Annotated in this window: 49 protein-coding genes and 2 tRNA genes (2 of these 51 only partly in view); 29 read left to right on the top strand and 22 right to left on the bottom strand. The window is 50.2% G+C overall.

Going from position 1 to position 57,671, the window contains the following annotated elements; all coding sequences use genetic code 11:
* The 7 genes from rnc to uvrC all read left to right on the top strand — a co-directional run.
* Positions 1 to 228, top strand: partial view of a ribonuclease III gene (gene rnc / locus GEV47_RS13560; RefSeq protein WP_153235286.1) — the 3' portion only. 675 nt of this gene lie to the left of the window's left edge; 228 of the gene's 903 nt are visible here — the last part of the coding sequence; its start codon lies beyond the left edge, outside the window; the stop codon is at positions 226 to 228.
* The gene (gene era / locus GEV47_RS13555; RefSeq protein WP_153235285.1) at positions 225 to 1,136 is read left to right on the top strand and encodes a GTPase Era; all 912 of its coding nucleotides are present in this window, start codon (positions 225 to 227) and stop codon (positions 1,134 to 1,136) included. The genes rnc and era overlap by 4 nt, the downstream gene beginning before the upstream one ends.
* On the top strand, positions 1,117 to 2,052 hold the full coding sequence (gene recO / locus GEV47_RS13550) for a DNA repair protein RecO (protein ID WP_322741647.1): 936 nt from the start codon (positions 1,117 to 1,119) through the stop codon (positions 2,050 to 2,052). Before era ends, recO begins: the two co-directional genes overlap by 20 nt.
* A gap of 40 nt (positions 2,053 to 2,092) precedes the next feature.
* The gene (locus GEV47_RS13545) at positions 2,093 to 3,376 is read left to right on the top strand and encodes a benzoate/H(+) symporter BenE family transporter (protein WP_322741646.1); all 1,284 of its coding nucleotides are present in this window, start codon (positions 2,093 to 2,095) and stop codon (positions 3,374 to 3,376) included.
* 27 nt (positions 3,377 to 3,403) lie between these two features.
* Complete coding sequence (gene pdxJ / locus GEV47_RS13540) at positions 3,404 to 4,171, top strand: pyridoxine 5'-phosphate synthase (protein WP_153235283.1); 768 nt, start codon at positions 3,404 to 3,406, stop codon at positions 4,169 to 4,171.
* 2 nt (positions 4,172 to 4,173) lie between these two features.
* Entirely contained in the window at positions 4,174 to 4,569 is a 396-nt protein-coding gene (gene acpS, locus GEV47_RS13535; RefSeq protein WP_153235282.1) for a holo-ACP synthase, read from the top strand.
* Between the two features lie 199 nt (positions 4,570 to 4,768).
* Complete coding sequence (gene uvrC, locus GEV47_RS13530; RefSeq protein ID WP_153235281.1) at positions 4,769 to 6,637, top strand: excinuclease ABC subunit UvrC; 1,869 nt, start codon at positions 4,769 to 4,771, stop codon at positions 6,635 to 6,637.
* 17 nt (positions 6,638 to 6,654) lie between these two features.
* On the opposite strand, the gene GEV47_RS13525 is transcribed toward uvrC, so the two are convergent.
* Both GEV47_RS13525 and wrbA read right to left on the bottom strand, forming a co-directional pair.
* Positions 6,655 to 7,056, bottom strand: a complete 402-nt coding sequence (locus GEV47_RS13525; protein ID WP_153235657.1) for a DUF2069 domain-containing protein — start codon at positions 7,054 to 7,056, stop codon at positions 6,655 to 6,657.
* 64 nt (positions 7,057 to 7,120) lie between these two features.
* Positions 7,121 to 7,744 carry an NAD(P)H:quinone oxidoreductase gene (gene wrbA, locus GEV47_RS13520; protein WP_153235280.1) on the bottom strand — a complete coding sequence of 208 codons (624 nt, stop codon included), beginning with the start codon at positions 7,742 to 7,744 and terminating at the stop codon, positions 7,121 to 7,123.
* Between the two features lie 67 nt (positions 7,745 to 7,811).
* On the opposite strand from wrbA, the gene GEV47_RS13515 reads away from it, so the two are divergent.
* A complete protein-coding gene (locus tag GEV47_RS13515) occupies positions 7,812 to 9,101 on the top strand; it encodes a YihY family inner membrane protein (protein WP_153235279.1) in 1,290 nt (429 codons plus the stop codon).
* Positions 9,102 to 9,190: 89 nt separating this feature from the next.
* Here GEV47_RS13515 and GEV47_RS13510 read toward each other — a convergent pair whose 3' ends face one another.
* From GEV47_RS13510 to GEV47_RS13495, 4 genes are all read right to left on the bottom strand, one after another.
* Entirely contained in the window at positions 9,191 to 9,640 is a 450-nt protein-coding gene (locus tag GEV47_RS13510; protein ID WP_153235278.1) for a DUF3761 domain-containing protein, read from the bottom strand.
* 119 nt (positions 9,641 to 9,759) lie between these two features.
* The gene (locus tag GEV47_RS13505) at positions 9,760 to 10,110 is read right to left on the bottom strand and encodes a hypothetical protein (RefSeq protein ID WP_153235277.1); all 351 of its coding nucleotides are present in this window, start codon (positions 10,108 to 10,110) and stop codon (positions 9,760 to 9,762) included.
* A 152-nt stretch (positions 10,111 to 10,262) separates the two neighbouring features.
* Positions 10,263 to 10,580, bottom strand: coding sequence for an Mpo1-like protein (locus tag GEV47_RS13500; RefSeq protein WP_153235276.1), 318 nt, complete (start codon positions 10,578 to 10,580; stop codon positions 10,263 to 10,265).
* A 64-nt stretch (positions 10,581 to 10,644) separates the two neighbouring features.
* Positions 10,645 to 11,493: an alpha/beta fold hydrolase gene (locus tag GEV47_RS13495; protein WP_153235275.1), complete on the bottom strand. Its 849-nt coding sequence runs from the start codon at positions 11,491 to 11,493 to the stop codon at positions 10,645 to 10,647.
* 156 nt (positions 11,494 to 11,649) lie between these two features.
* Here GEV47_RS13495 and GEV47_RS13490 point away from each other — a divergent pair, with 156 nt between their 5' ends.
* The 5 genes from GEV47_RS13490 to GEV47_RS13470 all read left to right on the top strand — a co-directional run bounded on the left by GEV47_RS13490 (position 11,650) and on the right by GEV47_RS13470 (position 16,607).
* Positions 11,650 to 12,111: a CBS domain-containing protein gene (locus GEV47_RS13490; RefSeq protein WP_153235274.1), complete on the top strand. Its 462-nt coding sequence runs from the start codon at positions 11,650 to 11,652 to the stop codon at positions 12,109 to 12,111.
* A gap of 88 nt (positions 12,112 to 12,199) precedes the next feature.
* On the top strand, positions 12,200 to 14,095 hold the full coding sequence (locus GEV47_RS13485) for an MFS transporter (RefSeq protein WP_153235273.1): 1,896 nt from the start codon (positions 12,200 to 12,202) through the stop codon (positions 14,093 to 14,095).
* Entirely contained in the window at positions 14,092 to 14,691 is a 600-nt protein-coding gene (locus tag GEV47_RS13480) for a DUF2157 domain-containing protein (protein WP_322741645.1), read from the top strand. Before GEV47_RS13485 ends, GEV47_RS13480 begins: the two co-directional genes overlap by 4 nt.
* A gap of 58 nt (positions 14,692 to 14,749) precedes the next feature.
* Positions 14,750 to 15,838 (top strand): chorismate synthase, encoded by a 1,089-nt coding sequence (aroC, locus tag GEV47_RS13475; protein ID WP_153235271.1) that lies wholly within the window; start codon positions 14,750 to 14,752, stop codon positions 15,836 to 15,838.
* Between the two features lie 175 nt (positions 15,839 to 16,013).
* Positions 16,014 to 16,607: a DUF4126 domain-containing protein gene (locus GEV47_RS13470; RefSeq protein ID WP_153235270.1), complete on the top strand. Its 594-nt coding sequence runs from the start codon at positions 16,014 to 16,016 to the stop codon at positions 16,605 to 16,607.
* 37 nt (positions 16,608 to 16,644) lie between these two features.
* On the opposite strand, the gene prpR is transcribed toward GEV47_RS13470, so the two are convergent.
* Positions 16,645 to 18,282, bottom strand: coding sequence for a propionate catabolism operon regulatory protein PrpR (gene prpR / locus GEV47_RS13465; protein WP_153235269.1), 1,638 nt, complete (start codon positions 18,280 to 18,282; stop codon positions 16,645 to 16,647).
* A 261-nt stretch (positions 18,283 to 18,543) separates the two neighbouring features.
* Here prpR and prpB point away from each other — a divergent pair, with 261 nt between their 5' ends.
* From prpB to GEV47_RS13425, 8 genes are all read left to right on the top strand, one after another.
* On the top strand, positions 18,544 to 19,431 hold the full coding sequence (gene prpB / locus GEV47_RS13460; RefSeq protein WP_153235268.1) for a methylisocitrate lyase: 888 nt from the start codon (positions 18,544 to 18,546) through the stop codon (positions 19,429 to 19,431).
* A 184-nt stretch (positions 19,432 to 19,615) separates the two neighbouring features.
* Positions 19,616 to 20,767: a bifunctional 2-methylcitrate synthase/citrate synthase gene (prpC, locus tag GEV47_RS13455; RefSeq protein ID WP_153235267.1), complete on the top strand. Its 1,152-nt coding sequence runs from the start codon at positions 19,616 to 19,618 to the stop codon at positions 20,765 to 20,767.
* A 100-nt stretch (positions 20,768 to 20,867) separates the two neighbouring features.
* A complete protein-coding gene (acnD, locus tag GEV47_RS13450) occupies positions 20,868 to 23,462 on the top strand; it encodes a Fe/S-dependent 2-methylisocitrate dehydratase AcnD (RefSeq protein WP_153235266.1) in 2,595 nt (864 codons plus the stop codon).
* A 15-nt stretch (positions 23,463 to 23,477) separates the two neighbouring features.
* The gene (gene prpF / locus GEV47_RS13445; protein WP_153235265.1) at positions 23,478 to 24,680 is read left to right on the top strand and encodes a 2-methylaconitate cis-trans isomerase PrpF; all 1,203 of its coding nucleotides are present in this window, start codon (positions 23,478 to 23,480) and stop codon (positions 24,678 to 24,680) included.
* 112 nt (positions 24,681 to 24,792) lie between these two features.
* Positions 24,793 to 25,272 carry a pantetheine-phosphate adenylyltransferase gene (gene coaD / locus GEV47_RS13440; RefSeq protein ID WP_153235264.1) on the top strand — a complete coding sequence of 160 codons (480 nt, stop codon included), beginning with the start codon at positions 24,793 to 24,795 and terminating at the stop codon, positions 25,270 to 25,272.
* Between the two features lie 743 nt (positions 25,273 to 26,015).
* Positions 26,016 to 27,596: an isocitrate lyase gene (locus GEV47_RS13435; protein ID WP_153235263.1), complete on the top strand. Its 1,581-nt coding sequence runs from the start codon at positions 26,016 to 26,018 to the stop codon at positions 27,594 to 27,596.
* 222 nt (positions 27,597 to 27,818) lie between these two features.
* Positions 27,819 to 30,344: an ABC transporter permease gene (locus GEV47_RS13430; RefSeq protein WP_153235262.1), complete on the top strand. Its 2,526-nt coding sequence runs from the start codon at positions 27,819 to 27,821 to the stop codon at positions 30,342 to 30,344.
* Positions 30,345 to 30,547: 203 nt separating this feature from the next.
* Positions 30,548 to 31,435: a pirin family protein gene (locus tag GEV47_RS13425; RefSeq protein WP_153235261.1), complete on the top strand. Its 888-nt coding sequence runs from the start codon at positions 30,548 to 30,550 to the stop codon at positions 31,433 to 31,435.
* Between the two features lie 15 nt (positions 31,436 to 31,450).
* Here GEV47_RS13425 and GEV47_RS13420 read toward each other — a convergent pair whose 3' ends face one another.
* From GEV47_RS13420 to GEV47_RS13400, 5 genes are all read right to left on the bottom strand, one after another.
* A complete protein-coding gene (locus GEV47_RS13420) occupies positions 31,451 to 31,789 on the bottom strand; it encodes an antibiotic biosynthesis monooxygenase family protein (protein ID WP_153235260.1) in 339 nt (112 codons plus the stop codon).
* Between the two features lie 19 nt (positions 31,790 to 31,808).
* Positions 31,809 to 32,855 carry a quinone-dependent dihydroorotate dehydrogenase gene (locus GEV47_RS13415; protein WP_322741644.1) on the bottom strand — a complete coding sequence of 349 codons (1,047 nt, stop codon included), beginning with the start codon at positions 32,853 to 32,855 and terminating at the stop codon, positions 31,809 to 31,811.
* 161 nt (positions 32,856 to 33,016) lie between these two features.
* The gene (locus tag GEV47_RS13410) at positions 33,017 to 33,748 is read right to left on the bottom strand and encodes an arginyltransferase (protein ID WP_153235258.1); all 732 of its coding nucleotides are present in this window, start codon (positions 33,746 to 33,748) and stop codon (positions 33,017 to 33,019) included.
* 112 nt (positions 33,749 to 33,860) lie between these two features.
* Positions 33,861 to 34,589, bottom strand: coding sequence for a leucyl/phenylalanyl-tRNA--protein transferase (gene aat / locus GEV47_RS13405; protein ID WP_153235257.1), 729 nt, complete (start codon positions 34,587 to 34,589; stop codon positions 33,861 to 33,863).
* Between the two features lie 17 nt (positions 34,590 to 34,606).
* Positions 34,607 to 35,197, bottom strand: coding sequence for an NUDIX hydrolase (locus tag GEV47_RS13400; protein ID WP_153235256.1), 591 nt, complete (start codon positions 35,195 to 35,197; stop codon positions 34,607 to 34,609).
* A 151-nt stretch (positions 35,198 to 35,348) separates the two neighbouring features.
* On the opposite strand from GEV47_RS13400, the gene GEV47_RS13395 reads away from it, so the two are divergent.
* Together GEV47_RS13395 and GEV47_RS13390 are read left to right on the top strand one after the other, a co-directional pair.
* Positions 35,349 to 35,425 (top strand) — tRNA-Met (locus GEV47_RS13395).
* Between the two features lie 71 nt (positions 35,426 to 35,496).
* Positions 35,497 to 35,573: transfer RNA gene (locus tag GEV47_RS13390), tRNA-Met, on the top strand.
* Here the strand turns inward: GEV47_RS13390 and GEV47_RS13385 are convergent.
* A complete protein-coding gene (locus GEV47_RS13385) occupies positions 35,530 to 37,122 on the bottom strand; it encodes a recombinase family protein (protein WP_153235656.1) in 1,593 nt (530 codons plus the stop codon). The genes GEV47_RS13390 and GEV47_RS13385 overlap by 44 nt on opposite strands.
* A 337-nt stretch (positions 37,123 to 37,459) precedes the next feature.
* On the opposite strand from GEV47_RS13385, the gene GEV47_RS13380 reads away from it, so the two are divergent.
* From GEV47_RS13380 to GEV47_RS13360, 5 genes are all read left to right on the top strand, one after another.
* On the top strand, positions 37,460 to 38,803 hold the full coding sequence (locus GEV47_RS13380) for a type VI secretion system Vgr family protein (RefSeq protein ID WP_153235255.1): 1,344 nt from the start codon (positions 37,460 to 37,462) through the stop codon (positions 38,801 to 38,803).
* A complete protein-coding gene (locus GEV47_RS13375; protein ID WP_153235254.1) occupies positions 38,800 to 39,996 on the top strand; it encodes a glycoside hydrolase family 19 protein in 1,197 nt (398 codons plus the stop codon). Before GEV47_RS13380 ends, GEV47_RS13375 begins: the two co-directional genes overlap by 4 nt.
* 8 nt (positions 39,997 to 40,004) lie before the next feature.
* The gene (locus tag GEV47_RS13370; protein WP_153235253.1) at positions 40,005 to 40,538 is read left to right on the top strand and encodes a hypothetical protein; all 534 of its coding nucleotides are present in this window, start codon (positions 40,005 to 40,007) and stop codon (positions 40,536 to 40,538) included.
* 64 nt (positions 40,539 to 40,602) lie between these two features.
* Complete coding sequence (locus GEV47_RS13365; protein ID WP_153235252.1) at positions 40,603 to 41,406, top strand: PA3715 family protein; 804 nt, start codon at positions 40,603 to 40,605, stop codon at positions 41,404 to 41,406.
* 43 nt (positions 41,407 to 41,449) lie between these two features.
* Positions 41,450 to 42,811, top strand: coding sequence for a type VI lipase adapter Tla3 domain-containing protein (locus GEV47_RS13360; protein ID WP_153235251.1), 1,362 nt, complete (start codon positions 41,450 to 41,452; stop codon positions 42,809 to 42,811).
* Between the two features lie 1,031 nt (positions 42,812 to 43,842).
* Here GEV47_RS13360 and GEV47_RS13355 read toward each other — a convergent pair.
* The 3 genes from GEV47_RS13355 to GEV47_RS13345 are packed head-to-tail and all read right to left on the bottom strand — an operon-like array spanning position 43,843 to position 45,110.
* The gene (locus GEV47_RS13355; RefSeq protein WP_153235250.1) at positions 43,843 to 44,295 is read right to left on the bottom strand and encodes a protein-export chaperone SecB; all 453 of its coding nucleotides are present in this window, start codon (positions 44,293 to 44,295) and stop codon (positions 43,843 to 43,845) included.
* A 13-nt stretch (positions 44,296 to 44,308) separates the two neighbouring features.
* Positions 44,309 to 44,560 (bottom strand): hypothetical protein, encoded by a 252-nt coding sequence (locus tag GEV47_RS13350; protein ID WP_153235249.1) that lies wholly within the window; start codon positions 44,558 to 44,560, stop codon positions 44,309 to 44,311.
* Positions 44,553 to 45,110: a hypothetical protein gene (locus tag GEV47_RS13345; RefSeq protein ID WP_153235248.1), complete on the bottom strand. Its 558-nt coding sequence runs from the start codon at positions 45,108 to 45,110 to the stop codon at positions 44,553 to 44,555. Before GEV47_RS13345 ends, GEV47_RS13350 begins: the two co-directional genes overlap by 8 nt.
* A gap of 630 nt (positions 45,111 to 45,740) precedes the next feature.
* On the opposite strand from GEV47_RS13345, the gene GEV47_RS13340 reads away from it, so the two are divergent.
* A complete protein-coding gene (locus GEV47_RS13340) occupies positions 45,741 to 52,892 on the top strand; it encodes an autotransporter-associated beta strand repeat-containing protein (RefSeq protein WP_153235247.1) in 7,152 nt (2,383 codons plus the stop codon).
* Between the two features lie 268 nt (positions 52,893 to 53,160).
* On the opposite strand, the gene bluB is transcribed toward GEV47_RS13340, so the two are convergent.
* The 6 genes from bluB to GEV47_RS13310 all read right to left on the bottom strand — a co-directional run.
* The gene (gene bluB, locus GEV47_RS13335; protein WP_153235655.1) at positions 53,161 to 53,817 is read right to left on the bottom strand and encodes a 5,6-dimethylbenzimidazole synthase; all 657 of its coding nucleotides are present in this window, start codon (positions 53,815 to 53,817) and stop codon (positions 53,161 to 53,163) included.
* Positions 53,818 to 53,849: 32 nt separating this feature from the next.
* Entirely contained in the window at positions 53,850 to 55,310 is a 1,461-nt protein-coding gene (locus GEV47_RS13330) for a cobyric acid synthase (protein ID WP_153235654.1), read from the bottom strand.
* 14 nt (positions 55,311 to 55,324) lie between these two features.
* Positions 55,325 to 56,182 carry a cobalamin-binding protein gene (locus GEV47_RS13325; RefSeq protein WP_153235246.1) on the bottom strand — a complete coding sequence of 286 codons (858 nt, stop codon included), beginning with the start codon at positions 56,180 to 56,182 and terminating at the stop codon, positions 55,325 to 55,327.
* Positions 56,183 to 56,211: 29 nt separating this feature from the next.
* Positions 56,212 to 56,778, bottom strand: a complete 567-nt coding sequence (gene cobU / locus GEV47_RS13320) for a bifunctional adenosylcobinamide kinase/adenosylcobinamide-phosphate guanylyltransferase (protein ID WP_153235245.1) — start codon at positions 56,776 to 56,778, stop codon at positions 56,212 to 56,214.
* A complete protein-coding gene (cobO, locus tag GEV47_RS13315) occupies positions 56,778 to 57,404 on the bottom strand; it encodes a cob(I)yrinic acid a,c-diamide adenosyltransferase (RefSeq protein WP_153235244.1) in 627 nt (208 codons plus the stop codon). The genes cobU and cobO overlap by 1 nt, the downstream gene beginning before the upstream one ends.
* Before the next feature lie 247 nt (positions 57,405 to 57,651).
* Positions 57,652 to 57,671: the 3' end of a TonB-dependent receptor domain-containing protein gene (locus GEV47_RS13310; RefSeq protein WP_153235243.1), read on the bottom strand. 1,897 nt of this gene lie beyond the right edge of the window; only the last 20 of its 1,917 coding nucleotides appear in the window; its start codon lies off the right edge, out of view; the stop codon is at positions 57,652 to 57,654.

The following is a 57,671-nucleotide window of genomic DNA, read 5'->3' as shown; positions in this document are numbered from 1 at the left end:
AAAACACCGGGTGCAACGCGTAAAAGTAAGCCGCGTACATCACAGCTAAAATTAACTGGCATTGCGACGATACAACCTGATGCGCCTGTTTCGGAGGTAACTCCGGCGGCCGTGTCCGAAAAAACAACCAAAAGCAGTAAAACGACAGCGGTGCTAACCACACCATTAGCTGAGACTATTCTTTCCACCGCCCCCATCACTATAGCGAGCAAATCGAAAACCGCATGACAGATTCCACACCACAGGCCCCGACCGCTGATTTCCGTTGCGGTTATATCGCCATCGTAGGTCGCCCCAATGTCGGTAAATCGACGTTGATGAATGAACTTATCGGTGCCAAGGTGAGTATTACTTCGCGCAAAGCGCAAACTACACGACATCGCATTACCGGCATTATGACCGTGCCTGACACGCAGTTTGTGTACGTCGATACGCCTGGCTTCCAGACGCGCCACTCTAATGCGCTTAACAAGACTTTGAACCGTACGGTTACAACAACGTTGACCGCTGCTGACGTTATTTTGTTTGTGATCGAGGCGGGTACTTTTGGGCCGGCTGATCAACAGGTATTGGATTTACTACCGGCCAGCGTGCCATGCATCTTGGTAATCAATAAGGCCGATCAGGTCAAAGATAAAGCTGAATTGATGCCGTTTGCGCAAAAAATTGCAGCGTTACGCAATTTTGCAGCTATCGTGCCAGTGTCGGCCAAGTTGCGTTTTCAGTTGGAAAATCTGCAAAGCGAAACACGTAAGCATTTACCGGAAAATCCGCCGATGTTCGGTGAAGATGAGATTACCGATCGCAGCGAAAAATTTTTGGCGGCTGAAATTATTCGTGAAAAATTATTCCGTTTTGTCGGCGATGAATTACCTTATACCAGCACCGTTTTGATCGAAAAATTCGAAGTAGAAGGTGATTTGCGTCGTGTGTTTGCCGCGATTTTGGTAGAGCGCGATACCCATAAATCCATGGTGATCGGACAAAAGGGCGCACGTCTGAAAGATATTTCGACGCAATCTCGTTTGGACATGGCCCGTCTGTTTGGCGGCCCGGTTTATCTGGAAATCTGGGTCAAAGTTAAATCTGGTTGGGCCGATAACGAAGCCGGATTGCGTGCTTACGGTTACGAATAAAATCAACGGCATGGATGCCAATACCGCCGTTGATCAAGTCGCTGTGGAAGGTGGCGTGGAAAACACCGATGACGTTGTTGATAACGCCACTCCATCTAACGAACAAAATACAGCACCTGTTGTAAAAATTGCTGCTGTTAAAAGCGGTCGAAAAAAAACTCCTGCACTCAGTGCATCCCCCAATAAGCCGTTGCGCCCGTCATCTGATAGCAGGATAGCGGCGCAACCCGGTTTTGTCTTACACAGCTATCCTCATCGCGAAACCAGCTTAATTCTGGATGTCTTTACACGTGATTATGGCCGTATTGCTCTCGTCGCTAAAGGAGCAAAACGCCCCACATCCAAATTGCGTGGCGTGCTGCAAACTTTTCAACCTTTATCTTTAAGCTGGAGCGGTAAATCCGAGCTGCGTACTTTGACGGTTGCTGAATGGGTTGGCGGTATGCTGCCATTAGAAAAATCGGCATTGTTATGTGGTTTTTATTTAAATGAATTGTTGGTCAAACTGCTGGCACGCGATGATCCGCATGCGACACTATTTGATCATTATGTGGCAACCTTAAATCAACTTGCACACCAGGAACCCGCGCCAATAGTCCTGCGTCAATTCGAACGCGCCTTGCTCAAAGAAACGGGTGTCGCGGGTAATTTCATTCTATGCACCGACACTCGGCAGACGGTGCTTGCAGAGAGCATGTATGTGGTCGATCCCGAGCGCGGTCCAAGGATCGCGCGGATTGCCGATAGTTGGCCAGCAGTCAGCGGGAAGACTTTGCTTGATATGGAACGAGAAGATTACAGCGACGTTGTTACACAAGCGCAGAGTAAAGTATTGATGCGATTTTTATTGGCTTATCACTTGGGTGGAGCGCGTTTGAATACGCGGCAGATATTAATTGATTTGATGCAGTTATAAATAGCATTTCGTAGTTTCGCTCTGCACGTCATGATGTGATGTGAAATATGAACGAGTTCGGCAAAGAGTCCACATGAAAAATTTTTCCTTCTCCTGTTTAACCGCTGGCTTCGTCGCGGTTTTGGTCGGCATCACAAGCTCCGCCGTGATCATTTTTCAAGCTGCGGCTGCGGCCGGCGCAACACCAGCGGAAATTAGCTCATGGATGGGGGCGCTGGGTATCGGTATGGGAATTACCTGTATCGGCTTATCGTTGCGTTATCGTGCGCCGATAATCACTGCCTGGTCAACACCCGGAGCAGCACTTCTGGTTACCAGTCTGGCCGGTATTCCGATGTCAGAAGCAATCGGGGCGTTTTTGTTTTCTGCGGCGTTGATTACGTTGTGTGGCGTAACCGGCTGGTTTGAGCGCGCGATGGATAAAATACCACTTTCCATTGCCGCTGCCATGTTGGCGGGTATTTTGGTACGCTTTGGTATGGATGTTTTTGTGGCGATGAAGTTGCAGTTTGCACTGGTGTTTGTCATGTTTGCAGTTTATCTTTTATGCAAACGGCTATTACCACGCTACGCCATCATAGTGGTGCTGGCATCTGGCGTCATCCTGGCTGCGACAAAAGGCATGCTGCATTTCGAAAATTTCCATTTCGCTTTTGCCAAGCCAGTCTTTACCATGCCGACTTTTTCATGGTCGACCATCATTGGTGTTGGTATTCCCTTGTTCGTTGTGACGATGGCCTCGCAAAATGCGCCCGGTGTTGCGGTTATTCGCACATCGGGCTACAAGACGCCGATTTCACCGTTGATTAGCTGGACCGGATTTATCACATTTCTACTTGCACCATTCGGCTGCTTTTCGATCAATCTGGCCGCAATCACTGCCGCTATTTGCATGGGAAAAGAAGCGCATGAAGATCCGGCCAAGCGTTATTGGGCCGGTATTGCCGCAGGTGGCTTCTATTTGTTAATCGGGATTTTCGGTGCAACTGTCGGCGCATTATTTGCAGCCTTTCCTAAGGAGTTGGTACTTGCCATTGCAGGGTTGGCCTTGTTTGGGACGATAGCCAATGGTTTGACGGTCGCAATGTCCAATGAGCGTCAGCGTGAAGCTGCGCTCGTTACCTTTTTAGTGACGGCATCCGGTGTTTCTCTATTTGGTATTGGTGCCGCCTTTTGGGGATTGTTAGCCGGCGGGTTGGCATTTTTTGTCTTGAACTGGAAGCGTGCGCATGCAGTGCCAACACAGACTGCGGTATCGCCATTACAATCATCTGTATCAACACCGATATCAACATCCGCGTCAGCTTCGCCGCAGAAAAATTGAACCCTACATTAATACGAATGCAATGCTATGAGCTACCTTAATCCAACACCTTCCATTATCGACCTCGGTATCAATATTGACCATGTCGCTACCTTGCGTAACGCACGTGGCACAACTTATCCTGATCCGCTACGTGCCGCTCTTGAAGCCGAAGAAGCGGGCGCGGATGCGATTACTTTACACTTGCGCGAAGATCGACGTCATATCAAAGATGCTGATGTCGAGATCATCCGTCCACGGCTGCTCACGCGGATGAATCTGGAAGCGGCAGTGACATCTGAAATGATCGATTTCGCGTGCAAAATCAAGCCACAAGATGTGTGCCTGGTACCAGAGCGCAGAGAAGAGATCACGACGGAAGGCGGTCTTGATGTCGTTAAATATTTTGTGCAAGTGCAAGCGGCAGTGAAACAACTGCAAGAGCAGGGTATCCGCGTCAGTTTATTCATTGATCCGGAAGCGGATCAGATTCAGGCAGCCGCCGAAATGGGGGCACCTGTCATTGAATTGCACACCGGCCGCTATGCCGAAGCACATATCGAAGCGGAGCAGCGTAGTGAATTGGAACGCATTAAATGTGCTGTACAAGAAGGTGTAACGCGTGGTCTGAAAGTGAACGCCGGCCACGGTCTGCATTACACCAACACGCAAGCGATTGCCGCAATTCCAGATATCACCGAATTAAACATTGGTCACGCGATTGTGGCGCATGCAGTGTTTGTTGGCTGGAAAAATGCCGTGAGCGAAATGAAAGCGTTGATGGTGCAAGCGCGGCAAGCGCATTTGGCGAAATAAATATGATCTACGGCATCGGCACCGATATCCTGCAAATCCCTCGACTCAAAGCTACATTGGCGCGTCGTGGTGATCGTTTTGCTGAGAAAATTCTGGGACCGCAAGAGCTGGAGAAATACTATGCGCGCAAAGCGAAGGTAGAAGCACGCGGTATCAGCTTTTTAGCAACGCGGTTTGCCGCGAAAGAAGCCTTTTCCAAAGCCATAGGATTGGGAATGCGCATGCCGATGACGTGGCGCGCCATGCAAGTGTTGAATGCACCTAGCGGAAAGCCGATCGTTGTTACCAGTGGCGTATTGCAAGAATTCATGGAAAAAAATGGTTTGACGGCACAAGTCACGGTGACGGATGAAGTGGAATATGCGGTGGCATTTGTGATTGTGGAAAAATTAGTTTAATTTAAATGCGTAGCGCTTGAGCGGGATGGGTGCGGCATTTTGTGCCCGCGTGGTATCACGCCGCCGGTATCGGTGAAAGGGGTAGGCTTGCACTGCTATTGCTGATGTTAATCCCTTTCTCTCTGGTATTCTCCACGCATACACAAAATGCCGCACCCATCCCACTCTGAAATTAAATTCGAGTTTGCTCTAAATAATTATGACTGATCCTGTTGTCCCTGATCCACGCGAAATCGTTTTTGAAACCGTCGCCAAGTTGCCGAATCTTCCCGGTGTGTATCGTTATTTTGATGCTGCCGATAATATTCTTTATGTCGGCAAAGCACGTGATCTGAAGAAGCGTGTCTCAAGTTATTTCCAGAAAAATTTAGCCAGTCCGCGTACCGCCATGATGGTGGAGAAAATCGCTCGTCTGGAAACCACTGTCACGCGTAGCGAAGCCGAGGCATTGATACTTGAAAATAATTTAATCAAGACACTGCAACCGCGTTACAACATTCTTTTCCGCGATGATAAATCCTATCCTTATCTCAAACTCAGCGGGCAAACTTATCCGCGCATGGGATATTACCGCGGTGCGGTGGACAAAAAAAATCAGTATTTCGGACCATTCCCGAATGCTTGGGCGGTCAAAGAATCGATGCAGATTTTGCAGAAGGTGTTCTTGCTGCGCACCTGTGAAGACACGGTGTTCGCCAACCGCACGCGCCCCTGTCTATTGCATCAAATCCAACGTTGCAGCGCGCCTTGCGTCAAGTTGATAAGTCAGGAGGATTACGCCCACGATGTGGATAACGCTGCAAAATTTTTGCGGGGCAGACAATCGGAAGTGTTGGCGGCGCTAGAACAAAAAATGCAAGCCTACGCGGCAGAACTCAAATTTGAACAAGCGGCAGCGGTACGCAATCAAATTACTTCTTTATCGCGTGTGTTGCATCAACAGAGCATGGAAACCGTCGGTGATAGTGACATCGACATCATCGCCGTCATCGTGCAGGGTGGCCGCGCTTGCGTCAATCTGGCGATGGTACGCGGTGGCCGTCATTTGGGTGATCGCGCATATTTCCCCAGCCATGTGGATGGCGCACTGGCCAATGCGGAAGAAAACACGGAAGAACCTCTTGATATAGCTGTCCTCAAAGCATTTCTGGCGCAGCATTACATCGATACTTTTATTCCCGGTACTTTGATCTTGAATCTTGATATCGACGAACCTGCATTGATGGTGGCGCTCATGGAGCAATGTGGGCATCGTATTCATCTGGTATTTCAACCACAAGGGCAACGTCGCTTATGGTTGGACATGGCGCATAAGGGGGCTGAAATTTCCTTGGCCCGTTTGCTATCGGAGCAAGGCTCACAACAATCGCGTACCCGGACATTGGTCGATGTGCTGGCGCTGGACATTGAAGACATCGCGCAACTGCGTGTGGAGTGTTTTGATATCAGTCATACCTCTGGTGAAGCCACGCAGGCTTCCTGTGTCGTGTTTCATCACCATGCGATGCAAAACGGTGAGTATCGCCGTTACAACATCAAAGACATCACGCCCGGCGACGATTACGCCGCGATGCGTCAGGTGCTGATGCGCCGTTATGAAAAAGTCGCCAATGGCGATGGCGTAATGCCGGATATTGTGCTGGTCGATGGCGGTAAAGGGCAAGTCGAAATGGCACGCCAGGTACTAACCGAACTTGGTTTGGATATCAGTTTAATCGTCGGCGTCGCCAAAGGTGAGGGACGCAAAGTCGGACTTGAGACCTTGATCTTTGCCGATGAACGTGCTCCGCGTGAATTGGGCAAAGAGTCGGCAGCGTTGATGTTGATCGCGCAAATTCGTGACGAAGCGCATCGATTCGCCATCACCGGCATGCGTGCCAAACGGGCCAAAGCACGCCAGACTTCACGCTTGGAAGAAATCGAAGGAGTTGGCGCGAAACGGCGACAGAAATTGCTGGCACGATTTGGTAGTCTGCGGGCTGTGGCCGATGCCAGTATTGAAGATTTGGCATCGGTAGAGGGGATATCTAAGCAACTGGCAGAGGATATTTATCGGCAACTACATTAGGTAGTTGCATAAATTTACTACCGGGTCATCTTTTCAATCACTTGTTTAGCCGCCGCTTTGGCGGCTTTCTTGTATGGACGTAAATACAAAATAACGCAGAGGAAGAATAGACAAGTTAGTGCTACTTCCACCCATCCCAGCATGGCCGAAAGATGGTTGGCATCACTGGTGGCGCGAACTATGCCTTCGGTGAAGTAAATCAATATCAGCATGGATGACCATTGCAGCGTGTAGACGTCACGTTTGAGTACGCCACGTAAAGGCAATAACAACGGTACTACCTTTAATACCATCCATGACCCGTGAGGACGTAATGGCGCGAGGAATAATTCCCATGCGACGCAGAGGGCGATGAGTGCTAACAAACTACTGACTGCGCCGATATAAAAGAAACGTGGTGCCTTGGGTTGCAGCTGCATTGCAGTGGCTGTTTTGAGTTCAGTCGTCACTTTAGTCACCTTATTTTCAGCCTTATCTGAGATATTATGCACTGGTAAGTTTGAGAGCAATTTCTGCAAGACGCTTGCCTTGCGCAATAGCCAACACGCGACTTTCGGTTGAAATCGGGTGATTGCCATTCATGCCTGACCAATGACTGGCGCCGTAAGGCGTACCGCCACTGTTGGTGGTCATCAATTCAGGCAGGGTATAAGGTAAGCCCATGATCAGCATGCCGTGATGTAGCAACGGTGTCATCATCGACATCAGCGTTGATTCCTGACCGCCGTGGATACTGCCGGTGGAGGTGAATACGCAAGCGGGTTTGCCGGCCAATGTACCTGCTAACCATTGTGTGGTGGTGCCATCCCAAAAATACTTCATGGCAGATGCCATATTGCCGAAGCGAGTCGGCGAGCCTAGCGCTAAGCCTGCACATTGTTCTAAGTCTTGCAATTCGACGTAGGGTGCGCCCGTGTCTGGAATCGTCGATTCCGTGGCTTCAGTCACGGTGGAAATCGCTGGTACGGTGCGCAGTCGCGCTTCGCAGCCAGGGATGGAATCTATCCCTTGGGCGATTAATTCGGCCAGTTTACGCGTTGCACCGTGGCGCGAGTAATACAAAACCAGAATAGGAAGAGGGCTGTTTGATGTGTTGGATGAGTTCATAGTTGGTATTATAGGGCGCGAATTGATCGTAATAAATGAAAGTAGAAATTAACTAAACATGTTTTCAATGAATCTCTCAAATTCTCCAGTGCTTCGCCTGATACGTGAGCGGCGTCGTTTTACGTGGTCGGAACTACGTGATTTATTTCGTTTTGCCGGTCGTCGTTTGAGCGAAGAGCATCTTACGCAAGTCGCGGGTAGTCTGACTTTTACAACAACCTTGGCACTGGTGCCGATCTTGACAATTGCTTTGGCAATTTTTACAGCTATCCCTTTGTTTAGTACTTTCCGGGCATCACTGGAAGCATATTTTTTGCACAATCTGATGCCCAAAGAGATCGCCAAAACCATACTTGATAATTTGAATCAGTTCGCTAGTAAGTCGGCGCGCTTATCTGCTGTCGGCGGCGTCGCGTTGATTGTTACTACTGGCATGACCATGTCCACGATCGATCAGGTTTTCAATCGCATCTGGCGAGTCAAGGCGCAACGGCCATTGATTCAACGGGTGTTAGTGTATTGGGCGATTGTGACATTGGGACCGTTGTTAATTGGCGTATCGATTTCTGTGACCTCGTATTTGACGCATGCAACCAACGGCGTGGTGATGAGCTGGTTAGGCGCATGGTTTTATACCTTGGTGTCGCTGTCACTGACCACTGCGGCCTATACCATGTTGTATATGGCGGTTCCTAATCAAGTCGTTAATTGGCGTGATGCGGTGTGGGGAGGTTTGTTGGCAGGGATTGCGTTTGAAATTGCCAAAAGGCTGTTTGCCGCTTATATCCTCAAATTTCCAACGTATACAGTGATTTATGGCGCGCTGGCGGCTTTACCTATTTTTCTGTTGTGGATGTATATGCTGTGGCTGATTACCTTGATCGGCGCAGTAGTCGTGGCGGCGTTACCGGTGGTGAAGTACGAGCGCTGGTGGCATCAGCCGACGCCGGGAAGTGCATTTATTGATGCGATGGCCGTGTTACAGATTTTGTATACAGCGCGCACCAGCGACGCAACTGCAGCCGTCAGCGCATCACAAATTCGTCGCGCCACACGCCTGGGATTTGATGAATTGGAAAATTTGTTGCAGCAGATGTTGGATGCTGGATGGGTAGGGCGGATTCGTGCTGAAACCGGCAAACGCAAGCTGCGCTGGAATCAGCGAATAGATGCCAGCATGGATCGCTGGGCATTGATGGTGAATCCTGATAATTTAAAACTGGCCGAAATTTATCGCTTGTTTGTTTTTAATACTGCTACGGATAGTACAGAAGTATCGCCATTGGCCAAACAAGTTGAAGAGGTGATTGAATCAGGTTTGGAACAATCATTGAGAGAGTATTTTGTGAAGACTTAAAAAGAAAACCCTCGATTGCAATGCATATCGAGGGTTATGTATTTCAGCTGCGCTAATGACGCCTAAGCTTTTCGCTTAGGCATTTTTATTTATGAGCAAGCTTTTCCGTGGGAAGCGTGAGCGCCGTCAGCTTTAGCTGCTGCTTCGCTTACATACTTGCCAGCTTTAGTTGTGCCGTAATCTTTGTCACCTTGGCAGTGATAAACTTTTGATGAAGTGTTTTCCCAAACCAGACCCGCGCCACCGCCTGGTGCGACTGTTTTAGCAGCTTTTGCTGAGGATGCGGCAGCTGGTTTAGCCATCGCTGCAGGTGCAGCGGCAGCAGCAGCAGGTGCGGCAGCAGCAGGTGCAGCAGGTGCAGCAGGCGCAGCGCCCCAGGTTTGAACACCCTTATGACCGCTACAAGCACCTTTATGTACGCCAGTGTATGAAGTGCCATCTTTACAAGTGGCAGTTGTGACTGTTGTATCTGCTGCGGCAAAACTTGACGCCGAAACAGCCAAACCTGCAGCCATGATTAATGCGAGTGATAGTTTCATTGCGTTTTCTCCAAAAGGAATATTAGGTAAATCAAGGTACAGCGATGGAAACTACAGCGTTACATAAAGTACTAGTATGGCAAGGCAATATTGCCATACGGATTCTATTGTGAATAGGTTTACTTGCCAATAGCTTTACTATTTTGGTTAAGTTGTTGATTTAAAGCTGTTTGATCTGCTTTGGTGATGTGCCCACCATCTTGTCTTGCCATCGCTTTTTCTTCGCCGTGGATCGCGTTGTCATTGCTACGCAATTGATGCGCTTGCGCCTTGCTGATCTGGCCATCTTTGACTTCGTTGTGGATGCGATGATCCTGATTTTTGACGCGATCGTTGACTTCTGTACGGCGAGGGTGATCTTTTTGCCATGTATTTTCTGCTAAGGCATTGGTGGCTAATACGCCACCAAGGGTCGCCAAAGTGGCAACTGCTAATGTGGTCTTAACTACAATACCTGTCAGCTTTTTCATGGTGTCGTCCCTGATTGTGTTTGGTGATGATGTCGTAGGTCATATTGCCTACTGACATCACTAACGCTTACAGTTTCATTTTGGACGACACGTTATTACAAAAAGATACAAGTTTGTTCCGTAAACGTTGGAAATGTTGGTTTTTGTTAATTTTAAAACGTCACTTTCCCAGTCAGCATTTGACCATACATGACCCAATCGCCCATGAGCGAAAAGACCGGTTGCTTGAATGTTGCAGGTCGATTCTTTTCAAACACAAAATGACCAATCCAGGCACAGCCATAACCACTCACCAGCGCCGCAAATAGCCACAGATTACCGCTGCCGCTTATCCATGCAATCAGCGAGAGTAATGTGAGAGTCGAGCCGATAAAGTGCAGGCGCCGACACATACGGTTGCTATGTTGACTCAGATAAAAAGGATAGAACTCGGTGAAGCTGGTGTATTTTCTTTCGTCCGTCGTGGGCATGATGGTCTCCGGCTAATTAGACTTCGTATAAAGCAGCTGCCTTTATTTGTAAATTGGGGATCCCTTACTTTAAACGGGAAGTGAATTGACAGAGATGTTCCAGCATTTGCCGAGGTTGTTGCGACATCAGGGCATGGCCACTTTGATCGATTTGTACGACTTGTGCATGCGGGATCGCAGCACACAAGTCTGCTGCAGCTTTTGGCGGCGTCATCAGATCTTGGTTAGCCAGTAAAAACAGGGTAGGGCAAGTAATTGCGGCAGCTGCAAGAGTACCATGCTGATAGTTGTTGCAAGCGGCCAAATCAGCATGGAAGGCAGTTGGCTGTTGTGCTGATTTCGCAGGATTATGCTGATCCAGACGGGCGATTCGTTCCATTAAACCTTGGCTGCGCGCCAGCATCCGCGCATCGGGCTCGAAATGCGACCATTTCTTTACCATGCTGATAGCCCGTGCCTGATCGTGATTTGCAGCTTCTAACAATGCGTCAGATACCTTCATAGGATTAGCGGTGCCGATCAAGATTAAGCCCGCAATATTTGCGGATGCATGCGCCGCAGTTTCTAACGCGATGAGTGATCCCATACTGTGACCAACCAATATAGCCTTGCTAATACCGATCGTGGCAAGTAAATCGATCAGCCATGCAGACAAAGCTTCTACAGTAGCTAATGGTGCGCCTTGACTGCGACCATGTCCCGGTAGGTCGACCGCAAGCGTGTTGTAACCGTGATGGGCGAAATAACGCGCGGGCAACGCCCATACAGAGTGATCGTTTTGGGCGCCATGAATAAAAACGATGGTTGGCAAGGTGGCATCAAACGCTTTTCCGCCTGTGTAACAATACACTTCGTGTAGGGTTTCTTGTTGTGCATCTTGTTGCGAGTCTTGTTGTTTAACGGCTACTTTCATTTTGTCTCTTTCATTGTTTGTATGACCGCCTCATGAAAGCGCAGTGAGCGGTAAAATACAATTTAGTCTTATATGTAAGCAAGCTGGTCTGGATTTTTCCTCTGGCTTAGGCTACATTCTGAATATAAGCATAACAAGTAAAGGTAGGGTGACACCATGAAAGTTTCTGAGATTCTGAAAGTAAAAGGCAATATTCTCTATACGGTGACCCCGGATCAGCCACTTTCTGAAGCCGCGAACACGATGGCGGAAAAAGACATTGGCTCTTTGGTCGTGATGGAATTTGGCGATCTGGTTGGTATGCTGACCTTTCGCGAAGTATTGAAAGCGGTACATGAGAACCATGGCTCAGTTGGCAACAATACGGTTCGCAGGCACATGGACGACGCGCCGGTGACCATTACGCCAGATACCGAGGTAAATGAAGTGCGACGCCTGATGCTGGAAAGACATGCGCGTTATGTGCCGGTGATGGATAACAAAACTTTGCACGGCGTTATATCGTTTTACGACGTTGCGAAGGCAGTATTAGATGCACAAGGTTTTGAAAATAAAATGCTGAAAGCTTATATTCGTGATTGGCCGGTTGATAGCAGCGGCACGCATATCGACGAATAAGTAGCCAGCTTTACCACCGAACCGCTGATGGCAAGCACTGCCAGCAGCGGTTTTTTTGCGCTTTCAATGTAGTGGGAATTACGTAAAAATGCAGCCTAAAAAACCGTCCAATCAATTTTCCCTGCTCAGCCAACGCCGCTTCGCTCCTTTTTTCTGGACGCAATTTTTTGGCGCGTTCAATGACAATGTATTCAAAACAGCGCTGCTGACCATTTTGACTTATGACGCGTTGAGCTGGACCACGCTCGATGCGGGATTTTTGAATAACTTGATTCCTGGTTTATTCATCTTGCCCTTCGTATTGTTTTCTGCGACCTCAGGTCAATTTGCCGATAAATTCGAAAAATCGCGTATTACACGTTACATCAAAGTGCTGGAAATCGTCATCATGGTGGTGGCAGCGTTTGGCTGGATGACGCATAACTTATGGTTGTTGATCGCGGCGATTGTCGGTATGGGTTTGCATTCGACTTTATTCGGACCGGTCAAGTATGCCTATTTACCGCAGCAGCTGCACCGCGATGAACTGGTCGGTGGCAATGGCGTGATTGAAATGGGAACTTTCGTTGGTATTTTGATGGGCGAGATTCTCGGTGCAGTATTGGTGGTGCATAAAACCTGGGGTATAGAGCTGGTTGCCGGCGGCACCATTCTGATTGCTATCGTTGGTTGGCTGTTTAGTCGGCGAATTCCGTTGACGCCAGCGTCGGCACCTGACTTGAAAATTAATTGGAATCCGTTCACCGAAACAGCGCGAAACCTGCGCTTTTCGCGCCAAAATAAACCCGTCTTTTTAGCCATGCTGGGGAATTCCTGGTTCTGGTTTTATGGCGCGATCGTATTGGCGCAATTTCCTTTGTATGCGAAAAATTACCTGCACGGCGATCACAGCGTCTTCGTGTTGCTGTTGACTATATTTTCGTTGGGTGTCGGTGCCGGCTCGTTGTTGTGCGAGCGGCTTTCTGGGCACAAGGTAGAAATTGGTTTGGTGCCGTTTGGCGCGATCGGTTTGTCCGTCTTTGGGTTCGATTTATTCCTCGCCAGTTTGCATTACACCAATACGGCAACAGTTGATTTTCTTGGCTTTACTGCTCAGAGCGGTAGCTGGCGGATTCTGTTTGACTGTCTGATGATAGGACTGTTTGGCGGTTTTTATATCGTGCCGTTGTTTGCCGTGATTCAAACACGCAGTGATCCCGCCCATTTATCGCGCACCATTGCAGGCATGAATATCTTGAACGCACTATTCATGGTGGTGGCAGCGCTGGTAGCGATGGTGTTACTCAAAGCGGGCTTGACTATCCCGCAGATTTTCATGGTGACGGCGATATTGAATGCGATAGTGGCGATCTATATTTTCTCCGTAGTACCGGAATATCTGGTGCGTTTTCTGGCATGGATATTGATTCACACCATACATCGCGTGCGCACCGCCGATATCGCGCGTATCCCGGAACATGGCGCAGCAGTATTGGTGTGCAACCACGTCAGCTACGTTGACGCGATTGTCATTATGGGTGCCAGCCCGAGGCCGATACGTTTCGTCATGGACCATCAGATTTTTAAAATTCCGGTCTTGGCCTGGTTGTTTAGAACCAGTAAAGCGATTCCGATCGCATCGGCGAAAGAAGATCCCGTATTGATGGCAAAAGCTTTTGACGATATTGCTGCAGCACTTGCTGACGGCGATTTGGTGTGCATTTTCCCGGAGGGGCAATTGACCAAAACGGGCGAGATCAATCCATTCCGTGGTGGCGTGACAAAGATCATAGAACGGACTCCTGTGCCTGTGATCCCGATGGCTTTGCGCGGTTTATGGGGAAGTTTGTTGACGCGCGGCGAAGGTAATCCGTTTCAACGCTCATTTAAACGTGGACCGTTATCGACTCTGGAATTGGCTGTCGGTGCGCCGGTCGCTGCTGATGCAGCAACGCCACAATATTTGCAAGAGCAAGTACAGACTTTGCGTGGCGACTGGAAGTGACCATCCTTGTCTTCAGTGTGCTGCAAGGATTGCTGATTGCTACGGCATTGCTGGCAGGGCACTTCACACTTGATACGGCTAAAGGGCGTGCCGCATTGTTCGCAGCAATGTCGTGTTGCGGCGCGCTGCTGGCTTTTTTTGGTCAACGCTATCACGTCGGCGCAGATGTTTATCCGTTACTGGTTAGCTGGGCGGTGCTCATTCTGCCGTGGGTGTTGGTGTCGCGGATGCTGTCTGCATGGTGTTTGTGGTTGGGGCTATTGAATCTGGCTTTATTGCTGTATTTCGGACAGACGGGATTCACGCCGTTGAATGGTTTGGTAGCGAGCTTATTTTTTATTGCCAGTTCGATGGCTGCAGTTTTTTGGCTAAAGAGAGAGCGGCGTACGACACATCACGCCGCCGAGATAAATTCGGAGCCGCAACTGGTGGATCACAACACGGTAAAGCACAATCGTGGCGGTTTGATACTGATAGGTTTGATGTTGATTTTGGCCGTAGTGAATCAGGCTATCTGGCAAAAAGAGCAAGGGCTCGCGAGCGGTGCTCATGCACAATTACCTGCTAAAAAGCCAACTATCGTGCCGTCCAAATAACGAGAGTGCTATGCACTGGTAAAATTACTATTTTCTGTACACATCATTTAGGATCACCATGCCCGGCAATACTTTCGGCTCTTTATTTACTGTCACCAATTTCGGCGAATCGCACGGCCCGGCTATCGGCTGTATTGTAGATGGCTGTCCTCCCGGATTGGCGCTTTCTGAAGCCGATATCCAACCTGATCTAGATCGTCGCAAACCTGGCACTTCGCGCCATGTCACACAGCGGCAAGAGCCTGATACGGTGGAAATTCTGTCTGGGGTGTATGAAGGCAAAACCACCGGCACACCAATCATGCTGATCATCCGCAATCAGGATCAACGCAGCAAAGATTACGGCAACATCGTCGAAACGTTCCGTCCTGGCCATGCCGATTACACCTACTGGCAAAAATACGGTATTCGCGATCCTCGCGGTGGTGGTCGCTCTTCAGCGCGTTTGACTGCGCCGACAGTGGCTGCGGCAGCAATCGCTAAAAAATGGTTGTTACAACAATACGGCACCACTTTTAAAGGTTGCATGAGTCAGTTGGGCGAAATTCCGATTGCCTTTGAATCATGGGCTCACGTACCTGAAAATCCTTTTTTTGCCGCCAATACCACTCAGATCGCTGATCTTGAAGCTTATATGGACGCGTTACGCAAGGATGGCGATTCTTGCGGCGCCAAGATTGATGTCGTGGCATCGAATGTGCCAGTCGGATTGGGTGAGCCGTTGTATGACCGTCTCGATGCAGATATTGCATATGCCATGATGGGCATCAACGCTGTCAAAGCGGTGGAAATCGGTGCGGGTTTTGAGTCTGTCGTACAAAAAGGCTCCGTGCATGGTGATGAAATCACACCGGACGGATTTTTGACGAATAACGCTGGCGGGATTCTGGGCGGAATTTCAACCGGGCAGGACATTACCGTCACTATCGCAATTAAACCGACTTCCAGTATTCGCACTCCGCGCCAGTCGATCGACAAGCAAGGTACCCCAACTACGGTCGAAACCTTCGGCCGCCACGATCCCTGCGTTGGCATTCGCGCCACGCCGATTGCCGAAGCGATGCTGGCCTTGGTGTTAATGGATCACGCGCTGCGTCACCGCGCGCAATGCGGGGATGTGAAGGTGGATAGGCTGGTGAAGGCTTAAACCTAGCCTTCAACCAAATCCTAAAAAAAGCGCGGCATGCCGTGCCTCGACGACGTAATGCCAACACTGTTCATATTGTTGTAAGCAACGCTTGCCGTCATACAATTGTTGGCATATCGTATTACTGTAAAGCGACGCTAATAAAACAGCTTGATTACAGCGAAGGAGCGACGACATGAACGCGATTTCTACTGCAGCAATGGCAGCTGGATTGTCTTGGGCTAGCGGCATTCGTTTATATATGGCTTTGTTTGTGGCCGGATTGTTCGGTCGCCTGGAGTGGGTGACGTTGCCACCATCGCTGGAAATCCTGCAATCACCCTGGGTCTTGGGCATCACGGGTTTGTTAACGGTGGTTGAATTTTTGGCCGACAAAATTCCGGGGCTGGATTCAGTCTGGGATGCGATTCAAACCTTTATCCGAATTCCGGCTGGCGCAGTACTTGGGGCAGCTGCGATGGGTCATATGGACCCGGCATGGACCGCCGGTGCGGCGTTGTTAGGCGGTACTTTTGCTGCGGGTGCACATGCCACCAAAGCAGGCAGCCGAGCCATGATCAACACTTCCCCTGAACCTTTGAGTAACTGGACGGCCTCAATCTCCGAGGATGCTACCGTGCTAGGCGCATTGTGGGCGGCATTCTTTCATCCTTGGGTCTTGTTTGCATTTCTGATTGTATTTTTTGTTTTCGCGATCTGGCTATTGCCAAAATTATGGCGCGGCCTGCGTTGGATTTTTCAACGATTTAGCGCTGAGAGTACAACCTAGCAGGGAGTCGCCAAAAGGCGACATCGAATGCTGTCGATCACTGATTCTTGATCTTGCGCCACAGCGTGGTCCGGCTGATGCCAAGGTGTTTGGCTGCGGCTTCGCGGTTGCCGCCGAAACGGGCTAGCACTTGCGCGATGCTCTCAGTGGTTTGCGGCGCGGCGCTTGAGGTCGCCGTCGCGATTCTAGGCGTTGCTATCGATGCCTGTGCAAATTCCGGCGCGATACCGATGATGAAGGCAGGTGACAATGCCTGCAACGGTTCGGCCGCCAGGAACAATGCCAGTCTTTCCATCAGATTACGTACTTCGCGCGCGTTACCGGGCCACGCGTATGCGCCAAGCAGGGGCGCGCAAGCGACGATTTCAGCATGCAGATTCGGGTGTGGGCGGGCACCGAGGGCGGCCAGTGCTTTTTTCAGACACCATTCGGCCAGTGAAATCAGATCTTCAGGTCGTTCCCGCAACGGGCTCAGCGTCAAGCGTAATACGGCCAGGCGATAAAACAGGTCGGCGCGGAAACGGCCTTCGCGCACGCGCTGCTCCAGATCGCAATGGGTGGCGCAGATGATACGGACATTGACCGCAATCGGTCGGGTGCCACCGACTCGCACCACTTCTCGCTCTTCCAGTACCCGCAGCAAGCGGGTTTGCAGCGCCAGTGGCATTTCGCCGATTTCATCCAGAAACAGTGTACCGCGATGCGCCGCTTCGAACAGGCCGGCATGTCCGCCGCGACGCGAGCCAGTGAATGCGCCTTCTTCATAGCCGAACAGTTCCGACTCCAGCAGCGATTCTGCAATTGCGCCGCAGTTGACCGCGACAAATGGTTTATTGCCGATGATCGCACGTGGATTCTCGCGGTGAATCGCTTGCGCCACCAGTTCCTTGCCGGTGCCGGTTTCTCCCTGAATCAACACGGTGGCCTGCGATTTGGCGTACAACACGATAGCTTGGCGCAACGTTTCCATCATAGTCGAATCGCCACGCAAGTCGTTAAGGCCATGCTTGGCGCGCAGCGTATCGGCCAGCGGCGCACTACGATTGTGGCCGCGACTCGATTCCAGTTGCGTTAAAAGCGCGATTTCCAGCGCGTCGTCGAAAGCCTGGCGGATCGATGCGGCGGAGTAGACAAATACCGCAGCTAGCCCGGCTTCTTCGGCCAGATCCGTGATCAGGCCGGCGCCGACAATCGCCTTGACACCGCTAGCCTTGAGTTCATTGATTTGTGCCCGCGCATCTTCTTCGGTTGCATAGTCGCGTTGCTGAATGTCGAAACCGAATGCGTTCTGGAATTCCTTGAGCACCGGCATCGTGGACTGGTAGGTGATGATGCCGATGTCGGGTGTAATCTGGCGCGCACGCGACAATGCCTGCAGCACGTCGAAGCCGCTGGCTTTGGCAATCACGACTGGCACCGACAGCCGGCTTTTCAGGTAGGCACCGTTGGAGCCGGCGGCGATCACCGCATCGCAGCGCTCGGTTTCCATCCGTTCGCGGATATGGCGTACCGCCTCATCGAAACCCAGATGGATAGGCTCGATAATCGCGCGGTCGTCGTATTCCAGTGTAATGTCGCGAAACAGGTCGGACAGCCGTGATACCGAGACGGTCCAGATCACCGGTTTTTGGTTGGGGTTACTAGCATCACGCGTTGCAGGGGGCGAGGGTGGCATGTTTCAAATGCGTTCAATTTGAATGTTTCAATGTTTATTAATGTAACATAATTTGAAACAATTCTGCCGCAGCCACATTGCATTCGATTAATTTTGTTTTTATTATTTTTTGTGTAAATAATTGATTTTATTGAATTAATTTTACTTTCCGGATACTTTGTTGTTTGTTGTATCTTGCTTGGCACGACGATTGCTGTATAGGTGAGAAATTCCCGTGCAGACGTCTGCATGAAACAAATTCGCAATCCATCAGGAGAAGATATGAGCCAATATTCCGCAGGTGCTGCCTTTCGCAAAGCCGTACAAGAAGAGTCCCCGCTGCAAGTGATCGGCGCGATCAACGCAAATCACGCATTGCTGGCCAAACGCGCCGGTTTCAAGGCGATTTACTTGTCCGGCGGCGGTGTTGCAGCTGGTTCGCTTGGCTTACCCGATCTCGGCATCTCCAATCTGGACGACGTGTTGACTGACGTGCGTCGCATCACCGATGTCTGCGATCTGCCTTTACTGGTCGATGTGGATACCGGTTTCGGCGCCAGCGCTTTCAATGTTGCGCGTACTGTTAAAGCTATGATCAAGTTTGGCGCGGCAGCGATCCATATCGAAGATCAGGTCGGTGCCAAGCGCTGCGGCCATCGTCCGAACAAGGAAATCGTCAGCAAACAGGAAATGGTTGACCGTATCAAGGCCGCAGTCGATGCCCGTACCGACGACAATTTCGTGATTATGGCGCGGACCGACGCGCTAGCAGTCGAAGGGCTGGAATCGGCACTGGATCGTGCAATGGCCTGCGTTGAAGCGGGCGCTGACATGATCTTCCCGGAAGCGATTACCGAGCTGGCGATGTATAAGCAGTTTGCCGCTGCCGTCAAAGTGCCGGTGCTGGCTAACATCACCGAATTTGGTGCTACGCCGTTGTTTACTGTAGAAGAGTTGAAGTCAGCCGATGTCGGCCTGGTGCTGTATCCGCTGTCGGCGTTCCGTGCAATGAACAAGGCTGCAGAAAACGTGTACACCGCAATTCGTCGCGACGGCACGCAAAAAAATGTGGTCGACACCATGCAGACGCGCATGGAACTGTACGACCGGATCAATTATCACACTTTCGAACAGCATCTGGATGCTCTGTTTGCAGCCCAGAAAAAATAAAGGAAGCCTCGATTAAGCTACTGCGCGAATCAAGTTCGGGGCTGCGATGCTCGACGTACATTCGTACGACTGCGCTTCTCGGCCCGAACTTGAACCGCTCGCTACGCTTGCTCAGAGCTTCCTCTACTTAATTGTAGTTTCTAAAAAACCTTTACATTGATTCCCTTCCGTCAGGAGACTAAAAATGAGTGAAGCACAAGTACCCGCATTCAAGCCCAAAAAATCCGTCGCGCTGTCTGGTGTGACCGCAGGTAACACTGCACTGTGTTCCGTCGGCAAAACCGGCAACGATCTGCATTACCGTGGTTATGACATTCTGGATATCGCTGACACCTGCGAATTCGAGGAAATCGCCTATCTGCTGGTACACGGCAAGTTGCCGAATGCCGCCGAACTCAAGGGTTACAAGGCTAAACTGAAATCTTTGCGCGGCTTGCCAGCTAGCGTCAAGGCCGCGCTGGAAGCGCTGCCTGCGGCATCGCATCCGATGGACGTGATGCGCACCGGTGTCTCGGCGCTCGGCTGTACGCTGCCTGAGAAAGATGATCACAATGCGCCGGGCGCACGCGATATCGCTGACCGCTTGATGGCGTCATTCGGCTCCATGCTGCTGTACTGGTATCACTTCAGCACCAACGGCAAGCGCATCGACGTCGAAACTGACGACGATTCCATCGGCGGCCATTTCCTGCACCTGCTACATGGCGTGAAGCCATCGGTCTCATGGGAAAAAGCGATGCACGTTTCGCTGATCCTGTACGCGGAACACGAATTCAATGCATCCACCTTTACCAGTCGCGTGATTGCCGGTACAGGCTCTGATTTCTACTCTGCCATCACCGGCGCAATCGGCGCCTTGCGCGGCCCGAAACACGGCGGCGCGAATGAAGTGGCATTGGAAATCCAGAAGCGTTACAACAGTCCGGATGAAGCCGAAGCAGACATTCGAAGCCGGGTAGAGAACAAGGAAGTCGTGATCGGTTTTGGCCACCCTGTGTACACCGTATCCGATCCGCGCAACAAGGTCATCAAGGAAGTGGCGCGCCAGTTGTCGGTGGATGCGGGTTCGACCGCGATGTTCGACATCGCCGAACGTCTGGAAACCGTGATGTGGGAAGTCAAGAAAATGTTTCCGAATCTGGATTGGTTCTCGGCTGTCTCGTATCACATGATGGGCGTGCCGACTGCGATGTTTACGCCGTTGTTCGTGATTTCCCGTACTTCGGGCTGGGCCGCGCACGTGATCGAGCAGCGTATCGACAACAAGATCATTCGCCCGTCCGCAAACTACGTCGGCCCGGATAATCTGGTGTTTGTGCCGATCGCAAAACGTTGATTATTCAAGGCAGCTTCTAAAAACGCCGTCATCCCCGCGTGCGCGGGAATGACGGCATCTATTTTTTGCCCTGAGCCTTACCTCCTTTCCCGACTGAGCCATGAACACAGCAAACCGTAAACCCTTACCCGGCACCAAGCTGGATTTTTTCGACACACGTGCCGCAGTCGATGCCATCCGGCCTGGCGCCTACGATAAACTGCCATACACGTCGCGCGTGCTGGCCGAAAACCTGGTGCGCCGTTGCGACCCTGCGACCTTGACCGACTCACTGAAACAGTTCATCGAGCGCAAGCGCGACCTCGATTTTCCCTGGTTCCCGGCACGTGTGGTTTGCCATGACATTTTGGGCCAGACCGCACTGGTTGACCTCGCGGGCCTGCGTGACGCGATTGCCCTTCAGGGCGGAGACCCTGCTCTGGTCAATCCGGTGGTGCCAACGCAGCTTGTAGTGGATCACTCGCTGGCGGTTGAATGCGGCGGTTTCGACCCGGACGCGTTCGACAAGAACCGCGCCATCGAAGACCGTCGTAACGAAGACCGCTTTGACTTCATCAACTGGACCAAAAAGGCCTTCAAGAACGTCGACGTAATCCCGCCGGGTAACGGCATCCTGCACCAGATTAACCTTGAGCGCATGTCGCCGGTAATACAAGTGAAAGATGGCGTTGCCTTCCCGGATACGCTGGTCGGTACCGACAGCCACACTCCGATGGTGGATGCGCTGGGCGTGATCGCCATTGGCGTCGGCGGCCTGGAAGCAGAAAGCGTGATGTTGGGACGTGCTTCGTGGATGCGTCTGCCGGATATCATCGGCGTTGAGCTGAGCGGCAAACCGCAGCCAGGCATCACGGCAACCGATATCGTGCTGGCGCTGACCGAGTTCTTGCGTGCGCAAAAGGTCGTGTCCTCTTATCTCGAATTCTACGGTGAAGGCGCTTCCCATCTGACGCTGGGCGATCGCGCGACCATTTCCAACATGGCGCCGGAGTTCGGCTCCACCGCTGCGATGTTTTACATTGACGAGCAAACTATCAAATACCTGAAGCTCACCGGCCGCGACGATGCGCTGGTCAAGCTGGTTGAAATCTACGCCAAGGAAACCGGTCTATGGGCTGATAGCCTGAAGAACGCCGAGTACGAACGCGTCATCAAGTTCGATTTATCCTCCGTAGTGCGTAACATTGCCGGACCATCCAACCCGCACAATCGCGTGCCGACTTCGGAACTGGCTGCACGCGGCATTAGCGGTACAGTGGAAAACGAACCGGGCCTGATGCCGGACGGCGCGGTGATCATCGCCGCTATCACCAGCTGCACCAACACCAACAATCCGCGCAACATGATTGCCGCCGGTCTGTTGGCGCGTAATGCGAATGCGCGTGGCCTCGGCCGCAAGTCGTGGGTAAAGAGCTCGCTGGCGCCAGGTTCCAAGACGGTTGCGCTGTATCTGGAAGCTGCCGGACTGCTGCCTGAACTGGAAACACTGGGCTTTGGTGTGGTGGCTTTTGCCTGCACCACATGTAACGGCATGAGCGGTGCGCTCGATCCTGTTATCCAGAAGGAAGTGGTGGAGCGCGATTTGTACGCCACCGCCGTCCTTTCTGGCAACCGTAACTTCGACGGTCGTATCCATCCCTACGCCAAGCAGGCCTTCCTGGCCTCGCCGCCGCTGGTGGTGGCCTACGCGATTGCCGGTACCATCCGCTTCGACATTGAGAAAGATATCCTGGGTATCGACGCCGATGGCCATCCTGTGACACTGAAAGACATCTGGCCGTCGGATGAAGAAATCGACGCCGTCGTCGCCGCCAGCGTCAAGCCAGAGCTGTTCCGCAAAGTCTATGAGCCGATGTTTGCTGTAGTCGCCGATAACGGCGAGAAAGTCAGCCCGTTGTACGACTGGCGTCCACAGACCACTTATATCCGTCGTCCGCCATACTGGGAAGGCGCATTGGCGGGCGAGCGCACGATGAAAGGCATGCGCCCGCTGGCGGTGTTGGGGGATAACATCACCACAGATCACCTGTCACCGTCGAACGCCATCATGCTCGATAGCGCAGCGGGTGCGTATCTGGCCAAGATGGGTTTGCCTGAGGAAGACTTCAACTCCTATGCCACTCATCGCGGCGATCATCTCACTGCTCAGCGTGCTACCTTTGCTAATCCCACGTTGAAAAATGAAATGGTGCAGGAAAATGACAAAGTGAAAGCAGGTTCGCTGACGCGCATTGAGCCGGACGGCAAGATCAGTCGCATGTGGGAAGCCATCGAAATCTACATGGAACGTAAACAGCCACTGATCGTGATTGCTGGCGCCGATTACGGACAGGGCTCCTCACGTGACTGGGCTGCCAAAGGCGTACGTCTGGCAGGCGTGGAGGCCATTGTGGCTGAAGGTTTTGAGCGCATCCATCGTACCAATCTGGTCGGCATGGGCGTGTTGCCACTGGAGTTCAAGTCTGGCATCAACCGTATCACACTGAACATTGACGGTACTGAAACCTTCGACGTGATTGGTGAACGCACACCGCGTGCGACGCTGACGCTGGTGATCAATCGCAAGAACGGTGAACGGGTGGAAGTGCCAGTGACTTGTCGCCTCGATACGGCTGAGGAAGTGTCGATCTACGAAGCCGGTGGCGTGTTGCAGCGCTTCGCTCAGGACTTCCTCGAATCATCAACGGCTGCCTGAACAGGACAACACTAAATGACTCACACTTTTACTCACCTACCTCAAATCAAGATTGCCGCCACCTACATGCGTGGCGGTACCAGCAAAGGTGTGTTCTTCCGCCTGCAAGACTTACCCGAAGCCGCGCAGGTAGCCGGTGCTGCGCGCGATGCATTGCTATTGCGTGTCATCGGCAGCCCAGACCCTTACGGCAAACAGATTGATGGCATGGGCGGGGCGACCTCAAGCACCAGCAAGACCGTGATTCTGTCCAAGAGCAGTAAGCCAGATCACGATGTCGATTACCTGTTCGGTCAGGTCGCCATCGATAAAGCATTTGTCGATTGGAGCGGCAACTGCGGCAATCTGTCAGCTGCGGTTGGCTCATTTGCCATTGCTAGCGGTCTGATTGATGCCAGTCGCATTCCGCAAAACGGCATGGCGACGGTGCGTATCTGGCAGGCGAATATCGGAAAAACCATCATCGCGCATGTGCCCGTCACCAACGGCGCTGTGCAGGAAACCGGCGACTTCGAACTCGACGGTGTCACATTCCCGGCGGCGGAAGTGCAACTTGAATTCATGGCACCAGCAGCCGACGAAGACGGCGAGGGCGGATCAATGTTCCCGACGGGGAATCTGGTTGACGACCTCGAAGTCCCGGGTGTTGGCACGCTCAAAGTCACCATGATCAATGCCGGCATTCCGACCATCTTCGTGAACGCAGAAGCAATCGGTTACACCGGCACTGAATTACAGGATGCGATCAACAGCGATGCCGAGGCATTAGCCAAATTTGAGACCATTCGTGCGTATGGTGCATTGCGCATGGGCCTCATCAAGCAGCTCGATGAGGCAGCCAATCGCCAGCACACGCCGAAAGTAGCTTTCGTCGCCAAGCCAGCCAGCTACGTTTCTTCCAGCGGCAAGCAGGTCATCGCTGGCGATATCGACTTGCTGGTACGCGCTATGTCTATGGGCAAGTTGCATCACGCCATGATGGGCACGGCAGCGGTCGCTATCGGCACCGCCGCAGCGATCCCAGGCACGCTGGTGAATCTTGCCGCTGGCGGTGGTGCGAAAACTGCGGTGCGCTTCGGCCACCCTTCAGGGACCTTGCGGGTGGGGGCGGAAGCCAGCCAGGCAGGCGGCGAATGGAGTGTAACGAAAGCCATCATGAGCCGCAGCGCCCGGGTGCTGATGGAGGGATGGGTGCGCGTGCCTGGCGACGCGTTCTGAGTAGCTATACTGACGCTGGCAGCGCACCTGCCAGCGCGTATGAATTCGTGACTGACAGCTTTGCTGGAATTGCGATTTATGGAACAACATCCATTTTGATTGGAAGAAAGCAATGATTACAGCTATTTATCCCGGGACATTTGATCCGTTCACGCGCGGTCATGAAGATTTGGTGCGTCGCGCATCGGGATTATTTGACCGGGTGATAGTCGGCGTCGCCGACAGCAAAAAAAAGAAGCCATTCTTTACGCTTGAAGAGCGTTTGGCGATCACTAGTGAAGAGCTCGGACATTATGCCAATGTACAGGTCGAAAGTTTTTCTGGATTACTAAGTGACCTCGTCCGTGCTCATGATGCTCAGGTCATCGTAAGGGGATTGCGGGCTGTCTCCGATTTCGAATTCGAATTCCAGATGGCTGGAATGAATCGCTGTCTGATACCCCAGGTAGAGACATTGTTCTTGACGCCATCGGATCAATTCCAGTTCATCTCCGGCACCATCGTGCGTGAAATTGCCATCCTTGGGGGCGATGTGTCGAAATTTGTATTTCCGTCGGTGGTCGCAAGGTTTAACGCGAAGTTGCGCGGTTGAACAAATCAAAATAGTAACTGATGTTACGCAGAACCATAATCCGCTCACCGTCATTCCCGCGAACGCGGGAATCCATTTTACGTAATGCAAAGCGACGCTGACATCCTGTCTGATAGTACGCGAGGACGTTGTATATAGTCGTCACTTCAGATTGGATTAAGTAAGTCTACATACTTATACGGACCTACTTAAGTAGTATGGATACCCGCGTTCGCGGGAATGACGGTGGGCGTAACATCAGATAGTAAATCAAATGCGCTGTATCCCAAGAGCTTATCCCGGCAGGTCTTCCTTGGCACCTGCGAACAACTCGTGCCTTAGTATCAAACGACTTTTTCTCCAAAATCGTCAGTTCTGACGATTCAATTCAATCATCTAAATCATTACGCAGAATTCGCGGCCCGCTGCTGTCGGTTCTTGCTGGCAGCAAATTGATATTCCACAATACGAAAAATTAATTTCACATTATGGAAAATGAGCGCGAGATAAATCAGAAATTCTGATTCATTTTTTTGAAATTTAATTTCATATCGCAAAAAACAATACATAAGTAATTGAAAATAAACGTATTAATTTAAGTTATGTGTCTTATATAAGACATGGTGCATGCCAACAAAAACGGCTATTATTTCTCCATGCAGTTTGCTTCGATTTCACCACCGTGGTTTTCGTACGAGAGTGAACAGATGTACCAACACTCAATACGTTTTTCTTAAACTTACTTTATTATCAAGGATATACACATGTCACAATATCAAGACGACATCAAAGCCATTACCGGTCTAAAAGACAAAGAAGGTAGTGCGTGGAACGCCATTAATCCTGAGTCTGCTGCACGTATGCGCGCCCAGAACAGATTCAAAACCGGCCTGGATATCGCCAGGTACACTGCCAAGATCATGCGTGATGACATGGCAAATTACGACGCTGACTCGTCCAAATACACGCAGTCTTTGGGTTGCTGGCACGGTTTTATCGGACAACAGAAGATGATTTCCATTAAGAAGCACTTCAATAACACCGACCGTCGTTACTTGTACCTGTCCGGCTGGATGGTCGCTGCGCTACGCTCAGAATTCGGCCCGTTGCCTGATCAATCCATGCACGAGAAGACTGCCGTTGCCGACCTGATCCGAGAGCTGTATACATTCTTGCGTCAAGCCGATGCACGCGAACTAGGCGGCTTATTCCGTCAATTAGACGCTGCTCAAGGCGCTGCCAAGCAAGCGATCCAGGAAAAAATTGATAACCACATCACCCACGTCGTGCCTATCATTGCTGATATCGATGCTGGCTTCGGTAATGCTGAAGCGACCTACCTGATGGCTAAGCAGATGATTGAAGCGGGTGCATGCTGTATCCAGATCGAAAACCAGGTTTCCGATGAAAAGCAGTGCGGCCATCAAGACGGTAAAGTAACTGTTCCTCACGAAGATTTCCTCGCGAAGATCCGTGCTGTACGTTACGCGTTCCTTGAGCTGGGTGTAGACGACGGTGTAATCGTTGCGCGTACCGACTCATTGGGTGCCGGTCTGACCAAGCAAATCGCGGTAACGCGTGAGCCAGGCGATTTAGGCGATCAATACAACTCCTTCCTGGACGTTGAAGAAGTTTCTACCGAATCCATGAGCAACGGTGACGTTGTCATCAAGCGCGATGGCAAGCTGCTTCGCCCTAAGCGTTTGCCAAGTAACTTGTTCCAGTTCCGCGCCGGTACTGGTGAAGAGCGCTGTGTATTGGATTGCATTACATCGCTGCATAACGGTGCCGACTTACTGTGGATCGAAACTGAGAAGCCACACATTGCTCAAATCGGCGGTATGGTCAAAGCGATCCGTAAAGTTATTCCAAATGCCAAGCTGGTTTACAACAATAGCCCATCATTCAACTGGACGCTGAACTTCCGTCAACAAATTTTCGACCTGATGAAAAGCGAAGGCAAAGACGTTTCTGCTTACGAACGCTCCGCACTGATGAGCGTTGAATACGACGGCACTGAATTGGCAATTGCCGCCGATGAAAAAATCCGCACTTTCCAAGCAGATTCTGCGCGTGAAGCTGGCATCTTCCATCATCTGATTACTCTGCCGACTTATCACACTGCTGCATTGTCGACTGATAACCTCGCTAAAGAATACTTTGGCGACCAAGGTATGTTGGGTTATGTTGCAGGTGTTCAGCGCAAGGAAATCCGTCAGGGTATCGCTTGTGTCAAGCATCAGAACATGGCCGGCTCGGATATCGGCGATGATCACAAAGACTACTTCAGCGGTGAAGCTGCTTTGAAAGCGTCTGGTAAAGACAACACGATGAATCAGTTCTGATAACTGAATCCAGTGTGAAAAAAGCTCGCTACGGCGAGCTTTTTTTTGGGGGGAGCAAGAGGGTGATGGAGCAACAGTTACGCTCGCCCAGCAATTTCCCGTTCTAACCTCTGTTTTGCGCGACTCCACATCTATTCTCTTTCTGATATTCTTTGCCTAGGCACAGCAAGCCTCGTGCTCGTCTGCGCTATCCATTGAAGCCTAAGTTCTGAAGGAAATCCCATGATTTTGCAGTCCCTCCGCATGACGCAACGCGATTGGCGTGCCGGTGAATTACGTTTTTTACTGGTGGCTTTGATCGTCGCAGTTGCTGCATTATCATCGGTGGGATTTTTTGTCGACAGGATGCGTGCTGGTTTGACGCGTGATGCGCATCAATTATTAGGTGCGGATTTGTTGGTCGCCGCCGATCAACCGATTAATCCGGAGTGGCGTAGTGAAGCGCAACGGCGCGGTTTGACGTTGGCTGATACGGTGGTTTTTCCAAGCATGGCGCTAGCCGGCGACGGCGATAACAGCCGCTCACAATTAGCCTCGTTAAAAGCCGTTTCAAACGACTATCCCTTGCGCGGCAATCTCAGTATCAGCGATCGACTCAATGGCAAAGATATTGTCACGCACAACATTCCTGCAACGGGTACGGTGTGGGTCGATCCCAATATACTTTCTGCGCTTAACGTCAAGATTGGTGATCCGCTGAAACTGGGTGATCGCAGTTTCACTATCGCCAGTATTTTGTCGAACGAACCTGATCGCGGTAGTGGCTTCGTCAATTTTTCGCCGCGCGTGATGCTGGCGATGGATGACCTGGAATCGACACACCTGATTCAGGATGGCTCGCGCGTCACCTATCGCTTGTTGATCGCCGGGTCAACACCGCAAGCATTGCAACAGATTCAACCTTTTCAACAATGGATAGAAGCGGCCATCGCTCGCGATAATCTCAAAGGCATACGTATAGAATCACTGGAAACCGGACGTCCGGAAATGCGTGCGACGCTGGATAGGGCAGAACAATTTTTGTCTTTGGTCGGCTTGTTATCAGCAATGTTGGCAGCGGTCGCCGTGGCAATGGCGGCACGGCGTTTCATGCTACGTCATCTGGATGCTTGTGCCATGCTGCGTTGTTTGGGAATGACGCAAAATCAGGTGACTCAGCTGTATGTGCTGGAATTTTTATTGATCGGTTTGATCGGCAGCATACTCGGCGTATTGCTAGGTTACGTGGCGCATTTTGTGTTGCTGGCATCGCTGGCCAAGTTTGTGGCAACTGATTTACCCACCGCTAGTTTTGTCCCTGCATGGCAAGGTATTGCTACCGGATTGGTGTTGTTGATCGGCTTCGCTTTACCGCCGATTCTGCAATTGCGCAATGTGCCGCATAACCGTGTAATTCGACGCGAACAGGACGCGCCGCAACCCATGGTATTGGCGACGTATGGTTTGGGTACATTGGCTTTTATCGGTTTGTTGTTGTGGCAGGCTGGCGATCTTAAATTGGGCTTGTTGACTGCCTTGGGTTTTCTCGGCGGTTTCGCCGTATTCGCGTTGGTTTCCTGGCTGGCATTGAAGTCTTTACGCTTCCTGCGTAGCAGTTTAAAACATCCTAGCTGGCGTTTTGCGCTGACTGGTTTGCAACGTCGTCCCGGTGCCACCATTGTGCAGATAGTCGCGTTGGCCTTGGGATTGATGGCGTTGTTATTGCTGACGGTAATACGTGGCGATCTGGTTGGCGCGTGGCGACAGTCGACTCCACCCGATGCGCCGAATCGTTTTGTAATCAATATCCAACCCGAGCAGCGCACGGATATTACACAGCACTTGACGGCACTGGACGTGTCGCAGCCGACTTTATACCCGATGATACGTGGCCGTTTAACTGCGGTGAACGGTCAGCCGATTACGGCGGATACGTACAAAGAAGATCGCGCGAAACGCTTGGTCGAACGCGAATTCAATTTGTCGACCATGCACGATGTGCCGCCGAAAAATACCATTACTGCAGGTGCATGGTTCAAGGATCAAGGTAATGACCAGCAGCCCGAAGCATCGGTGGAAGAGGGTTTGGCCAAAACGCTGAATTTGAAATTGGGCGATAAGTTGCAGTTCGATATTGCCGGTCAATTAGTAACTGCACCGATTACCAGTTTACGCACATTGGAATGGGGCTCGATGCAGGTGAATTTCTTCGTCATTCTTAATCCCAAAATGATGACGGATATGCCGCAAACCTGGATTACTGCTTTCCATTTGCCGGAAAAATCAGTTGTACAAGCCAACCAGCTTACACGCGACTTCCCTAACCTTACCGTAGTGGATGTTGGTAGTATCATCAAACAATTGCAAGAAGTCGTAGATCAAGTTGTCGCCGCAGTTGAGTTTCTGTTTTTGTTCACATTGGTGTCAGGTGTGCTGGTGCTCTATGCTGCATTGCTTAGCTCGCAAGACGAGCGTAAACGCGAAGCCGGCTTGCTACGTGCGTTAGGTGCGACACGTAGCCAGCTATCCCATGCGCAATGGATAGAGTTTGCCCTGATAGGTAGTCTGGCTGGATTTCTGGCAGCCAGCGGTGCGGCGGCAATCGGTTGGGCGTTGGCGCATTTTGTGTTTAACTTTACCTGGACATTTAGCCCGTTGATTTGGTTGGCAGGTATGGCGATAGGTGCGGTTTGCACTTTTGTTGGTGGCTGGATCAGCTTGCGTAGCGTGTTGTCGCAACCGCCATTGCAAACTTTGCGTGAGGCTTAGATTGCTGTTGATGTGCAGAGCAGAGGTAGGTAAAGCATGTTCTGCTCACGGTCTTTTGACGTAGATCTCGACAATAGGGTTATCTCTGAGCGACGATTTTTGAGCTCAATTTCTTTCGTTTTGTACTGCGCCGGATTGTGAGCAGAACATGCTTTACCTACATCTGCTCTGTGCAAATATCGGTGAACATTAAAGGAACTATCATGAGCAGCATTCTGCATCGCATACAAGGCCAGACCCGCGACATCGGTTTTCCTGTTAAACGTTTGCTCCCCGCTATGGCGGCACGCATGGTCGGTCCGTTTGTATTTTTCGATCATATGGGGCCGATGGTGTTTGCAGAGCAAGGCACCGAAGGTGACGTGCGACCACATCCGCATATTGGATTGGCGACGGTGACTTATCTTTTTTCCGGTGCGTTAATGCACCGTGACAGCCTCGGCAGTGTGCAGCGCATCACACCGGGTGACGTTAACTGGATGTCCGCCGGTTGTGGCATTGTTCATTCGGAGCGGATCCCTGAAGATATTCGCACTCAGCACGTGCCGGTGCAAGGGATACAAATGTGGATAGGTTTGCCGCTGGCAGAAGAAGAAAGTGCGCCCGGTTTCTGGCATTATCCTGCGGCCGATTTACCGCGTGTTGCAACTGTGGGCGTCACAGTGCATGTTTTGGCTGGTCAGGCGTTCGGCCAACAATCGCCGGTCAAGACAAACAGCCCGACGCTGTATGCAGCGATCAACATGGAAGCGGATGCGCAAATAGACATCGCGAAAGATTACGCCGAACGCGCACTGTATGTGGTCGATGGTGCCATCAGCGTTGATGGCGAAGTGGTAGAGGCTGGAACTTTGGTAGTGCTTAGGACGGATATCATCGTCAATGTGATTGCTCAGAATGCCAGCCGATTGATGTTGTTAGGCGGCGCACCATTGGACGGTGGTGCGCGCTTTGTCTGGTGGAATTTTGTGGCGAGCTCAAAAGAAAAAATAGAAGCAGCGAAATTAGCCTGGGCAACGCAAGAGCACACGTTTTTTCCACCAGTACCGGGTGAGAGTGAATTTATTCCGCTTCCTGAATCTAAGCTCTAGTCCTAAGCTCCAGTATTAAGCTCTAGTATTACTCCACGCCCGCTCCACCAACGCGACGCGTATTTCATAGTGTTCATACCAATCGCGTTTGCCACTTTCTTGCGCAACGCGATGCTCTGCATTTACGCGCCAATGGGAAATGGCCTCGCGATTTTCCCAGTATGAAACGGTGATGCCAAAGCCTTTTTCATCACGCACACTTTCAACACCTAAATAACCCGGCATCGTCGCAGCAAGTTCGACCATGCGATCTGCCGTATCGCCATAGCCATTCTCAACTGCAGTACGAAGTGATGTGAAAATAACTGCGTAATACGGCGGTTTTGGTGTTTTGGCAAAATCGCTATCGGACATCTATCTTCTCCTGATTAAATTATCGTTTCAAAGCTTTCGCACATTCGTTGATCAATGTCGGGCCGCGATAAATCAAGCCACTGTATAGCTGTACCAGCGATGCTCCCGCCGCAATTTTGCTGACTGCATTGGCACCATTCAAAATCCCTCCGACACCGATAATCGGTATCGCATCGCCTAACTCGGCATGTAATTGGCGCACCACGTTGTTGGATAATTCAAAGACCGGAGCACCGGATAAACCACCAGCTTCGCTTTCATAACGCAACCCTTGCACAGCGTCGCGGGTGATCGTGGTGTTGGTGGCGATGACACCATCCATTTTGTGACGTAACAGCGCGTCGGCAATATTCTTGATTTGCTCTGCATCGATATCCGGTGCAATTTTCAGGACGATTGGAACGTAACGCTTATGCTGATCGGCTAGTTGTTGTTGTGTTTGTTTTAATTGAGACAACAGTGCGTCCAGCTCCGACGCACCTTGCAATTGACGCAGGTTTTTAGTGTTGGGCGAAGAGATGTTCACCGTGACATAACTGGCGTAAGGATAAACTTTTTCGAGGCAGTGCAGATAATCGCTGGCAGCATCTTCTATCGCTGTGGCAGCATTTTTACCAATATTCAGACCTAATACGCCACCGTGTATTTTTTGTTCCTGATAAAACCTGGACGATTGCACATTCTTCACAAAGGCATCGACACCACCATTGTTAAAGCCCATGCGATTAATGATGGCGTTGGCTTCAGGCAGACGGAACATGCGCGGGCGTGGATTGCCAGGCTGAGCTTTTGGCGTGACCGTGCCGATTTCAATGGAGCCAAAACCTAACGCTGCCAAGCCGTCAATATACGAGCCATCTTTATCCAGACCCGCTGCTAGCCCGATTGGATTGGGGAAAGTGATCCCCATCACGGTACGCGGATCGGCAGCGGGTTTAGGTAACAAGCTGGTAAGGCCAAGCGCAGCCGCTTGACGCAATGCTGGCAAAGTCAGATTGTGAGCAGCTTCAGGATCTAATGAAAACAGGATGGGACGGGCGAGGGAGTACAAAAATGAGGAAGGCACGATGGTATATGCGCTGAATGAAGCCAGCTGAAAATAGGAGAACGCTTATTTTACACGGATGGGAACTGCCTAAAAACCTCTTAGATGTGTAGTACATCTTTGTCTTATGCTTTTACGGGGTGCGGCGATACGTTTAATCTAAACGGTTTTTAGACTGTAGTTTACGTTGCAATTAGGGCATTCCATTCGCCATGTCGTAAGGCTTCCAACGGCTTGAAGTTGATTTTGTAGGCCATTTTTCCGCTGTCTTTGATCCAATATCCCAGATAAAGATAGGGTAATTCCAGCTGCCTTGCTTGTCTTATTTGCCACAAAACATTGTATGTGCCGAAAGAGGCACCGGTTTCATCGGGATCGTAAAAAGTGTAAACCGAAGACAAGCCATCATTGAGGATGTCGATAATGCTGACCATGCGTAAAGTGCCGTCCGGTTCGCGGAATTCGACCAGCCGTGTATTGACTTTACTTTGCAATAAAAATTGTGCGTATTGATCGCGGCTATCCTGATCCATGCCACCACCAGCGTGGCGCGCGGTTTGATAGCGTAGATACAGATCGTAATGTTCATGCACATAGGCCAGCTTGGTGACCAATGCTGTCAAATGCCGATGTTTGTCCCAGGCGCGACGCTGGCTGCGATTCGGTTTGAAATCATTGACTAGAGTACGTACAGGCGTGCAGGCCTGACAACCATCGCAATAAGGGCGATAGGTGAAAACGCCGCTGCGTCGAAAACCGGTTTTAACTAATTCAGAATACACGTCTGCGTTAATCACATGCGACGGAGTTGCCACTTGCGAGCGCGCCATCCTGTTGTCCAGATAACTACATGGATAGGGAGCAGTGGCATAAAACTGTAAGGCCGAAAACGGCAAATCTTTTAGGTGCGTCATGGTTGCTCACATGGTGGTTTCATCTGACCTAAGTGACATTCATAATTTACACTGTTTGCCATATTTTGGGCAGTGGTAATTAAATCTTAGTCACTAAAATTAATCACCAATATCAATCGGTAAATAATGCTAATGGCTGCCAATCCTCTATCTGTGGATAATTAATTGCCTGTCGCAAGTGGCAGATAAATTCAACACGCGAAATCGGTGCGCCTCCCAGCGATGCCAAGTGCGGCGTTTCTTGCTGACAGTCGATCAAGGTGACACCATGTTGTCGCAAAAAATGCACCAGATAAACCAGTGCAATTTTGGAGGCATCGGTGACGCGTGCAAACATGGATTCACCGTAAAACATGCGACCTATACTGACGCCATAAGCGCCACCAACCAATGCGCCATCACACCAGACTTCAATCGAATGGGCATAGCCGAGGCGATGCAAGCTGCAATAACCACGGACGATGTCATCAGAAATCCAGGTGCCATGACCATCGCGGCGCGGCGCGGCGCAAGCGCGCATGACCTGCTCGAAAGCGCTATCAAAACGTATCTGCCAACGTTGATCGGTTAATCTGCTGTGTTCTACTTTGCGTAAGGTTTTTTTGAGGCTGGCAGAAATGCGCAGCCGTTCCGTATGCAACACCATGCGTGGATCGGTGCTCCACCACAGAATGGGCTGACTTTCAGAAAACCACGGGAAGATACCGTGCCGATAAGCGTTAAGCAAACGTTGCGGTGACAAGTCCGCACCAGCGGCCAGCAATCCCGCTGCACCATCTTCGTCACGCAGTGCTTCAGAGACATCAGGGAAGGGCGTATCCGGCTCTAACCAAGGAATCATGATCGTGGCTGACAGGTTTAGTCTGGTTCAACGGAGCGCATCGATTTATAAATAGCATGCGTGTGCAACTGGAAAGCAGCGCCGTTGGCGTTATTTGCTCTTGCTGATTTCAAATCATCGAAAAAAGATCGCAAGGTATAAGTCACAGTAGGAAAGGCAATTTCGTCCCAAGGGATTTGCGCTTCCGTAAATAAAGCTACTTCCAGACTTTCAGTGCCGGCAGCATAGTCAAGGTCGAGCAGGGTGGCGCGGTAAAACAAGTGCACCTGGTGCACTCGGGGTACATCGACCATAGCAAACAATTCATGTAGTTCTATGCGTGCGCCAGCTTCTTCCTCAGTTTCGCGACGCGCTGCTGCGTCTGTGGTTTCGTCGTTCTCCATGAAGCCAGCGGGTAGCGTCCAATAACCATAACGCGGTTCGATTGCGCGTTTGCAGAGCAGAATTTTCAATTCGTTATCGCGCTCCCACACTGGAATCGTGCCTATCACCATCTTCGGATTTTGATAATGAATAACGCCGCAATTGTCGCAAACATAGCGTGGACGATTGTCGTCAGGCGGAATTTTCAGGCTGACAGGATGCGCACATTCGGAGCAAAATTTCATAGGCGGTAGATGACGCTTGAGTGAGAAATAAGTGGAGTAAACGGAGCAAAATACTGAAGCAACCACAGTGTATCACCGCATAAGATATCTTCCCTATCGTAGATCTTCATTGCATTATTACAAAAAATCATGTATAGTTTCACTCTTCAGACGCGGGGTGGAGCAGTCTGGCAGCTCGTCGGGCTCATAACCCGAAGGTCGTAGGTTCAAATCCTGCCCCCGCAACCAGATTTAAAGTGTCAGCATAGTGATTTTATGTGCTGACATTGTTTTTTAAGAATGTAGTAAGAAAGTTCAGACGCGGGGTGGAGCAGTCTGGCAGCTCGTCGGGCTCATAACCCGAAGGTCGTAGGTTCAAATCCTGCCCCCGCAACCACCGTTGTAGACGTAGACGGATCAGATACTAGTTTTAGTAACTGATCCGTTTTCGTTTGTGCCCATACTTCATTCCCTTGTAGCTCAATTTGCATTTTTCCGAAAATATTACGCAAAATTGTGTGTGCAGCGGGCTTGTTGTCTTGTAGTGCAGAAGATAAGTTTGCCAATATACTTTTAAATAGACTGCTGATATCAGGTGTTACAGCTTTTTTGTTGTCAGCATACGTTTCAATTGTCCGTTGTATGGTATCGCGCTCTGCCTCTACTAGCTTTAAACGATTTGCTAGGGCAGCAGAAATCCCAATAGTTGCAATGGCATCTACCATCCGTGTTACTTCGTCATTTAGCTGGGCTAAGCGATTTTGACTTATTTTTAGGTCATCTTTATAGCTTGAAAGCTTTTCTTCTAGTACGCGATTGAATGTTTGCTCGAATTCGGCTGCAGCGGCCGGAGATAGCAAATCATCGCGAACGACAGACAATAATCGTTTTTCAACTGTTTCTCTTGAGATTGAAAAGCCAGAGCAAACTGCTGATCCTCTATTCATAGCCGCATTACACCCATAGCGAGTTGCATTTATAGCAATTACCGTCGCACCGCAATGCGGACAGAGTAACAACCCACCAAACAGTGTGCTGCTCGGACGACGTTCCTGCTTGCGTCCAGATTTATTTCGACCATAGTCAATTCGTAGCCTAACTTCTCCCCAAAGTTGATCGTCAATGATTCTTAACTCTGGGTTGTCTCCATGTTGCCACTCATCTTCAGGACGTTCAGTGCGTTGGCGCTTCCCTGTGTCAGGATCTTTAATCCATTGGGATCTATTCCATACGTATTTCCCGATGTATAAAGAATTGTTTAAGATGCCACTACCTTTAACTGGGCTACCGTACAGTGCAGAGACGCACCAAGTCCCACCTCTTGCTGATGGCACGCCTAGCCGATTAAGTTCATGCGCCATTCGATGAATACCATCACCTGACGCATAGTGTTCAAATATCCATCGTATCCATTTTGCTTGCGCTTCGTTGATTTGGTATTTGCTACCTTCTTCGGTTTTAATTAGATCGTAGCCGTAAGATTTGCCACCAGCGACAAATCCGCGATCTACCTGTCCTGATTGCCCTCGATGTGTTTTATGTCGTAAATCATCCAGATAAAGTTCATTGATCAAACCACGAACGCCGCGCATTATCTTGCGTGCGCTGTGCTTGGAATCGTAGCCGTCTGCAACGCAGATAATACGGATTCCTCGATGTTCCAAGCGCCGAACGATCCGCTCTTGTTCTACCTGGTCGCGTGAAAGGCGGTCAAGCCCTTCTAGAAGTAGTATTTGAAACCGGCCAGCCAATGCATCAGCTAGCAGCGCATTACCTCCCGTTCGGGAGCTAACTGCGGTACTGCCAGAGATTGCAAAATCGGTATATGTGGAAACAACAGTAATTCCTTCTTTCTCGGCACGCACTTGGCAGACCCGAACTTGATCCTCAATGGAGGCTTCGCTCTGTTTATCCGTACTATACCGAGCGTAAATTGTTGCTTTCATTCAGAAAATTCCTTTGTTTGTATTTCTTCGTTCTCTGGGAACTGTGTATTCAACCAGTCTGTGACCGTTTTTGATGCCAATAAATGAATTAACGATGCGAGTGCTGCTTGCTGGGTAATCATCTGACCATCCTAAAATCCGTATCGTTTACGGTTTTATTATTTTTCATAGGTCTCTTTCAGTCATAAAAATTCGTGGGTACGATCGGCGCTCGCCCAATTACCGTCAATGTCCTTGGCGATATATTTAGCGATGTGATTAGCAACGCTAGATTTCCCAACTTCGAGCACGGCGCGGTAGAGGTCGGCAACGCAAGCGGAAGATTCAGTGCAGGTATATGGCCATCGTCGATTTCATCGGCGGCAATCCGGATCTCCCGATCATTATCGGCGCCGTCAACAACCAAAATAATCTGCCGCCATGGAATTTGCCCAGCCAGCAAGCGTTATCCGGCATACGCTCCCGCGAGTTTAGCGACAATGGCGGCAACAGCGCTAACGGGCGCAGCAACCATTTGATCCTCGACGACACGCAAGACAAAATTCAGGCGCAATTTAAAAGTGATCATCAGCACAGCCAAATCAGTCTGGGACATATCGCCAGAATTGAAGACAACGCCGGACGCAAGGATGAACGCGGCGAAGGGTTGGAAGCACGCACCGATGGCGCAGCAGTGGTGCGCGCAGCCAAGGGATTATTACTGAGTACCGATGGTCGCAACAAGGCAGTAGGCGGGATGCTCAGCCGTGAAGAACTGATCAATGGTTTAGAACAAGCCTTAAACATTGCCAAAAGCCTGGGGCAAGCAGCAGCCGCCCATGAAGGCAGCCCACGCGACGCCGATCCACAGCAAGGTTTAACGCAAGCGGTCGAAGCGCTTGGTCATGGTGTTGGTGATGAAGTCAATGCAAAAAGCAATGCGACTGCCGGCCAACCCATCATTGCCATGAGCGCTCCCGCCGGTATTGCCAGCGCCACGCCGAAAGATCAAACGCATTACGCCGGTCAACACATCGACACCGTTGCTGGTGCCAATCAGCAACATTATGCGATGGGTGACATTTTGCACGCTGCTGGCAAAAACATCGAAAGTTTTGCGGTCGATGGTGATATCCGGCAGATTGCCAACAAAGGGAAAGTCATCCATCAGGCGCAACATAATACGATGGAATACACCGCCGATAAAACACTGTCGATGACATCAGTAAACGATGGCGCCACCATCAGCGGCAAGAAGTACATCTTGTTGCAAGTCGGTGAAAGCTATATCCGTATGACACCGGACATGATTGTGATTAATGGCCGGATTTTGAAAATGCAGAGTGATGCGCCGAGTTTTACGTCGGCGGTGGGTGGAGCGTTTGTAATGCCACAAATGAATCAAACCAACATAGCGGCGGCACCGGCGGCATATAGCCAACAAATTGATCTTGGAAAAATGGTCTATAACGACCCTGAATTGATTGGCTCATCCTATGAGATATGGGAAACAGGCGACAACGGGAAATTACTGGCGCGAGGAATTTTTGACGAGTATGCGACTTCAGTGCGTGTCTTTACTGAAACGGAGCAAGAGCTCGACATTATATTTGGTGAAAACGAATGGCATTCTTATCACCATGAAGAAAAAACAGAAGATGCAGATGACGACACCACATCAATACAGGAGCAAGACGCATGAGTGACTGGACAGATTTTTTCAAACGCTTTTTGCCACAACCAGATGTTCCCAACGTCGTCATGGTCAGATTCGTCAATCGCTATATTCAGCCTATGGATGACATCAAATACAAAATTGTCTTTGAAGGTCAAGAGCTACAAGGCACAACCACGGTGGAAAACCATAGTGTAGAAGTACATGTGAAGACAACACAGCCCATCAAGGTTTACGCATGGTCGCGCCTTCAAAAAAACTTCAAACTGATTGACACCATCACGCCGAAAATCGGTGAGCCATTGATGGTATATGAGCATATGAAAACGGTGAAGCATAAGGGGAAAACGGAGCGGCATCCACAGAATTCACCGGCTAAGCCCCCAACGCCACCAAAAAAGCCCTTGCCAAAAAAGCCTGCACCGGGACCATCTCCTACAACTGATCAAGGAGCAAAACCGAATGCAAAGAAGAATGCAGATGCTGAACCCATACACGAGCCGGAGCGTCCGGTGTCAGACAAGATTACTGAGTTGCAACTAAAAGCAATTTTTCCCGTTGCAACTAAAGAACATTTGCAAGAGGTCGCGGATGAATTGAATACCGATTTAAAAAAATACAAACTCGATACGGTATTGCGTCGGGCACATTTTTTTGCGCAGGTACATCAAGAGGCCAGCGCCACTCTTGCTGCAAAAGAAGAGAATCTTAACTATAAACCAGATGTTTTAATTTCAAAATTTGGCTACTACGGGAAAAATCCTAAAGAAGCTAAAGAAGATGGTCGAATAGATAATCCAAAAAGCCCTAAAAAGCCATTACAACTTGCAAAACCAGAGGTTATTGCAAATAAAGCATATGGTAACCGTGGGAAAAATGGAAATATTGAATCTGGCGATGGTTGGCGCTATAGAGGGCGCGGGATTTTCCAATTGACACTAAAAGAAAACTATGAAGCATTTGAAAATGAATACAAAACATATTGGGGGGATTCAAGCCCGAATTTTCTAAAAAATCCAGAGAAAGTAAAAGAATTTCCCTACTATATTAGATCAGCGGTTTGGTATTGGCTTCATAACAAAATTTATGAAAAAGCGGACGAAGGTGCAACCGATAAAGCTGTTAATGCAGTTACCAGAGTAGTCAATGGAGCACATATGGATGCAGCTAAAGAACGAAGAGATGCATTCAACAATCTTTCCTATGGAGCCTTCAAATGAGTTTAATCATGAATAAAAAATTGTCAGTTATGACGAAATACTTTTTAATTTTATCTACACTTTATTTTGGCTCGATTTCTTTTGCACAAGCTGAACCAGTAACACTTTGCTCTCCAAATGAGGTTGTATTTTTTTCGTGTCCTCTTGAGAAAAGCAAGAAAATAGTCTCTCTCTGCGAATCCTCAAAAACAGCAAATTTACCTTATCTAGAATATAGATTCGGTACTCCTCAAAAAATTGAGTTGCGTTATAGAGGATTGGAAAACGATATACCTAAAAAATTCAATCGTGTGGAAGTTAATTATGGAAGCAATTCCGATGAGGTTATCTGGTTTAAAAATGACAGCATTAACTATCTTTTGCATTTCCCAATGAGAGAAGGCCCCTTATTAGAAATTATAAAAGACGGTAATTCCATCGCTAATTTTTCCTGTAAAGAAGGCTGGACGAATACAAAAGGTGATCCTGATGCAACATTAACTGCTATAGAAAAACAGGAGGACGGAATTTATGTTGATCTCCAGAAAAAATGGTGGAAATAGAGCTCAAAAACGTATTTGTTAAATTAACTAAACGCGCATATTGTACTTTAAGAAAGAATCAAACATGAATCGTAAATGGATGGTTTTGCTGTCATTGCTCATTCCCTGCGCAGCCTTTAGTTGTGATGTTACGGGAATTCTGAAACAAGCTTATCCATATGCAAAACAGAACGAAAGCGGCTTTGAACTACAAGGGAAAGAGCCTCAACACATTGACATCGACGCCGTGGCATGTAAGGTGTGGCCAGCATATCCTGAGTTGACACTGGTTGCAGTGCCTTTGACCGACGTAAATTCCGCAGAAGAAGGCATAAGTTATGGAGATGTAGAATTGATCGTTACCGATACCGCAACTGGTAAGCCGCTTCAGCGTCTACGCGAGGTAAATATGGCTTTTGAAGATGCAGTTCGTCTCGATAAGGTTTCGTTTGACACTGCGCACTACGATCTCAGCGATAAGCAACGAGCGTTCGGTCTGCGTTTGTCAAAATACAATCATTCGCGAGCTAGCCCGCTTTCTGAAGATAGCCTATGGCTGTACACGCTAACTGACAGTGGCATCCGACGTGTATTAGCAGGCCTCGTAGTGGCAAGTTCAATTGGTGAGTGGGATGACGATTGCAAAGGCACATTTGATAATATTAAGCGCACAGTCGCCATAAGCTCAAAAGATAATGGGTTTCGAGATTTGATGGTAAGAGAGCGGGGGCAGTCGAGTATCGAGACGGGCAAGAAAAATAATGACTGTGTCGAAAAAATCCTCAATCGACCTGTGATTACCTATCAGCTTCATTACGATGGAAAACACTATGTTATGCCTAAAAATATTCAAGCATTAGATACCGAGGATGTGACAAGTACTCACTAAACCAGACTCATACCGTGCCGGCAATAATAAATGAAATCATTTCATGTCTCAATCCAATACAAATAACACTACAAAAATTGACTCTCTGGAAATAGTCGGCGCAGGTGTCAGCGTGGAAACTTTTGGTAATTATTCCGATGATGATAGCGTCAATTTGTGGAAGGCTGTACAGGCGAATAATGGTTACATTATTTCGTCAGATCCTGATCGCTACCCGACGCATTTTCGCGATGCACTACCGCTGGCGGAGAGTCGTCAGGAAGCCGCTATCCAAACCGCGATGCATCATTTCATGGATAGCTATCCCATCCCGATTGCGATAGTCGGCACAAACTGGCAAGAAGAGGACAACGTTGCCGTCGCAGATAAAATCCGCGCCGCCAACGCCAACTGCTTTATTCCTAAAACAGGCGACGAGCACTACACTGTCGCAGGCAAATTTCCGGGATTGAATACGCAGCGCGGGCAAGTCCTGACTTCCTATTTGAATGATAATCCTGACAAATTATGGAATATCCTGTTCGCCACCTTTGATGAGCATGCGGATATTCCTGCTTTAGGAGTAGGGGCTGTTGATGGGCTGGTACAGCGTGCTTTCGATGGCGAACATCAAGATGATCTGACATTTGGTACCTTAGCCGACCAGGCTTGTCACCCAAAAACACCGCGCGTACTCAGTGACAGCTGCACCATGCTGGCAATGGTAAGCCGTAGCCGGATAGATCGTTTACGTCAGTATTCCGATCTGGTACAAGATGCGATGACCAGCAGTGATCGAAGTGGCTATAAGACGCGCACCCAATCGGAATTTAATGGCTGGAAAAAAGTGCCGGGGCGCGCATTTGAAACGACCCCATTTATCGCGACACCGTGGACGAGATTTCAGGAGGATCAATACGATCACCTGCAACTGTTGGGCAGAGTGTACCGGCCACAAAATATTTCGTACTTGAATCCCTCCGATGGAAAGTCACTCAACGCAGCAGAGCGCAATGCACAGATGGAAATCGCATTACAGGCGGCATTAGCTCCTATTGGTGGAAAAATGCCGGCTCGGGTTTTTTATGATTACGGCAGTATATGGAAAGATCGTGCAGGTTCTGCGCGTTTTCAAGCGCTGAGCAGTGCTATCAAAACCGTCGATCCAGAGTTTGATTTGACCGATCCTAAGCGCGGTTATGACCTGGCAATAATCTTAGGTGATTTAGGTGCTGGTAGTCCGTTTGTTGCAGTCGCACTGGCGATAGAGGCAGCACAGCAATCGGGTGGCGCGACGCTGGTGGTGAATATGCGCCGTAATGATGGAGCAACACTGCTGTTAATCACACCGCCATCTGCAGTTGAACGCCAATTCCATTCAGAAATTGAACGCCCATTCTGGCCTCGTTTTTATGGCTTTAATTGAATTATTGCATTTGAATAGTTGGATTTAGAAATAGTGGAAAAAATGCTGTCATTATGTTGTCATTCTGGAGCCAAATCAGCCCCAAAACACCCCAATTAATGACAATACTCTATTTCTAAGTGATTGATTTTAAAGAAAGTAGTGGTGGAGGCGGCGGGAATCGAACCCGCGTCTGAGAGGCGAAAAATCGAATAATTCGCTGTCCTGAAGATATGGTGCGATTAGTTTGACATGGAATCACTTATTCAAACATCCCTTACATTTGTTATTCAGTCGAATCTCTCTGGCAGGCCAAGGCGTTCCAGAATGACGCAATTTGCAGCGGATTCCATTCAACGAAAGTAGGTTAACGTTTGTTGAAAACGAATCGAAGCCTTACTGTGGAAGCATCTGATAAATTTCTCAATGGATTGACGATTGGCGCAAAAATGACGTACTTTGCTGGGCTTTAATTGAATAGACGCTCACTTTCAAAGCGGTATCAAAGTGCCAAAATAGTGGAGGTCGTCGGCTTAACTGAAAGGAGCGTCTATTTCCATAAGGAGAATCCATGAACGTGCACTTCATTGATGTGAAAAGTTGCGGAGACTCGCCAGAATCGCTAGGTGCCCCAACGCGAAGAGGTTGCATCCAAGTCGATCAGATCGCAACCTTTGTTGATCTGTACGAGTATTAAGGGCAAACCGGTATCAAGGCCAGAACCATGCTAATTGAATCAGATGATCATGTTGACCCCGAAGCTGGCAGAGAAGGTGGGGCTGTGATTAAATTCGTGCGAATTTTACTAGTTGAATACAAATACGAAGCCGTTAAGAAACTGATTCGCGGAAACGCTGGCTAAGACACTTCTATCGAGTTGTGTCGATCACGAATCAGGGCGAGTAGTTAGCTCCGTTTATATTAATTAGGAACGGCGGAATAGAAGCGCAAAAAACCGCGATCGTTCTAGTCTCGCGGTTTTTTCAAAGGCCGTTAAAGTTATGATTCAGAGCATAGAGCAAATACATAGCTTGTGCATCAGACTCCAGCGTTCAATTGACTTCAATGATTGCCGATTTTTGTGCTGGGACAGGTCCATTTTTTTGCCTTGCATTGAACATTGCTTGAAAATTCACTGGGGGCAGCATTAAAGGATTTAATCCCGAGTTAGTACATACAGTCGCGACAAAAGCCCTTAAAAAAGGATAAGCAATAGCAGGGGCGTTGACCTGCATGAAGGTGTCCTGAAGAGTTTCGTCGGTGACTATAAACTCTGCTACTTTTTCATTTTTAACTTCAAACTCGACGGCATAATTGACTTTCATACCCATACCTTCGTCGTGCAAAAGACGAAGATGCAGAGCAATTTCAACTAAGTTGTCCGTAATGCGAAGAGCTTCGACCGAAAGCGATAATTTCTTATCACCGAGCTCAAGGTCTACATCGCTAGCATCAGCGATTTCCAACGCTTTTAATCGGAATTTAACTGGTTTTATTTGTAACATCTCAGATCGGCAATTAAGCCGCCATCATATAACTACCATCGTTTGCGGCCGCGCCGGAGACCAATTCCGAAGAAAAATTTTCGAAATTTAACTCAATTGCTGGTTCAAATCCAGCACGCTCCCATGCGTCAACGAATTCACTCTCGTTGTAGCAACTAACTTTCCGTACACAATCGATACCAAATTCCTGCAGCTTTCCTTCTAGCTCAGCTACGGTCATAGTGTTGATAATTTTTAATGCTGCTTCAAATAAATTATTATTCATAAGTTGCTCCTACAAATATTTCCGTGACGTCTAAAAATGGAACATCTTTCGACACGCAAAGTACAGTTGTGTTCGGAACATTCAACTGTAGCTTTAGTTTTCGCTCTCGTATGGACTTAATGTACAGGTTATGCCTTACAGCATGTGCTCCTGTCATCGAAACCAAACAATTGAACATAGCGCAACTGTGCTCCAGTGGTTTTTTGATATCGAAGTTTGCGGCAATTTTGTCGAACCATATTTCTTTAAGCGCATTGAAATTCTTAAGGCCATTCAGGTCGCAAAGATCAATCAGCTTGTCTATGCCAATTTGGACGTTGGTTTCTAATACGGAAAATTTTTCATATTTGTTAGACCTCGAAGCTATGTCCCATGCTTGGGCTCGGGCCCAATCCTTGGCATTTGTTACAGGATCAGAAACGCCATCAACAAAGAAATATACCCCATGCCCTAACCACTCTGTCTTGCTTTTGCTTTCATTAAACGTCGAGCCTAAAATACTCATCGCCGCTTCGTAACTTGTTCCGTGATACCCGGAAAATGTCTGCATATCAGTTAATTGTCGGGTGTTAATTTGGATGTCATCAAAACATTTCCCTTTTGGAAATATTAATTCTAGCAAATCTTATCACATCATAGCACGCTCAAACAGTACGTCTAAACAACACATCTAGCCACTTTTGTTGATTGTAATGTTTGCACGGCCTTTGGTGTCTAGAGTAGTTTGTGTTGGCGGACCGCGGCGAGAATCGAACCTGCGCACCCTGATCCAAATACTATTTGAGTCGAATAGGTATATAACGGACAAATCCTGCCCCCGCAACCAACACACGAAAGCCTTGTCAGGATAAAACCTGACAAGGCTTTTTTGTTATTTTCCGGACCAGATACTAAACATATCTGGTCCGTTTTCGTTTGTACCCGCATTTTGTTTCCTTGTTGCGCGATGCTGATTGCGACTAAGCGAATTTTTGCTTGAAACCATTTTCCATTGCGTCACTCGCCTTCAGAAAATGCGCGCAGAACCGTATCGCGATAACAACTTGCTACCGGCAGAACGACTCACGCTTCTTGGTAGCCTCTAAGATTAATCTGTGTTTTAGGACAATTCCGATATTAGTGATGATTCATACTCGATAAAGTTCGCCCCAATACAAATTGTTTTGGATCGAGAGCAGCTATGAACAAAATCTATCGAATCGTATTTAATCATGTCACCGGCGCCTGGGTTGCGGTCGCAGAAACTGCGAAAGGACGCGCCAAGACTAAGACCTCAACTTTGGTGTCAGCGTCGTCTGCTGCATGGATTATCCGTCCGGCGATGCTTACTGCTTTGGGGATGCTGGCTGCTCCTATAGTGCAGGCGCAACAGGCTATCTCGTTTCCCACTACTGGAACCATTGATATTGGCAGCACAACCAATACCATTAATGCTTTGCCGGTAAGTAATGGTGCAGTCGGCACCATCCTCGGTGTTGGCGGAACATTGATCTATACAGGTGCGACAGGGGCCTTCAGCCTTGGCGGTACAACAAATTTAATGCAGCAGAGCTTGGATATGTCGAGGCTCAGCAATTTCGTCTACGATAATGCCTCTCAAAGTTTTAGTGTTGGTGGGCGGATGAGCGCCGGATCCCAAGTAACCGGTGATACCAGCGGAACTTTGACCCTGGCAGGGCAAAACAACACGATCACGGCATCCGTGTTTGGTGTGGGTAATGTCGCGCGTTCCGTGCAGGGAGGCGCCACCAACAGCGGAACCGTCAATCTCGGGCAAAACAACACCATTAACGCAGATCAGATCGTTATCGGTAACAACCAGGCTTCTGGCAACTTGAGCTTCCAAAGCAGCATTATTGGCGGCACACTGGTACTGCGCGGAACGGATGGCAGCAGTGCGGTCAGCAATTGGAACATTAGCGTCGGCGGTAACAGCAACTACAGTGCTACGAATAGCCTCGTAGATCTGTCTGGCGGCTCTTTGGATGCACAAGTTAGCAATCTGACTATCGGCACATCATTATCCGGTAGTCAGGCAGCTACTGGCACCTTGATCATGGGTACCGGCACGCTGAACACCGATAACATTCTTCTGGGGCGGCGTACCACTCCTGGCACAACTAATGCCGGCGCGGCGTATGGCACATTGACTGTTAACAGCGGCGGCACAGTCAACGCGCAAACTATGATGCTGGGCGACCGTTCTGGCGGTACCAATGGTTCAGCTTCTGGCACCCTGAACATTAACGGCGGCACAGTAAACGTGCAATCCATGACGCTGGGTAATGGTGCTCAAGGTTCGGGGACTGTCAATATCGACAGCGGCGGAACGCTGCAAGCAGGGACAATTCAACGCAATAACACTGGCACGATCAATTGGAAGAATGGCACTATAGGCAATCTGGCCGATGACGCAAACATGTCCATCTCTGGTGCCAATATTGTGTTGTCCAGTGGTGGCCCACATACATTCGAGATTGATGGTGACAATGCCGTTGCCTCCGTGAGTTCAGTCATCAGCGGTGCGGGCCAGGTGCTTACCAAGGCTGGTAGCGGCATACTGGCACTGACCGGTACTAACACGTATACCGGTGGCACAACAGTCAATGACGGGCTGGTTAACTTCCAGTCTTTGGCCAACTTCGGTACCAGCGGCAACATCACGCTTAATGGCGGTGGCCTGCAATGGGGCACTGGCGTGACTACCGACGTATCGGCACGTCTGAATGCGCTGGGCACTAATGGCGCTGTATTCGATACCAACGGCAACAATGTGACCCTTGCTGGTAATCTGTCTGGCGCTGGCGGCGGCCTGATCAAGAATGGCGACGGCGTACTGACATTAACCGGTACGAATACTTTCGACGGTGTTTCGCAGATCAATCAGGGCACGCTAACGCTGGGTAACGGTGGTGTGGGCGGTAACATCGCTGGCGATGTAGTGAATAACGCTGTTCTGATTATCAATCAGTCAGGCACTACAACCTTACCGGGCGTAATCTCTGGCGACGGTTCGCTGCAACAAAACGGCAGTGGCACAACCGTGCTGGTTAACGACAATACTTATACCGGCGGTACCGAGATCAACGCGGGCACTCTGCAATTAGGTAACGGCGGCAGTACTGGTAGCATCGTTGGCAACGTTGCTAACAATGGGGCTCTGGTGATCAACCAGACTGGCACGTCAGTATTGTCGGGCACGATTTCCGGCACTGGTTCGCTGACGCAAAGCGGTAGTGGCACAACCGTACTGGCGCATAACAATACTTACACTGGTGCGACTACTATCGATGCAGGAACTTTGCAACTTGGTGACGGCGGGACGAGCGGTAGTGTTACTGGCAATATCGCCAATAACGGGACATTGAGCCTCGATCGTTCCGATAACTTCACATTCTCCAATGCTGTTTCTGGTAATGGTTCGCTCACGCAAGCGGGGACGGGAACTAGCACAATTACAGCTGACAATACTTACACGGGCGGAACCAGTCTCAATGCTGGCATTCTGAATGTCAGTGCCGATGCCAATCTTGGCGCGACAACTGGTGGTCTTACTTTCAATGGCGGGGCGTTGCAAACGTCGGGTTCGTTTACATCTGATCGGGCCGTGACGCTCAACACTAGCGGCACCATCGATACTCAGGCCAACAGCAACACGCTGACTGGCGTGATCGCCGGCACTGGCGCGCTGGTCAAGCAGGGCAGCGGCACGCTGACGCTCATCGCTGACAATACTTATACAGGCGACACGGCGATCAATGCTGGCACGCTGCAACTTGGCAATGGCGGTACGACTGGCAGCATCGTCGGTGACGTGCTCAACAATGGTGCACTGGTTGTAGATCGCTCCGACGCAACGACCTTGTCCGGTGTTATTTCCGGCAACGGTTCACTGACGCAAGCTGGTGCTGGCACAACGGTGCTGACTGGCGACAACACTTATACCGGCGATACCGCGATCAACGCTGGCACGCTGCAAATCGGTGACGGCGGCACTAGCGGCAGCATCGCTGGCAATGTGAACAACAACGGAGCGTTGATTGTCGATCGTAGCGATGCATTGACCTTGGGTGGCGTGATCAGTGGTACAGGTTCGCTCACGCAAGCGGGCACAGGTACGACTACGCTCACGGGTGTCAATACTTACACCGGCGGCACCAATCTCAACGCCGGCGTTCTGAACGTTGGCTCTGATGCCAACCTCGGTGCGGCTGCCAGCAATCTCACTTTCAATGGCGGGACGTTGCAAACGTCGGGTTCGTTCACGTCTGACCGGGCAGTGATGATCAACACCAGCGGCACCATTGATACGCAGGGCAATAGCAACACACTGACTGGCGTGATCGCTGGTGTCGGCGCTCTTGACAAGCAGGGCAGTGGGACGCTGATACTCACCGGTGATAACACTTATGGCGGTGGCACCACGATTAGTGCCGGCACGCTGCAACTCGGCAATGGCGGCACCAGCGGCAGCATCGTCGGCGACGTGCTCAACAATGGGGCACTGGTTGTTGATCGCTCCGACGCGACGACCTTGTCCGGTGTTATTTCCGGTAACGGTTCACTGACGCAAGCTGGTGCTGGCACAACGATACTTACTGGCGACAACACTTATACTGGCGGCACCGCGATCAACGCCGGCACGCTGCAAATCGGTGACGGCGGCACTAGCGGCAGCATCGCCGGCAATGTGAACAACAACGGCGCGTTGATTGTCGATCGCAGCGATGCATTGACCTTGTCCAGTGTTATTTCCGGCAACGGCTCACTGACGCAAGCTGGCACAGGAACAACGGTGTTGACTGGCACTAACACTTATACTGGCGACACCGCGATCAACGCCGGCACGCTGCAAATCGGTGACGGCGGCACTAGCGGCAGTATCGCCGGCAATGTGAACAACAACGGCGCGTTGATTGTCGATCGTAGCGATGCATTGAGCTTGGGTGGCGTGATCAGTGGTACAGGTTCGCTCACGCAGGCGGGCACAGGTACGACTACGCTCACTGGCGCAGGCTCCTCCGTCGGCAGCACGAATGTCACAGCCGGAACCTTGAACCTGGCGCAGTCCGGTACCTTCACCAACAGCGGCAACTACACCACCAGTGGTGGTGCGACCACTCAGGTCGGCGCCGATTCGACCCTGACCGTGGGCGGCGTTTTGACGCAGGCCGCAGGCAGCACGCTTAGCGTTGACATCAATGGCAATGGCGGGCAGCCCGCCATCACAGCGAACACCGCCAATCTGAGCGGTACGATCAATATAGCCGGTTACACTGCACCTACGCCGCCGAATGGCGACGACGGGTTGATCGGTACTCAGGTCAATATCATTCGCACCACCGGCGGCATCACCAACGATTTCACCTCAGTTAATGTGGGTGGCTCGACGACACCGGTCGACTACCTCTCGGTGGTCGGCAGCAAGTCGGTCGATGGTCTGGACTACAACGTTGGCCTTGGTCTGACCTGGTTTGCCGGAGCTAATCAAGGCAACGGCGTGTTCACGCTTGCCAACAGCAATGAGGCATTTAATGTCGGCGTTGCGCTAACTGATCAATCAGCTTCAGGTACGCCGTGGAATGGCACAACGCTGACCAAGAACGGTGAGGGCACACTCACGCTGTCGGGAGAGAATACCTATAGCGGCGGCACGGTGATCAACGGCGGCACGCTACAAATCGGCAACGGCGGCACTAGCGGCAGCATCGTTGGCGACGTGGCGAATAACGGTACGCTGGTATTCAATCGTAGCGATGCATTGCGCTATGACGGGATTGTCAGTGGCACTGGCGCGCTGACGCAGGCAGGCAGCGGTACGTTGACACTGACTGGTACTAACACTTACGAGGGCGGCACCAACCTCAATGCCGGTATTTTGAATGTCAGTGCTGATGACAACCTTGGTGCTGCAACCGGTGGTCTGACTTTTAATGGTGGCACTTTGCAAACGGCGGATTCGTTCACGTCTGACCGGGCCGTGACGCTCAACACTAGCGGTATCATCGATACGCAGGACAATAGCAACACACTGACTGGCGTGATCGCTGGTGTCGGCGCACTTGCCAAGCAGGGCGCCGGGACGCTGATACTCACTGGTGATAATACTTACAGTGGCGGCACCACGATTAATGCTGGCACGCTGCAACTCGGTGATGGCGGTACCAGCGGCAGCGTCGTTGGCGACGTGAACAATAATGGCTCTCTGGTTGCAGATCGTTCGGATGCATTGACTTTGTCCGGTGCAATTTCCGGCACAGGTTCGCTGACGCAAGCGGGCACAGGCACAACGATACTTACTGGCGACAACACTTATACCGGCGGCACCACGATCAGCGCAGGTACTTTGCAATTAGGTGATGGCGGAGCCACTGGCAGCATCGTTGGCGACGTCACTAATAATGCGGCGCTGGTGATCAATCAGTCAGGTACAGCAGTATTGCCGGGCACGATTTCCGGTACCGGTTCGTTGACACAAAGCGGCAGCGGCACAACTGTACTCGTAGCTGATAATACCTATACCGGCGGCACCACTATCGCGGCAGGAACACTGCAGCTTGGTAATGGCGGCACCACCGGTAGCGTCGCCGGTGATATCACCAATAATGGCACGCTGAGTTTCAATCGCGCCGATACCGTTACCGTCGACAACCTGATTAGCGGCACAGGTGGTCTCACGCAAATCGGTTCAGGTATGCTTAATCTGGAAGGTATCCAGACTTACACCGGACCAACGACAGTCAGCAACGGTACGCTGGCGGTCAATGGTTCCATCACATCCGACACCACCGTTGCTGCGGCGGGTACGCTGGCCGGTTTCGGCACTATTTTTGGTAACGCTGAAAACCAGGGCACAGTGCGACCTGGCTCAGCGGTGACAGGTAGTAGCAATTACGGCACGTTGACGATCCATGGTAACTATATCGGTTCCAACGGCACGCTTGCGCTCAATACCTATTTGGGTGGCGACGGCTCACCATCAGATCGACTCGTCATCGATGGCGGCAGCGCAACCGGAACCACCGACATACTCATCAACAATACCAGTACTGCCGGTTCTGTCTACACGACGGGCGATGGGATTGAATTGATTGCGGCCACGAATGGCGGTAGTACCGGGGCGAATGCTTTTAGTCTCGCCAATGCGGCGCGTAGCGGCTTCGCGGATTATCGTCTGTTCCGCGGCGGTTTGAATGGCGACAATCCGGATAACTGGTTCTTGCGTAATACCTTTACCGTTGTGCCACCAGATCCGGTTAATCCTACTGATCCGGTAGATCCGGTTACGCCAATCTTGCTGCCAGATCCGGTGGAAGGAATCCTGCCGCCAGGTACTTATCCGATTATTGGTCCGCAGATCGCAACTTATGCCGCAGTGCAGCCGATTGCGCGACAGTTGGGTTTGCTCACACTTGGAACCAAGGATGAGCGCGTTGGCGAAGATGCCTCCGGCAATGGGGCATCCACATCATCGGCAGGTTGGGCACGCGTATTCAATAGCTACGCCAACAATCAATATCAATCCTTCGCTAGTCCCAACGTCAAAGGCAATCTGACAGGTTTCCAGGTTGGTGCTGATATGTGGCAGGGAGTCGCTAACAGCGCAGGCAAGCAAGATAAGGCCGGTGTATACGCTGCCTTCAGTAACGCGAATATGAATGTCGACGGCTTGGTCACCAATGCCGATGCAACCGGTTATGTGCGGGAGCGTACTGGCAATCTGAACCTCAATGCCTGGTCCGGCGGCGCTTATTGGACACACTATGGCGCTGATGGCTGGTATCTGGATGGCGTATTGCAAGCGACGCATTATTCTGGATCGGCTTCGACCGCGAATGCCAATCTCAGTACCAACGGCCTGGGTATATTGGGTTCGGTGGAAACTGGTTATGCATTCTCGTTGCCGCAATTTGGTACGAGTTTCAAACTTGAACCACAAGCACAACTGGTATGGCAACGCGTCAATTTCGATGATAGAAATGATGGCTTGGGCGACGTTGCCCTGGGTACAACCAACGGCCTCAGTGGACGTCTCGGATTACTTGCAAAGTGGCAGGTTAAGAGCGCTAGCGGTCAAGTCTGGCAACCTAGTCTGGTGACTAATCTGTGGAAGGACGCGGGAACCAACGCGAATACGGTTTATTCAGGGACTTCTAGCGTGCCATTGGCTGCTAATGGCAGTCGCCTTGAGATGGGTGGTGGCGTGACAACTAAAATCAACGACAAGTTTAGTCTCTACGCGAATGCTACCTATCAATTTGGCTTGAACAATGCAGATAGACAAAAACGTGAAGGTATTAACGCTGCCGCTGGCTTGCGCTTTGCCTGGTAAGGTCTGGTAGTAACTCGGTAAAAAGCCCGGCATTGTAATAGCAGTGCCGGGCTTTTTTATGATGAAATTACATAAAACAGGACCATAAAACAGGACCGGAGAGGCATTTCTTGATCATGAAAGCGCGGCGTCCCAGAACGAAAAATATTGGTGCCGAATACCGGTACAAGTCAGAGCTCTTTTCTTAGGCATCTACGTCATAAGACGCATGATCAAGAAATACCTCTCCGGCCCTGTTTTACGTAAGGCCCATTCTTGTTTTTTAGTGTCATGTTTTTACGCTATTTTCCCAACTATCCTCAAACATAATCTCACTAAGCGCCCGGCGTTTATCCCAATTTTCAATCTCCAGCATAGGTGCCGGATAAAATTCATCAACATGGCCGACGCACAGCACGGCGATAGGTTTGCTACCTTCTGGCATCGCACATAGGTCACGCATGTGCTGTGGATCGAATAGAGAAACCCAGCCAACGCCGATACCTTCGGCTCGTGCCGCGAGCCAGAAATTCTGGATTGCGCATGCGGCTGACGCCAGATCCATTTCTGGCATGGTGCGACGGCCGAAAATGAAATTTTCGCGATGATCAATCAGGCCAACCACCAGCACTTCTGCGCAGCTTAGAATACCCTCTACTTTCAACTGCATGAACTCGTCGGCACGCTTACCTAACGCTTCTGCCGTGAGTATCCGTTCCTGATCAACATGATGGTGAATGTTGCTGCGCAGTTCGGGATTGACGATACGAATAAAGCGCCACGGTTGCATCAAGCCGACGCTGGGGCCATTGTGCGCAGCGGCGATGAAACGGGTTAATTGTTCTGGGGAGATCGCTCCGGGTTTGAAATGACGTACGTCGCGCCTTTCGCGGATGGCGCGATATACGCCGTTTATTTCTTCTGTCGAAAAGGCGTGCGGGCTCATTTTTTCATTCATTTGTTCAGCTATTTGTTCGCTCATGATGTGCTCCCATGTTGATCAAACTGCATCAATGCATCCAACAAAGGTTGGGCAGCATCGGCAATGCGATCAAGACTGGCTTCGCGCAATTGCGTAGTATCGACCGTGGTATGCGACTGCAAGCCGGCCCAACGCAGTAGCGCACTACAGGCTTGTGGCGTATCGAACAAGCCATGCAGATATGTCCCGAGAATTTGATTGTCTGCTGAAAGCGCACCTTCAGGTTGATCATTAATAGTGAAAGCCGGTTTATCAAGTGCACTGCCGCTGGTTGTACCCATGTGAATTTCATAAGCACTGACATTCGCTTCGGCGAAAGTACAGTTGCCACTGACTTGCACCAGACGTTTTTCTGCAGTCATTTCAGTCACCATATCGAGCAGAGAGAGTGCTGACGATGTGCCAACTTTCCCCTCTATGCCATGCGGATCGCTGATAGTTTTCCCAAGCATTTGAAAGCCGCCGCAAATACCGATGATTTTGCCACCATAACGCAGATGCTGCGCAATTCGTTGCGGCCAGCCTTGTGCTTGCAGCCACTCCAGATCTGCACGGGTATTTTTGCTGCCGGGGAGGACGATCAGATCGGCAGGCGGGATGGTTTGGTTTTGTTGAATGAATTGCAAATCCACTTCCGGATGCGCGCGTAAAGCATCGAAATCGGTGTGATTGCTCATTCGTGGCAAACTTGGCACGAGCACACGAAATGCACCGCGTGCGGCTTGTTGCGGCTGCACTGCATCCTCGGCGTCGAGAAACAAACCGTGCAGATAGGGCAGTGTGGCTAGCACGGGTTTGCCGGTTTGCAGTTCTAACCAATCTATACCCGGTTGCAGCAATGAGTGATCACCACGAAAGCGATTAATGACAAAACCGATGATACGCTTACGTTCGCTTTCGGACAGGCAAGCCAGCGTACCGATAATGTGTGCGAAGACGCCACCGCGATCAATGTCTGCCACCAAAATGACAGGACAATCAACGGCTTCTGCAAAGCCCATGTTGGCGATGTCACGTTCACGCAAATTAATTTCTGCGGGGCTGCCCGCACCTTCGACGACGATGCTGTCGTATTGCGCGGCCAAGCGTTGATAGGATTCAAGAACGGCCTGCATCGCAATCGTTTTGTATTGTTGATAATCGCGTGCATCCATCTCGGCCCGAACTTTACCGTGGATGATGACTTGTGCGCCAATATTGGACGACGGTTTGAGTAGTACCGGATTCATGTCGGTATGTGGTGCCAAGCCAGCAGCGATGGCTTGTAAGGCTTGTGCGCGGCCGATCTCACCACCGTCGGCCGTCACGGCGCTGTTAAGCGCCATGTTTTGCGGCTTGAATGGCACTACGTTTATACCTTGGCGTTTTAACAAACGACACAATGCGGCGACGACTGTACTTTTGCCAGCATCGGACGTTGTGCCTTGTACCATCAGCGTTGGAAAGGGGAAGTTCATGCGATTTTCAAATTTCATTTCCGATGCTGCCGCGCCAATTCCAGTTTTTCACAGAGTGCAGCTGTACCTTCTATCATGCGCGGTCCGGCACGACTAAGCAGATCGCTATCGAGCGTGAACAGATTGTCGTTGCGTACCGCCTTCATGGTGGGATATTGACGCCACAGATTGACGCCACTGTCATCTTTATCATTGCTGCCAAAAATGGCTTCTGGATCCGCTAACAATACGCTTTCGATACTCACCACTGGTGCAATGATTTTCATATCGGCGAAAATATTTTCACCGCCGCATAGACGGATCGCATCACTGATAATGCTGGTGCCGTTGATGGTGTAGAGAGGCTTGTCCCAAATTTGATAGAACATACGCACTGCTGGTTTGTGCGCATAGTGGGCGCGCAATGCCGCAAGTTTTTGACGTAACGCAGCCGCCGCTGGTTGCGCCACATTTTCTGTTCCCAGCAATTGACCTAAACGCTGAATATTATCTGGGATGTTATCCAGTTTTTCGGGCTCACTATGAAATAGCGGAATGCCGAGTTTGCGTAGCATTTCTATTTGCCGTTCAGAGCCGCCATGTCGCCACACTACGATCAGATCAGGCCGCATCGCAATCACGCGTTCCATGTCGATTTGGCGGTTGTCGCCGATGCGTGGGATTTTTTTTGCCGCGGCTGGATAATCGCTATAACTGACCGCACCGATAATATGTCCGCCACCACCGGCCGCGAACAATAATTCAGCGACATGCGGTGCCATAGCGATTACGCGTTGTGCAGGTTTTTGTAGCGTGACCAGATTGCCATCATCGTCACTCACGGTAATGACTGCATGCGTTTGAGCGCTGATGAGCAGCGCTATTGTCGTCATTAAAAACGTGATTAGATACCGAAGTCGACTCACGCCGTACCTTTCAAGTAGAGCGGTAATCCTGCCGCAATCAATACCACGCGATCGCATACGGTAGCGATCTCCTGATTCAGACGGCCAGCTTCGTCAGTGAAACTGCGATTGATAGCACCGACAGGCACTATGCCCATACCGACTTCGTTGGATACCAGTATCACGTCATTGGTGCACGCTGCCAGCGTTTGCAGCAATGCCAAGCGCTGCTGATGAAGCTGCGTGGGTAATGTGATGTTGCCGACGTCGGGATATTCTGTTCCTGCGCTGAACAGCAGATTCGACAGCCATAAAGTGAGGCAGTCAACCAGTATCAGGCGTTGCGGTGACGACCACTTCTCCACAGTTTCGGCTAGTGCCAGAGGCTCTTCTACCGTGATCCATTTACTTGGTCGCTGTCGGCGATGGTGCGTTATGCGATTTGCCATTTCACTGTCGCCGTTGTTATCTGGACCAGGCGCAGTGGCGATATATATTACTTCCTTGCCCGATGCACTAGCCAGTCGCTCGGCATACGCGCTCTTGCCAGAGCGTGCGCCGCCGAAAACTAAAGTACGTGTCATTACCATTCGATCCCAAGCTGTGCACCAATGCCAGCTTCGTAAGCATGTTTGACGACCGTCATGTCGGTAACCGTATCGGCAATTGCAATCAGTTCCGGTGGTGCGCCACGACCAGTGATGACCACATGTTGCATTTCGGGGCGATCAAGCAGATCGGCAATCACGGCATGGACATCTAAGTATTTGTATTGGAGCGCGATGTTGAGTTCGTCGAACATGACCAGGCCAATGGTGGGATCGGATAAAAATTCCCTGGCTTTTTCCCATGCTAATTTAGCTTTTTCGATATCGCGTTCGCGGTCTTGGGTTTCCCAGGTATAGCCTTCACCCATCACATGAAAACTGACTTCATCGGGAAAGCGTCGCAGAAATTTTTCATCGCCGGTGGGAATTGCGCCTTTGATGAACTGTACTACGCCAACTTTCATGCCGTTGCCCATCGCACGCATTACCATGCCGAAGCCGCTGGAACTTTTGCCTTTGCCATTGCCGGTGTTGACGACGATGATGCCGATTTTTTTATCGGCGGATTTTATTTTGGCGTCAATGATGGCTTTTTTGCGTTCCATGCGTACGCGATGGCGCTCATTAATGGCTGCGATTTCTTCTGGGCTTAGTTCTCTCATGGGATGTCCTTGTTCTTTATTGATGTTACACAGAGCTACAATCTAATCGGCGTCATTCCCGCGAACGCGGGAATCCACTTTACGAAATCCAAAGCTACGAATACATCATGTCGAATAATACGGAGGCACTTTGTATATCTGCAACACTTCGGATTTAATTAGGTAAGCTTACATACATATGCGAGTTTACTTGAGCAACATGGATTCCCGCGTTCGCGGGAATGACGGTAGCTATGCGTAATATCAGTTATTTATAACCGTAACGCA

Origin of the sequence: Glaciimonas soli, assembly GCF_009497155.1 — a bacterium.
GTDB classification, from domain to species: Bacteria; Pseudomonadota; Gammaproteobacteria; order Burkholderiales; family Burkholderiaceae_D; genus Glaciimonas; species Glaciimonas soli.
This window is presented reverse-complemented; position numbering and strand designations above follow the sequence as displayed.

What these genes read in the sequence shown, in the direction of transcription:
- wrbA (WP_153235280.1), bottom strand. Translation starts at nt 7,744, where the DNA reads ATGAACTCATCCAACACATCAAACAGCCCTCTTCCTATTCTGGTTTTG.
- prpR (WP_153235269.1), bottom strand. Translation starts at nt 18,282, where the DNA reads ATGCCACCCTCGCCCCCTGCAACGCGTGATGCTAGTAACCCCAACCAA.
- cobU (WP_153235245.1), bottom strand. Translation starts at nt 56,778, where the DNA reads ATGACACGTACTTTAGTTTTCGGCGGCGCACGCTCTGGCAAGAGCGCG.
- GEV47_RS13500 (WP_153235276.1), bottom strand. Translation starts at nt 10,580, where the DNA reads ATGCCCACGACGGACGAAAGAAAATACACCAGCTTCACCGAGTTCTAT.
- GEV47_RS13400 (WP_153235256.1), bottom strand. Translation starts at nt 35,197, where the DNA reads ATGAAATTTTGCTCCGAATGTGCGCATCCTGTCAGCCTGAAAATTCCG.
- GEV47_RS13495 (WP_153235275.1), bottom strand. Translation starts at nt 11,493, where the DNA reads ATGAAAGTAGCCGTTAAACAACAAGACTCGCAACAAGATGCACAACAA.
- GEV47_RS13420 (WP_153235260.1), bottom strand. Translation starts at nt 31,789, where the DNA reads ATGTCCGATAGCGATTTTGCCAAAACACCAAAACCGCCGTATTACGCA.
- GEV47_RS13430 (WP_153235262.1), top strand. Translation starts at nt 27,819, where the DNA reads ATGATTTTGCAGTCCCTCCGCATGACGCAACGCGATTGGCGTGCCGGT.
- GEV47_RS13435 (WP_153235263.1), top strand. Translation starts at nt 26,016, where the DNA reads ATGTCACAATATCAAGACGACATCAAAGCCATTACCGGTCTAAAAGAC.
- GEV47_RS13505 (WP_153235277.1), bottom strand. Translation starts at nt 10,110, where the DNA reads ATGAAAAAGCTGACAGGTATTGTAGTTAAGACCACATTAGCAGTTGCC.
- GEV47_RS13370 (WP_153235253.1), top strand. Translation starts at nt 40,005, where the DNA reads ATGAATAAAAAATTGTCAGTTATGACGAAATACTTTTTAATTTTATCT.
- aat (WP_153235257.1), bottom strand. Translation starts at nt 34,589, where the DNA reads ATGATTCCTTGGTTAGAGCCGGATACGCCCTTCCCTGATGTCTCTGAA.
- GEV47_RS13350 (WP_153235249.1), bottom strand. Translation starts at nt 44,560, where the DNA reads ATGAATAATAATTTATTTGAAGCAGCATTAAAAATTATCAACACTATG.
- prpF (WP_153235265.1), top strand. Translation starts at nt 23,478, where the DNA reads ATGACTCACACTTTTACTCACCTACCTCAAATCAAGATTGCCGCCACC.
- bluB (WP_153235655.1), bottom strand. Translation starts at nt 53,817, where the DNA reads ATGAGCCCGCACGCCTTTTCGACAGAAGAAATAAACGGCGTATATCGC.
- cobO (WP_153235244.1), bottom strand. Translation starts at nt 57,404, where the DNA reads ATGAGAGAACTAAGCCCAGAAGAAATCGCAGCCATTAATGAGCGCCAT.
- GEV47_RS13410 (WP_153235258.1), bottom strand. Translation starts at nt 33,748, where the DNA reads ATGACGCACCTAAAAGATTTGCCGTTTTCGGCCTTACAGTTTTATGCC.
- GEV47_RS13485 (WP_153235273.1), top strand. Translation starts at nt 12,200, where the DNA reads ATGCAGCCTAAAAAACCGTCCAATCAATTTTCCCTGCTCAGCCAACGC.
- GEV47_RS13385 (WP_153235656.1), bottom strand. Translation starts at nt 37,122, where the DNA reads ATGAAAGCAACAATTTACGCTCGGTATAGTACGGATAAACAGAGCGAA.
- GEV47_RS13355 (WP_153235250.1), bottom strand. Translation starts at nt 44,295, where the DNA reads ATGTTACAAATAAAACCAGTTAAATTCCGATTAAAAGCGTTGGAAATC.
- GEV47_RS13490 (WP_153235274.1), top strand. Translation starts at nt 11,650, where the DNA reads ATGAAAGTTTCTGAGATTCTGAAAGTAAAAGGCAATATTCTCTATACG.
- acnD (WP_153235266.1), top strand. Translation starts at nt 20,868, where the DNA reads ATGAACACAGCAAACCGTAAACCCTTACCCGGCACCAAGCTGGATTTT.
- GEV47_RS13425 (WP_153235261.1), top strand. Translation starts at nt 30,548, where the DNA reads ATGAGCAGCATTCTGCATCGCATACAAGGCCAGACCCGCGACATCGGT.
- GEV47_RS13510 (WP_153235278.1), bottom strand. Translation starts at nt 9,640, where the DNA reads ATGAAACTATCACTCGCATTAATCATGGCTGCAGGTTTGGCTGTTTCG.
- GEV47_RS13525 (WP_153235657.1), bottom strand. Translation starts at nt 7,056, where the DNA reads ATGCAGCTGCAACCCAAGGCACCACGTTTCTTTTATATCGGCGCAGTC.
- uvrC (WP_153235281.1), top strand. Translation starts at nt 4,769, where the DNA reads ATGACTGATCCTGTTGTCCCTGATCCACGCGAAATCGTTTTTGAAACC.
- GEV47_RS13340 (WP_153235247.1), top strand. Translation starts at nt 45,741, where the DNA reads ATGAACAAAATCTATCGAATCGTATTTAATCATGTCACCGGCGCCTGG.
- GEV47_RS13470 (WP_153235270.1), top strand. Translation starts at nt 16,014, where the DNA reads ATGAACGCGATTTCTACTGCAGCAATGGCAGCTGGATTGTCTTGGGCT.
- coaD (WP_153235264.1), top strand. Translation starts at nt 24,793, where the DNA reads ATGATTACAGCTATTTATCCCGGGACATTTGATCCGTTCACGCGCGGT.
- aroC (WP_153235271.1), top strand. Translation starts at nt 14,750, where the DNA reads ATGCCCGGCAATACTTTCGGCTCTTTATTTACTGTCACCAATTTCGGC.
- acpS (WP_153235282.1), top strand. Translation starts at nt 4,174, where the DNA reads ATGATCTACGGCATCGGCACCGATATCCTGCAAATCCCTCGACTCAAA.
- GEV47_RS13365 (WP_153235252.1), top strand. Translation starts at nt 40,603, where the DNA reads ATGAATCGTAAATGGATGGTTTTGCTGTCATTGCTCATTCCCTGCGCA.
- era (WP_153235285.1), top strand. Translation starts at nt 225, where the DNA reads ATGACAGATTCCACACCACAGGCCCCGACCGCTGATTTCCGTTGCGGT.
- GEV47_RS13375 (WP_153235254.1), top strand. Translation starts at nt 38,800, where the DNA reads ATGAGTGACTGGACAGATTTTTTCAAACGCTTTTTGCCACAACCAGAT.
- GEV47_RS13345 (WP_153235248.1), bottom strand. Translation starts at nt 45,110, where the DNA reads ATGCAGACATTTTCCGGGTATCACGGAACAAGTTACGAAGCGGCGATG.
- GEV47_RS13515 (WP_153235279.1), top strand. Translation starts at nt 7,812, where the DNA reads ATGAATCTCTCAAATTCTCCAGTGCTTCGCCTGATACGTGAGCGGCGT.
- prpB (WP_153235268.1), top strand. Translation starts at nt 18,544, where the DNA reads ATGAGCCAATATTCCGCAGGTGCTGCCTTTCGCAAAGCCGTACAAGAA.
- GEV47_RS13325 (WP_153235246.1), bottom strand. Translation starts at nt 56,182, where the DNA reads ATGACGACAATAGCGCTGCTCATCAGCGCTCAAACGCATGCAGTCATT.
- GEV47_RS13380 (WP_153235255.1), top strand. Translation starts at nt 37,460, where the DNA reads ATGGCCATCGTCGATTTCATCGGCGGCAATCCGGATCTCCCGATCATT.
- GEV47_RS13360 (WP_153235251.1), top strand. Translation starts at nt 41,450, where the DNA reads ATGTCTCAATCCAATACAAATAACACTACAAAAATTGACTCTCTGGAA.
- GEV47_RS13330 (WP_153235654.1), bottom strand. Translation starts at nt 55,310, where the DNA reads ATGAACTTCCCCTTTCCAACGCTGATGGTACAAGGCACAACGTCCGAT.
- pdxJ (WP_153235283.1), top strand. Translation starts at nt 3,404, where the DNA reads ATGAGCTACCTTAATCCAACACCTTCCATTATCGACCTCGGTATCAAT.
- prpC (WP_153235267.1), top strand. Translation starts at nt 19,616, where the DNA reads ATGAGTGAAGCACAAGTACCCGCATTCAAGCCCAAAAAATCCGTCGCG.